The following is a 57,284-nucleotide window of genomic DNA, read 5'->3' as shown; positions in this document are numbered from 1 at the left end:
AGTCCGTGAGGGCTGTGAAGGTGAACCGGGTGCGCCGGCCGGCACCAATTCCTCCGCTGGTGGCCAGAATGGTCGGCGCATCGGCAGGCATACCTGCGACCGTAAGCGTGCTTCTCCGCGGAGACAATCGATTTCCGGACGACTCGTGGCCAGGCCCAATACGCGACCGCGATCGTGACTACCAGCCGTGCACTTCCCATACCGGCACGTCAGCTACAGCTACTCGGTGATCACCAGCAGCGCGTCGGCGGGCTCGTTGTCGACGAGCAGCCACCGGTGCCGCAGCGGTGACGGATGGGTGATCAGGTCGCCAGCCCCGATGCGGTAGGTGCCCGCACCCTCGACCACGACGTCGAGCTGACCGGACGTCACGTACACGGCCAGGATTCCGGGCGTTTGGAACCACTCGCCGATGTATTGGTCACGTTCGATCCGGTACTCGATGATCTGCAGCCGCTCGTCGGGGCTGAGCACCAGCACGCGCCCCAGTGCGGCGTCGGGGCGGTCGGCCACCGGCAGCAGCCTGCCTTCGGTGCTGCGCACCACCGTCACCTTGGATTCCGTGCTGGTCGGCAACAGGTCGCCGGGCGTGACGGCGAGTGTCTCGGCCAGCCGGTAGACGGTGACCATCGACGGCATGCTCTGCCCGCGTTCGATCTGGCTGAGGAACGGCTGGCTGATCCCCGCGCGCGTCGCGACCTCACGCATCGATAACTGACACCTCTCACGGATGGCCCGGATCGCCGCCCCGGTACGCACTGCCAGCGCTCGTTCGTCCAGGCCTACCTCGGCAGTCATTAACACCCTCGCAACACTTGGTTGATAGCTCTGACATATAAAGACGGCACTCTTATTGCTGTCACTTATCAACGCCGTACGACCGACAGGACAACCAGTGACCACGATAGAGCAGGATCCCCCCGAAGAGCAGATAGGTCACAGCGATCGCTCTCCTGGCCTCGGCATCGAGCAACGCGGGATCGAGTACATCCCGGAGGCCGAGCGGCACGGTCGCCCCTGGCACCTCGGTGCCATGTGGTCCGGCCTGGTGATGAACGTCCTGACCGTGGTCTACGGCACGCTCCTGGTGGCGATGGGCCTGAACTGGTGGCAGGCGCTGACGGCGATCGTGCTCGGAAACCTGACGTGGGTGATCGCCGGGGTGGTCTCGATCGCCGGTCCTGCGGCGGGGACGACGACCTTCGGTGTCTCGCAGATGATCTTCGGCCGCGCCGGCGTACGGCCGGTCGCGTTCTTCAACTGGATCATGATGCTCGGCTACGAAGTCCTGGACTTGGTGGTGATGGTGCTGGCCACGGGCGCACTGCTGGACATGGCGGGGGTGCAGGTCTCCACCGGCGGCCAGGTGCTGATCGTCGTCGCGCTGTCGGTGGTGCAGGCGGTGTTGCCGCTGCTTGGGCACGCAGCGATCACGAAGGTTCTTCGCCTCCTGGTGATTCCGTTCGCCGCGATCTTCCTCGCGATGGCGTGGCTGGTGACCGACGACCTCCAGCTCACCGACACCGCACCTGCCTCGTGGGCACTGTTCCTCGGCGGAGTCGCGTTGGCCGCCAGCGGTTCCGGGCTCGGGTGGGCCTCGACCGCTGCCGACTATTCGCGCTATCTCCCCGCGACCACCAGCCGCCTGCGCATCGTGGCCGCCGTGACAGTCGGGGCCGGCGTGCCGCAGACCCTGCTGATGGCGCTGGGGGCGGCGATCGCCATCGCCATGCCGGACGCATCCGACCCGGTGGCCGGGCTGTCGACGGTGTTCCCCGCCTGGCTGGTGGTGATCTATCTGGTGTTGGTGATCGTCCAGATGGTGTCGCTCAACGGCGTCGACCTGTACTCCTCGGGTGTGACGCTGCAAGCCCTCGGTGTCCGCATCTCACGCTGGCAAGCCGTGCTGGTCGACGGGGTGCTGTGCGGCGTGGTCGGCGCCGCGGTGGTCCTGTCGGGCGGCTTCTACCAATTCGTCAGCAACTTCCTGCTGTTCATGATCATCTGGTTCGCGCCATGGGCCGGGGTGTTCATGGTCGACCTGGTTCTGCGTCGTGCCCGCTACCCGCGCGCGTCAGAAGCTGTGTTGCAAAGCTTTTCGACCGCAGGCGTCGGTGCACAGCTGCTCGGCATGGTGGCAGCGGCACTGTGCATCAGCACCACGGTCTTCGTCGGGCCGGTCGCCGCGGCACTCGGCGGTGCTGATTTGAGCATCGTCGCCGGGTTCCTGGTCGGCGCGCTCGCCTACCCGATCCTGTTACGTCTCACCAAAGGAGCTTCTGCATGACTGCCGCGATCCCGCTGGTCGATCTTTCCCTGTGGCGCAACGGCTCTGCCGCCGACCGGGCCGCACTAGCCGCGACGGTGGATCGCGCGCTGATCGAGAGCGGCTTCCTGATGATCACGGGGCATGGCATCCCGGCCGATCTGCGCGCTGAGATTCGCGCCGCAGCCAGGCTGTTCTTCGGCCAGCCCACCACGACCAAGGAGCCCTATGCCACCGCCGTCGGCGGGCGCGGCTGGATACCTCCAGGCAAGGAGGCCAACGGCTACCTCCTGGACGTCGAGCTCCCGCCGGACCTCAAGGAAACGTTCGTCTCGGGTCACGAAGACTCCAGCGGGGACGCCGAGGTGGACGCCGAGTGGTTCACGCCCAATGTGTGGCCTGCGGAAGTGCCTGCCTTGCAACAACTGTGCGAGGCCTACGCGCGGGCCATGCGGGCGCTGGCCGCCGACCTGCTGGAGCTGCTGTCGACGGCAGCGGGCCTGCCTGCCGACTGGTTCGTCGACCGTTGCGCGGCCTCCCCCCATTCGTTCAACATCAACCGGTACCCCGCCTTGAATCGGACCGGCCCCGTCCTCGAGGGGCAGTACCGGATCGCCCCACACACCGACTTCGGCACCATCACCATTCTGGACCGGGAGGCCGGTTACGGCGGCTTGCAGGTATGCACCCGAGACGGCGAGTGGATCGATGCCCCGGTGATCCCGGACGCGTACACCATCAACATCGGCGATCTGATGGCCCGCTGGACCGGCGACCGGTGGACCTCGACGATGCACCGGGTGCTGCCCCCTAGCTCAGAGGCGCCGGACGAAGAACTGATTTCGTTGATCTTCTTCTACGAGGCCAACCTCGACCAGGTCATCGAGTCGTTTCCGCCGCCACTGGGCCGGGACCATGACTATCTCCCGGTGACAGCCGAGGAGTACCTGCGGTCACGATACGAAGCAATCGCGGTACCGTGATCACTCATGCTGTTGCACAGTCGATTCCGAAGGTCAGCCTGCACTGCCACCTGCTCGGAGCCGTACCGGCGGCCACGGTCGTCGAACTCGCAGGCCGCGCCGGCGTCCGGATCCCCGGCGATCCGAGCGCGGCAACGGTGTATGACAGCGCGGCGTATGCCGATCTCGGCGAGTTCCTGTCGATCTACGATCTGATCGGTGCAAGCCTGCACACCCGTGATGACTACCGTCGCATCACCTATGAGTCGCTCACCGACTTCGGCGCCCACCACAACGTCTGGTACCGAGAGATATTCGTGACGCCTCAACCCAGCCCGCTGCCGTACCCCACTGCGCTGGCGGGCATCGTCGACGGCATGCGGGACGCCCGCACCGATACCGGCATCGACAGCCGCATCATCGTCGCGATCAACCGGGAACACAGTGTGGCCGAGGCGGTCTCGCTGGTCGAGGAGGTCGTCGAGCACCGCGTCGACGAGGTCATCGGCATTGGACTGGACTATCAGGAGACGCTGGGTCCGCCGGCACCGTTCGCGCCGGCCTTCGCCTTGGCGAAGCGTGCCGGGCTGCACCGCACCGCGCACTCGGAGAGCGGACCGCCCGTGCACATCGAAGTGATCCTCGACGACTTGCAGTGCACCCGAATTGATCACGGCTACCACGTGGTGACCGACGAGCGGATCACTCGCCGCTGCGTCGAGGAACGGATCCCGTTCACCTGCACGCCGGTGAGCTCGGACATCGGACGCTACAGCGGTTCCGGAGACGGCAGCCACCGGCGAATTCAGCAGATGGTCGACGCTGGGCTTCGGGTGTGCATCGATTCCGACGACCCACCCATGTTCGGCACGGACCCGTCCAATGACTACTACGCGGTGGGTAACGCACTGGGCTACGACGTGGCGCAGTTGGTTGCCTTCACCACCAACGCAATCGACTCCTGCTGGCTCGATGACGCAGAAAAGGCGGCATTGCGCGCCCGCCTGGCATCCTGGACTCCGGGCGCTGCTGTGCACGACGACGAACGGAAGTAACCCGATGAGCACCCCGACATTCGAAGTACCGGCAATCGACATCACGCCGTGGGTCACCGCAGGTTCGGCAGCGGACAGGCGCGCGGTCGCCGCCGCCGTCGACGACGCCTGCAGCAGAGTCGGTTTCATGCAGATCCTCGGGCACGGAGTACCGCAACCGATCCTGGACGGGCTGGCGTCCAGCATGGACGGCTTCTTCGGGCTGGCTACCGAGGTCAAGAACGGCTACCGGGTGCACGGCGCCAACCGCGGATACAGCCCACCCAAGAGCGAGTCACTGAGCTTGTCACTCGGAGTCGAGTCGGCAACCCGGATGAACGACTTCTTCGAGGCGTTCAACATCGGCGTGGAGGCACGCTCGTTCACCGGCCTCAATCTCGACGAAGCCGACTACGGCATCAACGTCTGGCCCGCCGAGGTGCCGACCTTCGAGCGGGCCGTGCTCGGCTACTTCGCCGAAGCAGGCCGGGTAGCACGGACGTTGACCGAGATCTTCTGCGCCGCACTGGGGCTGGCCGCCGACCACTTCGAGCATCTCACCGACCATTCCGTCGACGTGCTCCGGATGAACAACTACGCGCTTCCGGAAGGCACCATCACGCTCGACGGCGAGCTCACCGGCATGGGAGAACACACCGACTTCGGCCTCGTGACGGTGTTGTGGGCCGATCAGGTGGCCGGTTTGCAGGTGCTGGGCACCGATCAGCACTGGCACGACGTCTCGCCCATCGACGGCGCGCTGCTGGTCAACCTCGGTGATCTCACGGCCCACATCACCAATGACCATTGGATGTCGACTCTGCACCGGGTGAAGCCACCCATCATCGACGGCACCATCAAGCGGCGGCGTTCTGCTGCCTTCTTTCATGACGGCAACGTCGACGCGGTGATCTCGACGGCCCCTGGCTATCTCGACGCGGACGCCGGGCTGGCCTATGAGCCGGTGACCGTGGGTGACCACATCGCGGCGAAGCTGGCCGGCTCGCGGCAGGGTAAGTCCAACGTGGCGGCCGTCCGCGAAGCCGCCCGGGTACTGGCGGCTACCTCGCTCGAGCACCGGTGACTTGAATTCCATCAGGAACTCTGCCGACGCCGGGCTCGTTGCGTCCCCATGGTCACCGTCGCCCCGCCCTCGCTCAGCCTGATCGACCAAGCAGACCGGCTCATCGGACTCGACGTCCACCGGCATGCCGGCGTATCCGCTTCCCGATTGCGTGCCATGGCCACGGGGGCGGCCGGGCAGTCGGGGCTGCTGGTCGTCCACCCGAGGCTCGTGTCCGCGTCACACCTCGCTCCCTTGGTCCGCCATTCGGACAAACCAGGTTTCGTCGTCAGCGACATGAGTGACGTCGACGAATTCGAACCCGTTGTCGCACTGCCGGAATCGGCGGTCTACCTACTGGAGGACGTTGATCGCGGCGACCATTATGCGAACTGGAGCCCCAACGAGGTGAATCTCGATCTGACTGCCGTTGGCCGAACGCCATTGACCCTGACGGAAGGACTGACCTGGCTGCTTCAGCAGCCCGCCGCACTGCAACGCAACCACTGCTTCATGACGATTGGCTCGCGCAAGCGCAAGCCCGGAGGAGCGCTCGACACCCGCACTCCGGCAATCTGGATCAGTAACGGCACGGGCCGTGACGGTATCGCCCATCGGAACGCGCCGAAGATTGGATGGTGCTGGGCCGGCAACCGGCACACCTGGTTGGGCTTCGCGTCGTCATCCGGCCGTCGACCGCTCGAGAGCGCGACGGCGTAGGCGGCCCACCCCCACCGTCAGAAGCCCGCCCCTTGCGAATCACCGCCACGCTGAACTGCCCGGTGCTCACCCACTCGCGTCCGGTGTCGACCGCGTGTCGGGCGCGCGCGCGTCACCGGGGCGAACCACCTCGTGAGACACCACCACCTGGCGGCTACCGAGGAAGAGGCCCGAATTCGGCCCACCGCCGTTGCGAGGCTTCGTACCAGCCGACGATGGACTCGCCCAGCTCGCGCAGGCGGTCGGCGAGCTCGTCAGCGGAAGCAGGGGTCCTCCCAAATATGCGGTCGTCTTCGATGGTGGCGAGCAGGTGAGCGATGTCGTCGGCCGACGCTCGTGCCCTGAGGGCGTCGACGAGAATCGGTGCATAGCTGTCGTATTCGTCAGCGGCATAGGGGAATACGTTCGCTATGCCGATCGGGTCCCAGCGCCAATGCAGGATCTGCCGCAGTTCGCATTCACCGGTTTCGTCCCACCACTGGGCGGGCCCATTCAGCTCGTCCGGGTTCGTCGTCATGGCGTCAAAGTACGCGCCAGCGCGGCCTCCCACGTTGCCGCTGGATGCACCGGCGACCGCCGCCGGCAATGTCGCGAATGCCGCCACCACCGTGCCCGTTTGCCCGATACTGCCAATGAGCATGGGGAGGGCCGGCGCCAGAGGACCCGGAGACGCGTCGTCGACGCCAGTGGGGCCCTCGGAGCAGGGTGGGAGTACGTACGGCGGGGGCGCATGCAGATGTCGAAGTACGGGGACAGCACGATTCGCGAATCGTCTCCGGGGGGAGTTCGCTCGGAGGTTCCACAATGACCCGGGCGAGCGCCGACGCGAGCCGAGGCTTGCTACTCCAGTGGTGGATGCAGCGAGACGACTACGAATGGCGCATCGACTTCCTGCGCAGCCGCGGTCTGCTCCCGGTGCTGCGCCACCTGATCGCGGGCATAGGCGCGACGATGGGCACGCTGGCAGCAGTCAACGTCTACGCCCCGCCCGGGGTTGACGACGCCATAGTGCGGATCGGCTGGGCAGTCGTTGCGGTTGGCTCCCTCGGTTGGGCGGCCCGCTGGGCGTTTCGGCCGTGGCCGACCGCACGGGCCTCGGCGGCGCTGGTCGTGTTCGTGGACGTCATCATGACGATGTCGGCGTTGTTGTTTGGTGACCCCAACCTGGCCATGTCGGGAATCCCCATCCTTCTGTGCGCCGGCGGCTACGTGGTCTTCTTCCATGGCCCACGGCTTCATGTCGCCCACATCGCTTGGTGCACAGTCGCGGTGGTGGGCATCGCCATCTGGTTGGCCTCCACCACACCCGGCGACGGCCTGCAACTGGCCATTTCCCGGGCTGTCATCGCGCTACTCGTCACGGTCTGCATCCTGCCCGCCCTGCAGTTCGGATTTTGGTTGCTGCAAGGCAGCTCGATGCAATCGCTGACCGACCCCCTCACCGACCTCACCAACCGCCGCGGACTGGATGTCGCGGTGAAACGACTGAACGTCACGGCCAGCACCGACCCGCACTTGAGTGCGCTGCTGATCGACGTCGACGGCTTCAAGACGGTGAACGACACTCTCGGGCACGCAGTTGGCGACGAGGTGCTGATTCGGACGGCGCGCAGCATTCGGGAGAGCGTCCGCAACGACGCGATCGTGGCGCGGTGGGGCGGCGAAGAATTCCTGATGGTGGACAGGATGGCCACCGATCAAGCGGCGGTGGTTGCCGAGCGGATCCGCGCGGCGGTGTCCGCGACCGGCGATCCCACGGTCACCGTGAGCATCGGCGTCGCGACGTGCAGACCATCGGGGTCAGACCTGCGCGAAGTGATCGAGGCTGCCGACGCGGCAATGTACGACGCGAAGGCGACGGGCGGCAACCGGGTCGTTTTTGCGGAAAGCGTGCGCTGACACCGACGTGACCGGCGAGCCAAGCCCGGCCTGGCCAATACTCATGACGTGACCGACGTATTCACCTTCCACCTCGCCCAGCTGCCCGTGAGCACGACGGTGCCACTCCTGCGCCGCGCACCCCAGCCGGATCGCGTGGGGGGTCTGCGGTACGCCGAGTGTCTGTCGCTGATGCGGCTCGGGGCGCCCGCCATCTCTACTGACCGGCTGCAGTTGCGGCGACTGGCGATGTTCGCGCGTTGGGACGACGAAGCCGCCGTCGACGAGTTCCTCGCCGGCCCTGGCCAGCGTTTCGCGTCAGGTTGGCACGTCCGAATGACATTCCTGCGGCGATGGTCGCAGCTGGCCGCGTTACCCGACCTGCTTCAGAGGGCCGACACTTGGGACGATCAGGAGCCGGTCATCGCGGTCACCCTGGCGCGGATGCGACTGTTCGAGGTGCCCCGCTTCCTGACGTGGGGCAGGCCGGTCGAGCGGCTGGTACGCGATCATCCGGACACGACATTGGCGTTGGCGGCAATGCGCCCACCCCGGTCGGTGTCCACGTTCTCGATCTGGCGCTCGATACGGGCGATGACGGAGATGGTGCACGGTCACAGCGATGTCGCCGAGCCCGCCCGGCACGCCGATGCGATGGCCGAACGGCGCCGCCGCGATTTTCATCATGAGTTCGCGACCTACCGTTTCCGTCCGCTGTCCGAGCATGGCAGCTGGGATGGGCGTACTGGTTACGTCCCGCGGCGCTCAAGTTTGTAGTGCAACCGGACCGCTGGCCGGTTCCACATCCGCAGCAGGTGGTCGGTGCGCAACACCTGCTGGTCGTCGACGTACAGGTCGAACGTTTCATGCAATGGAACACGCCTGGCGAAGTGTCGTCCCTGATGCCGAACCAGAACATAGGCCCCGTTCGCACCCCACGGGCCTGGCGGGGACTCGAGTCGCAGGCCACCGTCAGGGCGCAGCTGAGGCTGCAAGAACACCTGAACGTTGCCCTCCTCCAGAGGGAACGTCACGTGGACGCTAGGCCTTACCGCACCGGGAAGTGTTCTGCGCGAATAACGTCCGCTGAACACGGTGTCTCCGTTGGCGCGCAGATTCCGCACCCAGCCGGCCGCAACGTGTGTGCCCTCGCGGTCGGTGATCACCGACACTCGGCCGTCCATGCCGTGCGCGGCATCCAGGGGACGCGTCGGCAACGCCAGCTGTTGTACGCGCTTGCCGAACAGCCGTGAGACCAACTCGCCTCCCGGCCAGAACAGGGGCGACCAGCTGCTCCACACCTCCATGCGCCATCGCGAAGTGCTCGTGTAGAAGTCGTGAATCATCGGGTGCACAGCCGCTGGGTCGAATCCCGGCCCTGCCAGACAGGCCAGATCGGGCAGCACACCGGCATCTGGATCGTCCTCGGTCAGTGCGCCACCGCATCGGTCCGCCTCGGCCCGGAGCCAGTTGTCTGCACCACCCTTGGCGCCAACGGGTGCCTGCAGCCACGCGTGGCTGCCATCGAGGTCGACACGGCGGCCTGTGACCCGCCAGAACTGACGCGTCGCCAGATCCAACGTCGAGAGATTCACAACGGCGATCGTACGGCCACCCCGTGCTGCACAGATGTCCCGAGCGCCTGCGTAGGGGGATAAGATTGGCGACCGGTGGAGGAGAACTGGGACGGCATCGCCGAGTGGTACGCCGAACTCGTCCGTGGCGGATCGGCGATGCATCGGTTTTCCCGTGACATTCTGCTAAATAATCTGCCAGACAACGTCATTGGGTTCAACGTTCTCGACGTCGGGTGCGGGGAAGGCATTGTCAGCCGAGGCCTGGCCGGCCTCGGAGCGCGCGTGGTGGGCGTCGACCCCACCCGCGCACTGATCGTGCACGCCGAGGCCGCCGAGCGCGCGAACCCCACCGGGGCGGTCTACCGCGTTGACGACGGATCCAGCTTGCAGACGGTGCCGGATGACTCCGTCGACGGTGTGACTGCGGCGCTGTCGCTGAACAACATCGCCGATCTCGATGCCGCGCTGAAATCAGTTCGGCGAGTGCTGCGCCCGGGTGGCTTTCTGGTGTTCACGGTTCCGCACCCATGCTTTGAGGCCCCCGCGACGGACACGATCTCCACGCCGGGCGGGATTCGCCGCGCAGTCGGCGACTACTCCGCCGAAGGACTCTGGCGGTCGACGCACCCGCACAGCGTCCGCCGAGCAGGCAACTACCACCGCACCATCTCCACCTACGTCACGGCGGCGTTGAAGCACGGCTTCGTACTGCGCAGCTTTGACGAACCCGCCCCTTCTGACGAGGTTCGCGCCGAGGCGCCGCATCGACTCGGATTGCCTCCGTTCCTCGTGATCAGTGCGATGCTCCAATGAGCGCCGCATCGTCACGACCGCCTGGACTCGGGCCGGCCACCGGAGACCCCGATCTGATCGCGCGGGTGGAACCGCTGCTGCGTGACGCCGGCCTCGCCGACCGCGTCAGCGTCGTCCACGTTCAGGACCACATTCCCGCCTGCGCACACTTCGGCGCCCGGCCTGACACCGTCTACGAGATCGGGTCGGTCACGAAGACCATGACGTCGTTGCTCTTCGCCGACGCAGTCGAGTCCGGCGAGCTGCGAGCAGACACCACGTTGGGCAGCCTGCTCGACGTCCACGGTCAGGTGGCTGGCGTGACGCTTGAGGAGCTGGCGAGTCACCGGTCGGGTTTGCCGCGACTGTCCGGGCGACGCCGGGACCAGGTGAAGATGCTCTCCGCCGTGCTGCGGCGCCGCAACCCGTACACCGCCGACGTCGGGACGCTGCTCGCGCAGGCTGATGCGGCGAAGATCGTTGGCAGAGGCTCGTTTTCGTATTCCAACCTTGGCACCGCACTTCTCGGCCAGGCACTCGCCGTCCACGCCGGCGTCGGGTATCCCGAACTGCTGGGTCGTCGGCTCTTCGACCGTCTTGGCCTGACTCGGTCGTCGGCGCCCCTGTCTGACGATGACCTGCCCTCCAACGCGCCGACGGGGTGGAGTGCGGCCGGCAAGCACCAGCAGGCGTGGACCATCAACGCATATGCGCCGGCCGGCGGGGTGCGCTCGACACCGGACGACATGGCGCGTTACGCCCAAGCCCTGCTCGACGGCAGTGCGCCGGGCTCGAGCGCACTCGAACCGCGGTGGGACGCTGGAGACGGGCACCGAGTGGGTTACGCCTGGTTCACCGATCACGCTGGCAGCGAACACATCACGTGGCACAACGGAGCAACGGGTGGTTTCTCCAGCATCTTGGCGCTCGACCGCAGTCGAGCCGCGGCGGTTGTCATCCTCGCCAACACGGTGGCCACCCTCGACGAGATCGCGATTCATGTTCTGGCAGAGGCGAATTAGGCCGCTGCCGGACCGATGATCTGTACCCCCACCGGCAACCCAGCAGATCCTGATGGTGGTCGTGCAGAAACGCGGGAGTCGGAGTGATTGGACACACCACGGCATCGAACTCGCCGAACAGCACCGAAAGTTCCATTCCACGATTCGGACGCTGACGACCTACCTCGGAAACCATAAAATCACTGATCCCGCAGCGGAAGATTCGGTGAAAGTCCGGCTTGACCCTCACGCGACGTGAGGTCTCAACATGGTCGACGTGACGCAGGAGATTCAGGTGGAAGAACTCACCGTGGGCGAAGTTGCGCAGCGTTTTGGCATCACCGTCCGGACGCTCCACCACTATGACGACATCGGGTTGTTGACTCCCAGCCGGCGTTCGGCCGCCGGCTATCGGGTCTACACGTCGGCGGACCTGACGTGCTTGTCCCAGATCATCGTGTACCGCCGGCTCGAGCTGTCTCTCGAGGAGATCGCGAGCCTGCTGAAAGACGGCGACGAGGTCAGCCACCTGATTCGTCAGCGCGAACGCGTCACGTCCCGGCTCGACGAGATGAAGGCACTCGTCGAGGCAATAGATCACGCATTGGAGAAGGCGATGACCAACACCCCCATGACCGACGACGACATGCGCGAACTCTTCGGTGACAGCTTCGACGACTATCAGGCGGAGGCCGAGCAGAAGTGGGGCGAGACCGAGGAGTGGAAGGAATCGCAGCGGCGAGCCAAGTCCTACGGCAAGCAGGCATGGATCCAGATCAAGTCCGAAGGCGAAGCGGTCGAGAAGGCGTTGTCCGACGCATTCCGCACCGGACTCCCGGCCGACTCCGAGGAGGCGATGGATGCGGCTGAGCAGCACCGGCTTCACGTGAATCGCTGGTTCTACGACTGTCCGCCGGCCTTCCATCGAAACCTGGGAGACATGTACGTCAGCGACCCCAGATATGTTGCCAACTACGACGAAACGTTCGGTCTTCCGGGCCTCGCTGCCTACTGTCGTGAGGCGATCCACGCGAACGCGGACCGAACTGGTGACTGAGGGCCCGACACGATCCGAATCCGGGTAGACATCGGCTCCTGCCGAGGCCGCGCGAAGACCCGGCCCCGCAAAGAGGAGAAGAAATCGGCGCGCGACTCTAAGGTCGTCGCGTGGAACAGAACGCACCCGTGAGCCGTCTCGACCGGTTCTTCGAGATCACTGCGCGGCAGTCGACGATCGGCACCGAGCTCCGCGGTGGACTGGTCACGTTCATCGCGATGGCCTACATCATCGTGTTGAATCCGATCATCCTGTCCAGCGCGCCGGACGTGGCAGGCAACAGCCTCGACTTCGCGCAGGTGTCGGCAACCACGTCGCTCGCGGCCGGCGTGATGACGATCCTGTTCGGCGTCATCGCGCGGCTGCCCTTCGCCTTCGCGGCCGGCCTCGGCATCAACTCGTTCCTCGCGACCACGGTGGTCGGCTCGGTCACCTGGCCCGAGGCGATGGGCCTGGTCGTGATCAACGGCGTCATCATCGTGATCCTGGCGGCGACCGGACTGCGCAGGTTGGTGTTCGACGCCGTCCCAATGGAACTCAAGCTCGCGATCACCGCGGGCATCGGTTTGTTCATCCTGTTCATCGGGCTGGTCGATGCGGGCTTCGTCGGAGCCACCGGCGTGCCGTCCCCACCCGTCGGGTTGGGCAGCGGTGGGGCCGGATCGATCAGCACCGTGCCCGTCCTGGTGTTCGTGTTCACGCTGCTGCTGACCGGCGTGCTGGTCGTCCGGCGCGTGCGCGGCGGCATCTTGATCGGCCTCGTCACGGGCACGGTGGTCGCCGTCGTCATCGAGGCCATCTGGCACCTGGGCTCGGCGGTCGACAAGCCCGGCGGCTGGAGCCTGTCGGTGCCCACGCTGTCGGGGTCACCGTTCGCGCTGCCGGACCTCTCACTGGTTGGCGCGTTCACCCTGGACAGCTTCGGCCGCATCGGCGTCCTGGCCGCCGTGATGCTGGTGTTCACCCTGGTGTTCGCGAACTTCTTCGACGCCATGGGCACTCTCACCGGGCTGTCCCGCGAGGCCGGGCTGTCCGACGAGAAGGGCAACTTTCCGAGGCTGAAGGCGTCGCTGATCGTGGAGGGCGCCGGTGCGGTCGTCGGCGGCGCGACCTCGGCGTCGTCGAACACTGTCTTCATCGAGTCCGGCGCCGGTGTCGAGGAAGGCGCTCGCACCGGCCTGGCGAACGTGGTCACCGGCGTGCTGTTCCTGGCCGCGATGTTCATCTCGCCGCTCGCGTCGATCGTTCCGACCGAAGTGGCCGCGGCCGCGCTGGTCGTCGTCGGCGTCATGATGGTGTCGCAGCTGCGTCACATCGACGTCTCCGAGTTCTCGGTCGCCATGCCGGTGGTGCTCACCGTTGCCGCCATGCCGTTCACCTATTCGATCGCCAACGGCATCGGGATCGGCTTCATCGCGTGGGTGGTGACACGGTCGGCGACCGGCAAGGTCCGCGAGATCAGCCCGCTGCTGTGGGTCGTGACGGCGGGGTTCGTCGTCTACTTCGCCCGCGGCTGGCTCGAGACGATGATCGGGCTCTGAGAGTCGCTCAGGCGGCGAAGACGGTGCGGACGACGGACTCGTCGCCGTCGATCTCGATCATCCCGAGCGCGCGGGCGTCGTCGAGTGACAGCGCACCGGCAGCCAATCCGAGGACGCACATGGGCTCGGCTCGGACGGTGGCGTCGAGTTCTCGACCGTCGTGTTGGCCGACGTCGATCCCGGAGCGCGTGGCTCGGAGCTGAAGGAGAGCGTCACCGCCGACGGCGAGGCCAATCGTCGTAGAAGTCCTTGTCTTGAGCCGGGTTTCGAGCAGGGCCGGTACGGCGAGGGCGAACCACTCCAGGCGAAACGCGTCGCCCTCGGGGCCGCGAACCATCAGGGGGGTCGACCACCGGATCAGGCTCTCGATGGGCTGGCGTAACTCCGCACCCCAGGGCGTCAGCGCGTACTCGACCACGCTGCCCGTGTCGGCCAGCCGCCGCTCGATCACGCCCGAGGTCTCCAGGTCGCGGAGGCGGTCGGCCAGCAGGTTTGTCGCGATGCCGGGCAGGCCTTCGAACAGATCGCGGTAGCGGGCGGAGCCGACGAGGAGCTGTCGCACGATGAGCAGGTTCCACCGGTCGCCGACCACCTCGAGGGAGCGGGCAAGGCCGCAGTACTGACCGTAACTCCGCATCGCGCCTCCGTGTACTTTACTTTCTCAAGTGCTCGTGAAATATTCAACCACACCGACCCGAGCCAGGAGGCGCGGCACATGCCCGACACCACCAAGAGCATCCGCCCCGCCTGGGTCGACGACGACCTGTTCCCGTTCGAGAGCCGCTTCGTCGACGTCGACGGGCACACCGTGCACTACGTCGACGAGGGAAGCGGTCCCACACTGCTTCTGCTGCATGGCAATCCGACGTGGTCGTTCCTGTGGCGCGAGGTGATCTCCGCGCTTCGCGACGACTTCCGGTGCATCGCGCTGGACTACCCGGGCTTCGGGCTCTCCACCGCCAAGGCCGGATACCGCTACCTGCCAGAAGAGCACGCCGACGTGGTCACGGGCTTCGTCGACGCCCTCGGTCTCAGCGCCGTCACCCTGGTCGGCCAGGACTGGGGCGGCCCAATCGGTCTGGCGGCGGCGCAACGCCGCCCCGGCGTCTTCGACCGGTTGGTCCTCGTCAACACCTGGGCGTGGCCGGTCAACGGAATCCTCCACTTCGAAGCGTTCTCCCGCATCGCCGGCGGACTGCCGATGCGGTTCCTGGTGCGGCAGTTCAACGTGCTCGTCAACGCCTTCATCCCCACCGGCCATCGGAGACGGACGCCGAGCACCGCCGAGATGACCCACTACCGCCGGGCCCTCGACACCTCCGAACGACGGCACGCCTGCTCCGTGCTGCCCGGCCGGATCCTGGCCAGCCGCGCCTTCTTCGCCGACGTCGAGGACGGCCTGGCGGGCCTCGCCGACCTGCCCACCCTGATCGTGTGGGGTGACGCCGACATCGCCTTCCGCGCCCAGGAACGAGAGCGGCTGGAAGAGGTCTTCCCCAAGCACCAGACCGTCATCGTCGAAGGGGCCGGGACCTACGTGGAGTCCGACGCACCCGAGGAATTCGTCGCCGCGATCCGCAACTGGACGGCGCAGGCCCGAGACTAGGAGCATGACCGGCGTCGAGGGCTCCGTGATCGCCGACTCTGCGTCTACTGCGCAGAAGTACGAGAGGACGCCACAGGGAACGCAGAGTCGAGCCGAGGAGAATTCAACCGACCGGCGCACGCGGATCGCGAACCGTGTGGCTGGCCCGGCGGCGCGGCTGATGAGTGCGGTGAAAGTCATTGCCATCCAACCATTGTGGGCCTCCGACCCCAAGCATCACCGTCCTGATGCTCAAACCGCCGCGCGGGCCAGCCGATGCGCGGTAGCTTGCACAGGATGGTCGTAGCTGCTTCTAGACGGCAGTGCGCATCGTTTGGGGGATGACACCATGACAATCCGTCACCACACGCGGACCGTCCAGACCGGGCCGTCATGACCGGCGACCCAGCCGTCGACGACGTCACGCCGCCGCCACCAGAGAGCGCCTGGCAGGCCAGGGTCCTATGCGCGGTTCAGGCCCTTGAGGCCGTCGACCAGCCCGCGACGCCGACGCGCCTCAACGAGATGGTCGGCGCGAAGTTCGCCTCGGTGTTCCTGCCGGGAGATCGGTTGTACGAGGGCGCGCGGCCGTCGTGGGAGAAACGCGTGGCCGAGGCCGTCGACGCTCTCGTCAGCGGAAAGCTGCTCCGACGACGCAAGGGTGACGAGGTGGTGCAGACCACGGCCACCGGTGGCAGGCAGGCCGACGAGGCCTGTCGCATCGGCGCCATGGTTGCCGAGGACACGACGCCATCCGCCGAGCACGTCGCCTCCGCCGGCCCCGTGATGGCCAGCGTCGTCGTGGTGCCGCTCCAAGACAAACTGCCGCCCACCCGCGTCCCCGCCCCGCCTCCGGGGGAGTCGACCGTCGACGAACCCAAACCGGTGATGATCGAGCTGAACCTGCAATACCGCGGCGGTCGACTGGGTGGTGCGGTGGCCCGCGTAGAGGAGCTGTGGCAATTGGTCGGCGCCACAGGGCATCCCGTCGTGGTCGCCGAGCAGTACATGGCGGGCGAGCTGACCCACCAGCAGATCCAGAACATCACCACGGCGGACTCGGCCGGCGGTGACTGGCCTCAGCGGGCCATCTTCCGGATCTGGCCGGACTTCCAAGTGCACCGCCAGATCGACGCCTCGGGCGCCACCGTCAAGGCGCTTCCTGCGCAGAGGTCGTTCGCCGCCTACGGGGCGGGCATCGTGTGGGCCGTGGTGGACTCCGGCATCGACGGGAGTCATCCGCACTTCCTGGCCGACCACACGCTCGACGACCCCTCGGTCGCCGATCTGCACCACGACTTCGTCTCCGGCAGTGAGGATCCGGCCCAAGCGCTCATCGACGACGACGGGCACGGAACACACGTCGCCGGAATCGTCGCCGGTGGTCTGCAGCGGTGGAAGAAGGAGAAGAAGGACGACCCCGAACGTCGGGCGCTGGCAGTGGAGAAGCGCAAGAACAATGGGGCCGTCGGTGGCAACGACCCCATTCTGGTACCGCGCAGTGTCGACGTCGAACTGCTGAACGGCATTGCACCTCTTGCCAAGCTGGTCAGCCTGAAGGTGCTCAGCGAGTTCGGCGACCTCACCGCACGGACGGCCCGCGTGATGGCTGCACTGGCGTACGTCCGCCAAGTCAACGCCGCCGCCGGGAAGCTGCCCCGAATCCACGGCGTCAACATCAGTCTGGGTTACGACTTCCTCGCCGACTGGTTCGGCTGCGGGCAAAGCCCGTTGTGCCTGGAAGTGAACCGACTGGTGCTCTCCGGGGTAGTCGTGGTGGTGGCGGCAGGCAACTCCGGATACGTCACGCTCAACGCGAGCAAGTCCGACGTGACGCGGTTCAGCGCCGCCATCACGATCAACGATCCCGGCAACGCGGAGAGGGCCATCACCGTCGGCTCCACCCACCGCGACGCCCCGCACACCAACGGCGTCTCGTTCTTCTCGTCACGTGGACCCACCGGGGACGGCCGTCCCAAGCCGGACTTGGTGGCACCGGGGGAACGCATCATGTCAGCGGCGGGCGGCCAGCACCTGAAAGACATTCAGCGAGCGCAGTTCCCGGACTACAGCGCCGCTGCCTACATCGAGGACAGCGGCACCAGCATGGCAGCGCCGCACGTGTCGGGCGCCATCGCCGCGTTCCTGTCAGTGCAGCGCGAATACGTCGGCAAGCCCGACGAGGTCAAGCGGATCTTCATGTCGTCGGCGACGTCGTTGAACCGCACCAGGGACTTCCAAGGCGCCGGGTTGGTCGACCTGATGCGCGCATTGCAGACGCCGTAACCGAGGAGAAGACCATGATCAACTGGAGAATCTCGTTCGACGCCCAGGGAGACGTCGACCAGGCCGAAGAGGACCAGCTCGTCGCGCAGCTGCGCGAGCACGCCGTCACCGACGTGGTGATGTTCTCCCACGGGTGGAACAACGACGAAGCCGCGGCCGCGTCGCTGTACGAACGGTGGTCGGACCTGCTGAGCGCCCACGTGGGAGCGGGACACGAGGTCGGCTTCGTCGGTATCCGGTGGCCGTCGCAGCTCTGGCGCGACGTGCCCATCCCCGACTTCGACCCGACCCCGCGCGGTACCGCCACCGGAGCGGCCGGGCTCGACGAGACGGTCACCGCCGCCGCCGACGGGCCGGCCCTCACTGCGCAACAACTAAACGACCTCAAGACCCTGTTCCCCGGTGGCGACGCCGAACTCGACGAGATCGCCGACCTCCTCGCCGCCGAGCCAAGCCAGGCCCGCGCCGACGAGATGCTGGACGCCATGCGGCGATTCAACGACGCGGTGACCGTCGAGTCCACCGACGGCGAGGCACCGGAGTCGAGGCGGCCGGGCATGCTCGATAGCGGCAAGACCGCCACCGAGGTGTTCGGCGCCTACGCCGACGCGCTCGTCGTGTCGGGCGTCGACGTGACGGGCGGGGGAGGCGGCGGAGCGGGCGTGGGCGACCAACTCGGCAAGCTCTGGAAGGGCGCCAAGGAAGCGTTGCGAGGCCTGTCCTACTGGCAAATGAAGAACCGGGCAGGAGTGGTCGGTGCCAACGGGCTCGGACCGCTGATCGGGCGCATTGCCGCGAACGTCGACTTCCCGACGCCGCGAATCCATCTGGTAGGGCACAGCTTTGGCGCTCGCGTCGTATCGTTCGCGTTGGCAGGTCTGCCGCCGGGTGACCCGTCCCCGGTCAAATCGGTGACCTTGCTCGAAGGTGCCTTCTCCAGGTTCGCGTTCGCCGACGTCCTCCCGTTCGACTCCACCAGCACGTCCGGCGCGTTGGCGGGCAAGCTCGCGCGGGTCGACGGGCCGGTGACGGTGTGCTTCTCCAGTCACGACACGGCGTTGAGCGTCAGCTATCCGCTGGCGTCACTCGCCTCGGGTGACGACAGTGCGGGCGCCTCAGACCCGCTGTTCCGTTGGCGCGCAATCGGTTCCCTTGGTGCGTACGACGCTCCGACGCTGTTCGTCGATCAAGTCGGTACGAGCTATCCCTTCGCTAGGGGTGCGATCCTCAACGTCGACTCCTCCGCCGTGGTCAAGACGGGACCCCCGCCGTCCGGCGCGCACAGCGACATCTTCCACCCGGAGCTGGCGTGGATCGTCGCCTCGGCTGCACAGTTGACCGGCTGACGGTCGTCAGTCCATGCCTGGCGTCAGGACGATCCGACCGAACACGCGACCGTCGTCCATCTGGCGGTGCGCGTCCGCGGCCTGCTCCAGCGGCAGCACGTCGTGCACGACGGCGTGAAGTTCGCCGCGGGTCGCGGCCTCGAACTGCGCAGTTCGGACCCGGGTCTTGGCGTCGTCGGCGACGGTGTCCAGGCTGAAGGTGCCGAACGAGCGCGACATCTGGAACGAGTTCAGCAGTCGTTCGCCAAAGTCGACGGGTACCGGGCCGGCCACCATGCCGGCGACGACCATGCGGCCGTTTGGCGCGAGTCGGTCGACGAACGCGGGCACCTCGGGCCCACCGATGACGTCGACGACGACGTCGACGGTCGCCGGGGTGGAGGTGTCGCCGTGTCCCGATCTGTCCAGGACGTGAGTGGCCCCCAGCTCGCGCAACCGCTCACCGCGTTCGGGTGAGGACGTGGTGACGGCCACCAGGCGCGCGCCGGCCCCAGCTGCCAACTCCACGGCGGCGATGCCGATGCTGCCGGCCGCGCCACGCACCAACACCGAGTCGCCGGCCCGGAAGTGTGCGTGTTCCAACGCGAAATGCGCCACGGGCCCGGCACTTCCGAGCGTCACCGCGTCGACCGAGGACAAGGCGGCGGGGAGGGCGACGACATCGTCGACTCGCGCCACGGCGTGCTCTGCATAACCGCCGCCGACACCCGTGAACGCCCACACCCGGCGGCCGATCCAAGACTCGTCGACGCCTGCACCCACCGCGGTGACCGACCCGGCGACCTCGCTGCCGGGGATCATCCCGACGGGAAATCCGTACGCCGCGGACAGCGTGCCGCGGCGAATCATCGCGTCAACGCCACCCACGCCGATCGCCTCGACGTCGACGAGCACCTGACCCGCGGCGGGGAGGGGGGAGGGCACCTCGACCATCGCCATGCCGCTCGGGTCGCCGAAGCGGTGGATCGCCACTGCCCGCACTGTTGCCTCCACTTCCGTGCTTGATGAGTACCGTGGAGAAGTTATCGGACGCCCCCGTCCACTTGCGCGAAGTGAGAACCATGGCCGAACATTTGCCTCAGATGCTGCGCTCCGACGCGGAGGAGAATCGCGACCGCATCCTGACCGCGGCGCGAGAGTTGTTCTCCGAGCACGGTCTCGACGTCACGATGCGCGAGGTCGCCCGCCGCGCGGCGGTAGGGCCGGCGACGGTGTACCGCCGCTTTCCCACCAAGGCCGATCTGGTCGAGGCCGCCTTCGCCGACCAGGTGAGGTTGTGTCGCGCGATCGTCGACGAGGGTTGCGCGGACCCGGACCCGTGGCGTGGGTTCTGCTCGGTGGTCGAAGGGGTCAGCGTGCTCAACGGCCGCAGCAGGGGCTTCGTAGACGCGTTCATGTCGGCCCACCCAGAAGCCGAAGCCATAGCCGCGCATCGTGCTTCGGTGTTGCGTCAGCTCAGCGGGTTGAGCCGCCGGGCCAAGGCGTCCGGCGGATTGCGCCGCGACTTCACCATCGACGACCTCGTCCTGGTCATACTGGCCGGTCGAGGTGTTGCGGCACTCCCGGCTGCGCAACGGGAAGGCGCGGCACGGCGCTTCGCCACACTCGCCGTCGACGCCTTCCGGGCGTGAGGTGCATCGGGATCGGGTGCGTGACTGGCCTACGACAGAAGACGCTCCAGCGTGGCGTAGCCCGCCGGTTCCCACGTTGGCTTTCCGCCGGGTAGCCCCAGCCTTCCGTTCCGGCCCACTTCAATCAGGCCCACGACCCGCATGATCGCCCAACCGCGGGATCGGGCCACGGTCGCGTCGTCGGCCTTGCCGTACGCGTCGAAGAACCGCTTCGCAGCACCCGCGGGCAGCAGCACCCACGCGGCGGAGAGATCGGTCGCGGGATCGCCTGCGCACATCTCGCCGAAGTCGAACACGCCGACGAGGGTCCCGTCGTGGACGGCGACGTTCGCGGGATGCAAGTCGCCGTGCAGCCATAGCGGCGGGCCTTGCCAGGCCGGTGCGGCCAGCGCCAAGTCCCAGACTTCTCGCGCTTGGGAGACTCCGGGATGGTCGGCGATGACGTCGAACCATTCGTCGGACTCCCCGGTGAACTCGGCCAACGGAATCCCGCGGTCGGGGTTGGTGGGTGCGTCGGCGGGCGCCGGGCCGTGGAGTGCGCGAAGGAACCCGGCCAGTACGTCGGCTGCGTCGACGCGGGTGATCGGAACACGATCAGCGGGCGTGCCCTCAATCCAGCGTGCGATCGTCCAGGTGTGCTCGAAGAGGCTCGACGGCAGCCCGATGCGGACCGGAATGGGCGTCGGGAGCGGCAGACGGCTGGCCAACGCCGGCAACCACGTGTACTCCTTGCGCAACAAAGTCGGCGCGCGTCCGGTGCGGGGCTTGCGCACGGCCAAATCATCGCCGAGGCGCCACATCTGGTTGTCCCAGCCCCCGTCGACGTCGCGGAGTTCGAGGTCTGCGAGGTCCGGGTGCTGGTCCCGTAGAAGTTAACGGACGATGCTCGTCTCGTACCTGAATTCGGCCATCAGATGCCTTCAGCCACGTCAGTCTGCGACACGGTGACCAGTGTGACGGAAAGTCGGTCGTCTCTACTCGCGGGTGAAGCGTTCCCAGGCAGACTGGCGTGTCACTCCGAGTGCGGCGGCGATGCCGGACCAGGCAACCCCGCGTTCTCGGAGTTCGTCGACGCGGGCGCGCAAGTCCGTTTCCACGTTCGCCGTCGTCGCCGCTATGCGTGGAAGTTCCTTCAGCAGTGCGTCATCGGAGTACTCCGCGCGGTCCCGCAACGGCGGCGTGTCCGGTCCGCTCGGATCGTCCAGAATGGTGACGCATTTGGTCACGCACTGGTCGCAGATATAGACACCTGGACCACTGATCAGCTTCTTGACTTGGCGAGATTCGAGACCGCAGAACGAGCAGTGCATTACTGCGGATACGGCTGTCCCAAGTGGATCAGCTCATCAACGCCTTCAACGCTTGGAGGTGGGCACGGCTCAGCTGGGCCGCAGCGGTTCCGTCGCCGGCGACGATCGCATCCAGGAGGTGTTCGTGAACCTGGTGGTCGGCATCGCTGCCGAACTCTCCGCGGATCCGCAGCATGTCGATCATCGCTTGCCGACCGTGTGGCGTGAACCCGTCGAACAGCTCGAGCAGGATTGGATTATGTGCTGCGACAACGACACTGCGGTGAAAGGCGGTGTCTGCGTCGACGTGTTCTTCGATGCCGTACCGCTCGGCGTCGCGTTTCGACAGCGCGCTGCGCATCGCGCGTAGCTCGGCCTGGGTGCGGCGCTCTGCCGCGAGTGCTGCGGCCTCGGTCTCGATGGCGATGCGGGCCTCGATCACCGCGACGACGTCGGCGCGTCGCAAGACCGCGTCCCAGTCCTCCGCCGCCTCGAGGGCGGTCACGAAGACACCGGCGCCCTGCCGGGTGGCGAGAATGCCACGTCCGGCCAATTGGCGGATCGCCTCGCGGACCGTCGAGCGGCCGACGCCGAGTTGAGGGGCGAGGGTCGTTTCACCGGGCAGCTTGGCGCCCACGGCCCATTCGCCGGATGCGATGCGATCGAGCAGGAGCTGTGCGGCCTGCTCGGAGAGGGACTCGCGGCGGACGGGCGGCATCGACCCATCATCGTCCCGCTCGCGTCGCTTGTCTACTTGTCTGAGGAGTGATAGCTTCGCTGACGTGTCGAACGACGGAGTACTTCTTAGCCGCCACGGCGGGGCCTAGCCAGACCGGCTCCCCGACGTGGAGCCGAACGTGCGCCGGTCGTTTGTCCGACACGACTGACCGAGGACACCACCCATGAGCACCAACACCTTTCGGCACATCTCGACGCCCGTCGGCTCCATTCCCCCCGACGCGCCGGCCTGGAATCGGCAGCGGCACTCGCAGATGCCCTCGCACCGCTACCGCGACGTCTACTCCCGTGTGGCGGTGCCACTCACTGAACGGCATTGGCCCGCAAACCGACTCACCTCTGCGCCATTGTGGGTGTCAGTCGACCTGCGCGACGGCAATCAGGCGCTGGCCGAGCCAATGGACCCGGCGCGCAAGCGCCGCTTCTTCGAACTGATGGTCGCAATGGGCTACCGCGAGATCGAGGTCGGTTATCCGTCCGCATCTCAGACGGACTTCGACTTCGTCCGTCTGATCGCCGAGACCGACGTTGCGCCAGACGACGTGACGATCGTCGTCTTCACCCCGGCCCGTCGCGACCTCATCGAACGCACGGTCGCCTCGATCCGAGGCATCCGCAACGAGGTGGTCATCCACATGTACACGGCGACGGCACCAACGTGGCGCGACGTCGTCCTCGGACACGACCGCGCCGCACTGACCGAACTGATCTGCGCCGGCGGCCGCGACGTCCTCGACTTCGCCGGTGACCTCGAGAACGTCCGTTTCGAGTTCTCACCAGAGGTCTTCAACCTGACCGAACCCGACTATGCGCTGGAACTCTGCGACGCCATGACGACACTGTGGGACGCGACTCCCCAACGCCCGGTGATCCTGAACTTGCCAGCCACCGTGGAGATCGCGACGCCGAACGTGTACGCCGACCAGATCGAGTACATGCACGAGAACCTCGCCCGTCGCGACGCGGTCATCCTCTCGGTTCACCCCCACAACGACCGCGGGACCGGCATCGCCTGTGCCGAATTGGCCGTATTGGCAGGAGCGCAACGCGTCGAAGGCTGCATCTTCGGCAACGGTGAACGTACCGGCAACGTCGACATCGCCACTCTCGCCCTGAACCTGCACGCCCAGGGTGTCGACCCCATGATCGACTTCTCCGACATCGACGAGATCCGCCGAACCGTCGAGCACGCCAATCGAATTGAGATCCACCCACGCCATCCGTACGTCGGCGACCTGGTCCACACCGCGTTCAGCGGCACGCACCAGGACGCCATCAAGAAGGGCTTCGCCGAACACCGTGTTCGCGCGCTCGCCGAGGGAAGAAGCGGGTCCGAGATCGCGTGGCGGGTGCCGTACCTGCCCATCGATCCGGCCGACCTCGGCCGCAGCTACGACGCCGTGATCCGGGTAAATTCGCAATCGGGCAAGGGCGGCATCGCGTACCTGCTGGAAGCGGCATACGGCATCGAGCTACCGCGGCGGCTGCAGATCGACTTCGCCCGTCGCGTCCAAGAGCACACCGACGACACTGGTCTGGAAGTCGACGCACCCCAACTGTTGGAGCTGTTCGAGCGAAGCTATCTGAATCCGTCCGCCGTAAACGGCGTCGACCTGATCGACATACAGACCGATACTGTGCGAACTCAGCTGAGCATTCGGATCGGCGGCAACGAGCACCGCGGCTGCTACGACGGCGTCGGACCGATCGAGGCGCTCACCGAACTCCTCGGCTCCCACGGCGTCGCGGTCGACGTCGTCGCCTTGCACCAAACGTCGCTCACGGCGGGCAACGACAGTGAGGCCCTCACCCTCATCGAATACCGTTCCGCCGCAGGCACTCACTGGGCTGCTGGGCGGGACCGCAGTGTGTTGACGGCGAGCCTGAACGCCGTACTCTCCGCCGCCAGCTCGTGCGTGCCAGCCATGGTGACAGACTGAGGCGGTGAGGGTTGCGGCCTATCAAGCGCCATATCTGCCGTTCGGGTCCTGGGATGCCGTGGACTTGATCGCGTCGCAGCTAATCGCCTGCGAGAGTGCGGGAGTCGGGCTGCTGTGCTGTCCGGAGGCGATCCTCGGCGGCCTGGCGCACGAATCGGCTGGCCAATCCCCGCGTGACGTCGCACTGACCGTCGACGAGTTGCGGCGACTCGTCGCACCGTTGGCATCTTCGCCAGTGGCGTCCGTAATCGGCTTCACCGAGCGGGGGAGCGACGACGCGGTCTACGGCTCGGCCGCTCTCTTGGTCGACGGAGACGTTCGGACGGTGTACCGCAAGGTCTATCCCGGTTACCGAACGGTGGTGTCGGCCGGCACCGACCTTTCGGTTGTCGCGCTGGGCGACACCCCGCTCGGGATGATGATCTGCAACGACATCTGGTACGTCGAACCCGCACGGATCCTCGCGGCGAAAGGCGCTGCGCTGATTGCAGTTCCGACCAACAGCGGGCACGTCGAGGTGGACGCGCCGACCAGTCGGTTGCGGAGTCGCGGTGAGACGCTGCCCGTCGCGCGGGCGGTGGAGAACACCGTCACCGTCGTCGTGGCAGACATCGTCGGTGAGCAAGACGGGCGTCGTGCGCTCGGCTGCAGTCGAATCGTCGATCCAGATGGACGGGTCTTGGCCCAGGCGCACCCCGACGAGACCGCGCTCGTCGTCGCCGACGTCGAGCCGCGCCGCCGAGCCCACGACCCACGCGGATGGGACGGCCACCTCAACCCCGACGTGAGCGGTGAGTACGCCGCGCTCCTAGGGCCGCCGTGACGCCGCGCCACGACACCGACCGTGTCAGCGGCGAGCCCACCCCGGTCGTGGTGCACCATCGGTAGTCATGTCGCAGCTTCTCTGGGATCAGCACGCCTGCCTGCCGTTGCAAGTGGGTGCCGAGGTCGAGCCACTGACCCGCTTTCAGCGTCGCGGGGGTGCCTTCGTCTCCGTCAACGCCGGGTATTCGCCGCACTCGTTCGACGACACGATCGCGCTGATCCGGCACTTTCGAGCGGCCGTCGACGCGCACCCTGATCTGGAACTGGCCGCGCACGTCGACGACGTCGAGCGCATCACCTCCGACGACCGGATCGCCGTGGCGTTCGACTTGGAGGACTCCGCGCCGATCGGCGGTGACCTCGACAATCTCGCCACCTTGGCCGCCCTCGGCGTCCGAACCCTGCTGCCCACCTACAACCACGCCAACCGCGCCGGTAGCGGTTGCCTGGACGCGACGGATACCGGGCTGACGGCATGGGGCGCCGAGATCGTCGCCGAGATGAACGTGGTCGGCATCGTCCCCGACGGGTCACACTGCAGCACCCGAACGGGTCTTGACTTGTGCAACGTCTCCAAAGGCCCAGTGGTGTACAGCCATTCGTGCATGAAGGCGGTATGGGACCACCCACGCAACATCACCGACGATCAAGCCCGTGCCTGCGCGGCGACGGGCGGCGTCGTCGCCATCACCGGTGTGGGCATCTTCCTCGGCCCCAACACCCCCACTCTCGACGCGATGACGAGCCACCTCGAGTACGCCGTCGACCTGATCGGAGTCGACCACGTCGGCATCAGCAGCGACTTCTCCTTCGACCATGCCGACTTCAACGACGAGCTGCTGCGCAACCCCCATCTGTTCGACGAGAGCTACACCAAGTGGGGACCCATCCAGTGGATGCCGCCGGAAACTGTCCTGGCCCTGGGCCGGCACCTGGGCGGGCGGGGTTGGAGTGATGCCGACGTCCACGCGGTGCTCGGCGGAAACTTCCGTCGGGTGGCGAAGCAGGCGTGGGTCGACGCGACGTAGAGCGTTGTGCCGCAGCGGTCATCTCCCGGGCGGCGTCACCGCCGTCGATGGTGCTACGTCCCAGCGGTGAGTTCCGCTGCGAAGTCGGCCGCTTCCAGTCTTGCCTTGACGGCGGTGAGGAACCGGGCCGCGTCACCGCCGTCGATGAGCCGATGATCGTAAGTAAGCGCGAGATAGGCGATATTGCGGACGGTGACGTTCTCGTTGCCGCGCTCGTCACGGATGACGGTGGCGCGAGCCACTACGGCGCCAGTGCCGAGGATGGCGACCTGGGGCTGATTGATGATCGGCGTGTCGAAGAGTGCACCCCGCGATCCGGTGTTCGTGACGGTGAACGTACCCCCCGACATGTCGTCGACGGTGAGGGTGTTGGCACGCGCACGGTTTGCGAGATCCTGAGTCACCAACGCGATCTCGTCGATGTCGAGAGAGTCGGCGTTGCGGATCACCGGCGCGACGAGTCCGCGGTCGGTGTCGACGGCCACGTTGAGGTGGATGCCGCCGTGGTAGGTGACGGTGCCGTTCGTCATGTCGAGTGACGCGTTGAACGTCGGGAAGCTGCCGAGCACAGTGGCTGTCGCGCGTAAGAAGAAGGGCGTGAACGACAGTTTGATCCCGTGAGCTGCGGTGAACGCAGCTCCGTGTTGGCCTCTCAGGTGGTTGACGGCGGTGAGGTCGACTTCGACAACGGTGGTCAATTGTGCTGATGTGCGCAGTGATTCGACCATGCGAACAGCGATGACCTTTCGCAGTCGGGTCAGCTTCTCGGTGCGATCGGGCCGCGCCGCGGTAGCCGCGTCGGTCCGCCGTCCGCGCGGCGAGATGTCTACGGCGCGGATCCGATTGTTGCGGCCGCTGCCACGCACGGTGGTGACGTCCACGCCTCGCTGTGCGACGAGGATGCCGACTAGAGGGCTGAGATACGGATTGGCCGCCGGAGTCCTCGGCGAGACGGGCACGTCGCTTGCAGCGCCGCCGGCAGCAGCGAGAACGTCGGCCTTGCGAATTCGGTTGCCTACGCCGCTCCCCGTCATCGCGGTGAGGTCGACGCCGCGTTCGGCGGCGAGGCGGCGCACTAGGGGAGTCACGTACGGCGCACCGCGTCGGGTGTCGGCGGGCTCGGAACCGGGAGTGGCCGAATGCGCCGCTGACGCCGAGTCGTCGATCAGTGCCAGATTGACACCTACCGGCGACGTGTCGCCCTCGTGAAACAGGATTTCGGTGAGGCGCCCTGATGCGGGGGCGGTGATTTCCGTGTCCACCTTGTCGGTGGACACTTCGAGGAGCGGCTCGTCCTTCTCGACCAGATCACCGGGGGAGCGGAGCCATCGGCTGATGGTGGCGTCGGAGACGGTATCGCCGAGGTGGGGCATGGTGACTGCAATCGGCATGGGCTGTCCTTGTCGTAGGGAGGTTGACCGACGGGTGAGTTTGCGCGGCGGCGGCGTCGTCACAGCACGAACGTGTCGCAGCCCGCCGACTACACGGGGACGGCGGTCACCAATTTGCTTGCGGCATCGATGATGTCGGCGGCTCGTGGCAACACCGCTGCCTGTAGGGCCGGCGCCGAGGGCATGCGCAGATCGGGCAAACCGATGCGGGATACCGGTGCAACCAGGGCATCGAAGTGCCGCTCCGTGATGTGTGCGGCGATCTCGGCGCCGAACCCCCCGGTCAGGTTGGCTTCGTGCGCGACGACGACGCGTCCCCCGCTGGCCAGGACGACGTCGGCGATTGCGGCAGCGTCGAGCGGACGAAGCCATCGCAGGTCGAGCACGGAGGCCTGGATACCGTTCACGGCGAGTTCGTCTGCAGCAGTGAGGGCTTCGTGCAGCATGGAACCCCAGGTGATGATCGCGAGATCGCCACCATCGCGGTGTTTGCGGGCGCCAGCGGCGGCTTCGACCACACCGCCGGCGACCACTGGGCCAGCTTCTTGGTAGAGGCTGCGGTGTTCGATCAGGATCGTCGGGTCGGGGTCGGCGACCGCGGCGCGGGTCATGGAATACGCATCCTGCGCCGTCGCGGGAAGGCCGACCTTGATCCCCGGGATGTGCGCCAGAATGGCTTCGATGCTCTGCGAGTGCTGTGCGCACGACCCGGGTGTGACGCCTTGTTGCATACGGACCACCAGTGGTGCGGTGAGTCGAGAGCGGTTGACATAGCGCACATTCGCCGCCTGGTTGACGATCTGGTCCAACGCTACGAAGAGGAAGTCGGCCCACATGATTTCGACGACGGGCCGCATGCCCTCCATCGCTGCGCCGACGGCCGCACCGAGTATCGCGGCTTCGGCGATGGGGGTGTCGAATATCCGCCGGTCGCCGTAGTCCTTTTGAAGCCCGCGTGTGACACCGAAGATGCCGCCGGCGAATCCGACGTCCTCGCCCCAGATGGCGACCTCGGGGCGGTCGTCCAGTTCGGTGCGTAACGCGAGATTGATCGCGCGCAGGTAGGTCATGTCCTTGGCCGGTTCCGCAGGGCTGTGGGGCCGGGCGTCGTCTCCGTCATCGGGCGCGATGACATGGGTGTGCACGTCGGTGGTCGCTGGGTCGGGCATCGCGCGCACGCGGCGAGCGACCTCGTCGACGAGTGTGTAGACATGCTCGTCGATGTCATCGATTTCGTCTTCGGACAGCGCCCCCTGCTCGATGGCGAGACGGATGAGCCGCGGAAGGCAGTCGCCGGCACGGGCAGCCTCTGCGTCGTCCTTCGGGCGGTAGTGTTCGACGTCCTTGTTGTAGTGTCCAGACAGCCGGAAGGTCTTGCATTCCAGCAATACTGGACCTTCACCACGTCGGCAGGCCTCGGCTGCGGCGACCACGGCGTCGTGGACGGCGAAGGGGTCGTTGCCGTCCACGACGTGGCTTTCGATCCCCAGGCCTCGACTCCGTTCGGCCAGATCTGCGACGCGATTGATACCCGAGATTGCAGTCATTTCGGCCCACCCGTTGTTCTCACACAGGAAGATGACCGGCAGGTTGCGTGCGGCGGCGAAGATCATGCCCTCCGTGGTCGCGCCCTGGTTCATGGCGCCGTCGCCGATCGAGGTCACCACGACGCGGTTGGTACCAAGGTACTGGGATGCCAGCGCCACCCCGTCGGCGATCGGAACCCCAGCACCGACGATGGAATTCTCACCCAGAAAGCCGTGGTCGGGATCGCTGAGCAGTGGAGATCCGGCGCGGCCACCGTTGACGCCGGCACCGCGCTGCGCGATCTCGGCCATGAGGGCTTCGGGGTCGGTGCCGCAGGCCAGCGCCCACCCGTGTCCGCGGTAGGTCGAGAGCACCCGGTCCTGGGGTTGAAGTGCCGCCAGCGTGCCCACCGGGATGGCTTCCTGGCCTAGGCACAGATGGATGGAACCGGCGATCACTCCGTCGCGGCCGAGGTCGAGGATCTGCTCCTCGAATCGGCGAATTGTGGCCATCTGCCGGTAGGCCTCGGCAACGGTCAGTGCACGGGTACTCACGATCAACTCCTATGGGGGACAGTCAGACAGAGGTGTTTGGGCGTGGCTAGGGGAAGGTCAGAATTGCGCGGCCTCGCACTCGACCACCGGCAAGATCCGAAATCGCTCGATTGATGTCGTGGAGCTCGTAGCGATCTGTCACGAGTGCGTCGAGGTCGATGTCGCCGTTCATGCACCATTGGGCGAGCAGGGGGATTTCACGGCCGGTGTCTTCAGGCACTCCCAGGCTCGCAGTCGCCGTCTTCTGTCCGATGAGCAGCTCGCGAGCCGATACTCCGACCCCCGGTGCCGGTACTCCGACGACAACGAGTTGTCCGCCCCGTGATGTGCCTAGTACTCCGCGTCGAACTGCGGCGAGTGCCGTGTCGAGCGTCGACTGCTGGGCGACGCAGTCGAAGACGTAGTCGGCTCCCGGAGGACCGTCGACTCGTGCGGTGATCTCGAACAGAGCTGCAACGGGATCTGTTTGGGCCGCGTCCACCGCGTGTGTGGCACCGAAATCCATGGCTAGCGCGAGCTTTTCAGGCGATACGTCGACGGCGATGACATGCCCGGCCTTGGCGTGCCGAGCGGCGGCGATGGCAGAGAGTCCCACGCCGCCGGCGCCCCAGACGACCACGCTCGCGCCGGCGGGCACCTTGGCCGTTCGCACCACCGCGGACGCGCCCGTCAGCACCGCGCAGCCTAGAACCGCGGCGGCGTCGCGTGCGACCTCGTGGGGAATCCGTACTACATAACGCTGGTCGATCAGGCTGTGTGTGCTCCAGGTGTAGATCATCTCGTCGGTGGAGGCGTACTCCCCGTCCTCGAGCGCGGCGCCCGCCCGCCAGGGTGTGCCGATGCCGGGCCGGGGGACCCAGGACACCGAAACGGCGTCTCCGGGAACGACGAAGTGGGCGTCGGGTCCGACGGACTCGACGATTCCGCAGGCTTCGTGGCCCAGGAAGTAGGTCCGGTCGCGCTGAGCGCGGATCTCGTGAAGTTGGCTGTGGCAGACGCCGGCGCCGAGGTTGCGGACCAGGACCTGGTTCTGCGTCGGATCGGGCAGTTCGACGTCCTCGACGGACAAGACGTCCGACCCGGCTCGCAGAACGGCGACTTGAGCGTTGGTAGGCATGTGTTGTTCTCATCCGTAAAGAGTTTCGGCGGCCTCGGCGACGCACCGCCGGGCTGCCACGGACAGTAGCACTGCCTCAGGATCCGATGTAAGTAATAAAATAGTGATGCCATGCGACGGCTGGGCACGTGTCGATCGCGGGTTGGCTCCGCGATCGGCGAGGTCGGTTCATTCCAAGCGGGGCGAAGGAAATGCATCACTATTTTACTAGTTCCATCGAATCGTGAGACGGTGATAGTGTGCCTCCTCACACCGCCAGAACCGTTCCGGGGCGGAGTCTCATCGGGTGAGGAATCAAATATGTTCACCGAAGCTCAAACCTCAGCGTCGCCTGCGCCACGAAAATTGATGGGCACGATGACTCTGGCCCTGATGGTCGTGGCCATGGCGTCGCCCGTCGGGGTCGTTGTGGGAACCGTTCCGTTGATGCTTGGTGTCGGCAACGGCATCGGCACGCCGGGGGCGTTCGTACTCGTCGGAGTGGTGCTGGTGATCTTCGCGTTCGGCTACGCCGCGATGGCCCAGGCGCTGCCCTCGGCGGGAGGTTTCTTCGGGTTCATCCGCGCCGGGCTTGGCGGAAGGGCAGGCCTGTCAGCGGGATTCGTCGCCACCACCGCGTATGCCGTTATCACGGTGTTCGTCGCCGCCCTGCTCTCGTACTTCGTCAGCACGTTCTTCCGGACGCGGTTCGGCCTGGATCTCGACTGGGTGGTGTGGGGCGTCGGTCTGGTAGTCGTCGCCGCCCTGCTCATGTTCCTAGGGGTGAAGGAGAGCGCTCTGGTCACCGCCGGGTTCCTGATGATCGAATTCGCGATACTTGGAGCACTTGGCGTTGCCGTCGTCATTCGACAGGGTCTGCCGGCATTTCCGCTGGCAAGCTTCTCGCCCACACAGGTATTCAGTGGATCACCCGGATTCGCCTTGGCCCTGGCGTTCTTGTGCTTCGTCGGATTCGAAGTGACAGCGGTATTCACCCGCCACGTCCGCAATCCGGAGAAGACGATCGGCCGCGCCACGATGATCGGTGTCGTCATCTTGTTCACCACCTTCGGCCTGGGTGCGTGGGTGGTCTTGGCCGGCTTTGGTCCAGAGAAGGCCATCGAGATCGCGCAAGGTCCCGACTCCGGCCAGCTGGTGCCGATGGTCGCCAGTGCGAACCTGGGTGCGTGGATGGGTGTCGTGTTCGAAGTGGTCCTCATGACCAGCTTGTTCGCGACACTGATCGTCGTGTTCAACACCACCGCGCAGTACACGCTGAACATGTCGCGCGCGCTTTCGCCACGCGGACGTCTGGCCCAGGTTCATCCAAAGCACGGCTCACCGGCCAACTCTGGGATTGCCCTGGCGTTCGTGATCTGCGTGGTCCTCTTCCTGTGCCGGATCGCTCGACTCGACCCCTACCTCAAGGTGGCAGCCATCCTCGGCGTGCTGGGCTCGGTCGCGATCTTCGCCCTGGAGATCATGTGCGCGGTGGCGATCTTCGTCTACTTCAGGCGTACCAGGGACCGTCGACTATGGACCACGGCGCTGTCACCGATCGTCGCGGGTGTTTCCCTCGCCGCCTTCCTCGCGATCGTGCTGGTCAACTTCGCAGGTCTCACGGGTTCGACATCGTCGATCGTGACGTGGTCACCGCTCCTCTACGTCGTGGTCGCCGTCGGCGGATGGTTCGTCGGAGGAAGGCGGCCCGACTTCGACGGTGGCGGGGTCGACGGGGCACCGCACGACCGAGCACCATCTAGAACCACCGCGAGTAGCGCGCAAACAGCTGCCGCCAACGAGAACGAGGAGGCACCTCGTGCCCAGTGACGTCGTCACCACCCCTCCGGTCAGCAAGAACGGCTCCGTGACCAGAGACCTTCGACAGAATTCACCAATGGCCGCCAAGGAGGAGCTTGAGGCACTAGACGTTCGCCGGGTGCGCGTCGAGTTCATCGACACCGACGGACGTCTCCGCGGTAAGTACGTCACCGTCGAAAAGGCTCTGTCCCGCGGGGGTATCGGCCTTCCCGAATTCTTCTACGCCCTTAGCGTCGACGACGGCGCATACGACGTACCCATAGCCAGCGCCGATCACGGCTTTCCCGACTTCTTCGCCATACCGGACTGGTCGACCCTGCGCCCTGCACCCAATGAAGACGGAGTCGCCGCGGTCATCTGTGACGTCCAATCGAAGACTGGTGAGCCGGTCCAGTTCGACGGGCGGTCCGCACTACGGCGAACGTGTGGACGCCTGGCAGACGCCGGTTACGAGGCGCTGATCGGCGTCGAGTTGGAGTTCTACCTCTACGAGATCGACGACCCCGCCGAAACCGCCCTGCGTGAGCAGCGTCCCACCCGACTCCGCGGCGTCGGCCGCACGCGGCAAACACTCAGCGTTCATCGGTGGCCCGACCACGGCCGATTCGTCGCCGAACTCGACGCAGCCCTCGCCCGCTACGGCATTGAGGTCGAGGCGTTCTCCACCGAGCTGGGATACGGAATGCTCGAGGCAGCCCTTTCGCCGGTGCCCCCGCTGCAAGCCGCAGACAACGCCGCACGCTTCAAGCAGGCGTGCAAGGACGTTGCGCGGCGCAACGGCATGCTGGCGAGCTTCGTCGCCAAACCCCACATGCAGCAAGAGGGCGCCGGAGCGCACCTACACCAGAGCTTGCTTCGTAACGGGCACAACGCATTTTGCCCCGAAGACGGCCAAAGCACGGGTATGTCGGAGACCTTCCGACATTACGTCGGCGGGGTGGTTGCCACCGCTGGTGAGCTCTCGGTGTTCCAATGCCCCTACGCCAACTCATACCGTCGGCTCGATCCGAAGTTCTTCGCCCCCACCAATATCAGTTGGGGCATCGACAACCGAGCCGCTTGTCTGCGCGTCATCACCGATTCCCGATCTGCGACCCGTTTGGAGCATCGCCGAGGTGGCGCCGACTTCCACCCCTACCTCGCCATCGCCGCCAGCCTCGACGGTGGACTGCACGGGGTCCGCAATCGCATCGAGCCGCCAAGGCCATCGACGGGCGCGGCGTACGCCGACGCCGACCCCAAGCCGTTTCCCGGGAACCTACGTGCCGCGGCCGACGCGCTCAACGCGTCGGCACTTGCGCGCCAGTGGTACGGCGATGACTTCGTCGACCACTATGCGGCGTCTCGCATTTCGGAGATCGACACTTACGAGGCGCTGCGCGACGCACACGTTCCCGACTGGGAGCTGGCTCGATACCTGGAAGTCACCTGACCGCGACTGCCGTCGCCGCACCCACGAAAGGTCCTCGCGTATTTCATGAATAGTCAACACATTCCGCTCCGTCAAGAAGAGGCGCCGTCAGCCGCGCGTGTCCGAGAGACACTTTCGTGAAACCACTCGTCGGAATCACCGGTCGTCGCTTGGCTGCGGGAAGCGTGCTGAGCTATCACCCGCGCTTCCACGACATGCACGTCGACGTCTACTGGTCTGACAACGGTCGTCGCGTTCTCGAGGCAGGGGGCATTCCGGTCCTCCTGCCCTTCGAGTCGGCGGACTCGGGGGTGATCGACCGACTGGATGCACTGTTGGTGACTGGGGGGCAGGACGTTCACCCCGACTTTTGGGGAGGCAATTCTGCCCTCGCCGACGCCAATGCCGACCCTCGGCGGGATGCGAACGTCCATGACCGCGAGCGCGACGAGTACGAGATCGCGCTAGTGCGGGCCGCAGTTGAACGACGGCTTCCCGTCCTCGGAATCTGCAGGGGACACCAAGTACTCAACGTCGCGTTGGGCGGAACCCTCGTCGAGGACATCACCGTCGCCGGAATCGTCCATGCCGCAGAGGAGCCACCGCCGACGCCGGGCCACGCCAATCACGTCGTGACCTTCACCCCCGATTCGATCGCCCACTCCATCTACGGTGAGTCCACGCAGACGAACTCGCTCCACCACCAGGCGGTCAAGGAATGCGGGTTGGGCTTGACCGCGACCGGCCGCACGGCGGACGGGTCCGTCGAATCCATTGAGTTCGTCGGCCGTCCGGTTCTTGGAGTGCAATGGCATCCGGAGTGGCACATGGAGCTCGACCCGGTGTTCCCGTGGCTGATGGAGACCGCGCGCGAATATCGGGAAAGCGTCACTGCCTAGGGGGTTTCGCATCGACGACCGGCGCGTGTCAGAAGCCCGCGCCGGGCACGTCGACTCGCGCCATCAGGATGACCGATTGATCCCGACCGTCTTGATGAATGTCGTCGAGGGCCGGCCCGGCCGTGATGAACAAGCTGCGCCCGTCGTCACCTCCGAGCACCGCCGAGTAGGCGGTGTAGGGGCCGGTGTCGACGTGGTCGACGATGCTTCCACCTTCGGCGACGCACCACACGCCGGACCCTGCCGCGTCGGCGATCCACAGATGGCCGGTGGCGTCGAGGGTGATGCCGTCGGTGATCATCAGCGCTTGCTTGCGTGCCTCGCTCAACGTCCCGGCAAGTCGCGGAACGCCGAAGTTGGCCCATACTCGGCGATTCGTCAGTGAACCATCGGGCCGAACGTCCCACGCACTTACCCGACCCGCGAATGACTCCGCCAATAAGAGCAGTGTCCCGTTTGGCGACAGGACGACGCCGTTGGGAGTGACGACGTCGGTGGCGGCGACGGCCACCGTACCGTCGGGGTCGACCCGGACGAGCACCGTCGGCTGAAGGGGATTCACGTGGCCGTCGTTGCCGATGTAGGCCCGACCAGCCGCATCTACGCACATGTCGTTGGCCGGGCCAGGAAAGTGAACGGCGAGATCTGCGACGACTTCGAGCACTCCCGCATGCAGACGCAACAGTCGCCGCTCGAGCATCGACACGACCAGGAGATCGCCGTCAGGACTAAAGCCGAGTCCAGATGGCTGACCGGGTACCTCGCAGACGGTGCGAAACGACCCGCCATCCCAACGGATGACCCGATGTGTGTAGAAGTCGGAGAACCACAGCGCCCCCTCATGCCAGCGAGGACCTTCCGTGAACGAGAATCCTCGACCCATCAGCTCGACCACTTGGACATCCTCGGGCTAGTCGGCAGCAAAGGTGGTCGACTCAACCACGTTGTCGGACAAAGACTCCGGCCGGTACCGCAAACCAAGCCCTGGCGTGGTGGGCGGCAGGAATCCACCGTCGACGAGCGCTGAATCCTCGCACTGGACGAATCGGTCGACGAAGTCGAAGGGGTCGTCGGGCGGGAAGGTCTCGATGGGGCTCACCCCGTTCATCACCAGCGCGGCGTGACGGTGGATTTCGGGGTAGACGTGCAGGGCAACGGGGACGGTGGCGCGCGTGACGACGTCGGAAAGCCCGGTGAGGCCGCCGACCGTAGTCGAGTCGGCCCGAAGAACGTCCACGGCGTCGGCGTCGAGTAGGCCGAACAGCTCCCCTTGGGATGCCTCGTCTCCGGCGGCAATCGGAAGCGCAGCCGCGGCTCGCATCTCGGCGATGTCGGTCGCCGCCCCCACCGGCAGCGGGTCCTCGACCCAGGCGATGCCGTACGGCTCCCATGCGCGGGCCGCATCGACGACCTGTGACACGTCGCGCCCCGCGAAGCCCAAGTCCACGACCAGTTCGAGTTCGTCGGCGGTAGCGATCTCGCGGATCGCGGCGAGCAACCGTGTCGTCGCATCGCTCCTGAGGTCCGCGGCGATCTTGACCGATCGATAGCCTTTCTCACGCCAGCCCGCCAGGCGGCGGGCCATCAGTCCGTCGCTCTCACCGTGGCGCCGATAGCCAGCGACGAGTAGCACGGGCTGAGAGGTGCGACTCGCGCCCAGTAGACGCCACGTCGGAACGCCCTGCACCAATCCGGCGAGATCCCACGCGCAGTTGTCAAGGACTGCGCGCGCCCGCTGGTCCGGGGACCTTCCGAGAAGCTGGCCACGCGGTGAAAAGAGTTGTCCCAGAGTGCTATCAAGCACCTGATGCGCCAGGGCGCTCGCTGCTGCGCCGATTGGCTGGCCGCGGGTCAGCACGTAGGCCGTCCCGGTTGCGCCTGTTTCGAGTGTGACCTCTAGGACGACGTATTCTCTCGACCCGATTGACCTGCCGGCAAGGTGCAGCGGGGGATCGATGTCGAAGCGAAGCTGGTCGACGCGGGTGCGCGTCACCCGTAGGTCGAGGATCCCTTCGTCGAGGTGCACCTGCTAGACGTCCTGGACGTACGCCGTGGCTTCGACCTCGACGAGCAGATCCGGGTGCAGGAACTTCAAACCACCGACGCAGGAGCTGGTGGGCAGGTGCTCGCCGAACATCTCGGCATGTGCCCTGCCAGCCTCGCGCCAATCGTCGATGTTGCGTAAGAACACTCGCGTGCGGAGCACGTCCGCCTTGCTGCCCCCGAGCTCTTCGACGGCGGCGAGCACCACCGACAGTGCATACGACGTTTGCGCGAAGAGGTCACCGGGACCCTCGATGGTCCCGTCGGGCCTGCCCGCGGTGGTGCCACCGACTTCGATGAGCGGCCCGATCCGGGTGGCGCGGGAATACCCCCACTCCGCGACCCACGGCGCCTTGGCTACTACTCGCTTCATCGTGCCAACTCCTTCGCTGAGTCCTTTGTGATGTTGAAACCTCCGTCGACTGGCACGACTGCGCCAGTCATGAACGACGACTGCGCCGAGAGCAGGAAGGCGATTACTGCCGCGACCTCGGACGCGGAAGCCACCCGGCCCAGCGCATGGCGATCGGCCACTTCCTCAAGGGATTTCACCCCCGCGGGTCGCCGGCCCTCGGCCATCAAGGGAGAGTCGACGGAACCCGGGGCGACGGCGTTGACTCGAATCCCCCAGCGGGCCCACTCGACGGCGAGGGTGCGCGTCAGCGCCTCGACACCGGTCTTGGCAATCGGGTACGGCAACCGGCCGGGCCAGCCAAAGGTGGAAGCCACCGAACTCACGTTGACGACCACTCCGGGATGCCCCAGCGAAATCCACGTCCTCGCAGCGGCTTGCGCGACGAACAGCGACCCCGCGACATGGACGTCGAACAACTTGTGGAGGTCGGCCAGCGTCAGATCCAAGCTCGGTTTGGCGAGGAGGGTGCCGGCGCAGTTGACGATTCCGGCGATGCGGCCAGATCGCGCGATCGTGTCCACTACCAGCGCGACGGCGGCTTGATCCGCGACGTCGCAGGCCGCCGCCATAACGCGCGAAACGCCGTACTGATCGGTCAAGCGCGTGACGACGTCCGCATCGGGATCGAGATCGACGATGGCGCAGCGCTCGACACCGTCGTCGAGCAGTCTTGACACGGTCGCGAGGCCGATCCCGCTTGCTCCGCCGCTGACCACGACCGTTCCGCTCGGGCCCAATTCGGTTGGCATGTCGACTCCTTCAACGATCGTTCGAATGACGCCAACCCCATGACGCATCGGCAAGTGCACCGACCGGGCGCGGCGCGTTCCCCTCCGCACGTCGGCGGCTCAGCTAGACAGCGTCGGCACCAGAGTAAACGGGGTTCGTACTATGATGCAAGCCATCATATGGCGATGGCCAGAGCCAAGTGGGGCGATTGCCAAACAGCCCTTCGTCCATCACACTGTGACAGCTACCGTAACAATTCGATGTTAAGGAAACATGGTGACCGAGGGCTCGTACCGCATTCAGTCCTTGGCGAGAGGGCTTTCCATCGTGTCCGAAGTGGCCGCCAGCGATGGGGAACTGACCGCCGCCGAGCTGAGCCGTCGAATAGGCGTTTCGCCTCAGACGACCTACCACCTGTTGCACACCCTGCGTCAAGTCGGTTACGTCGAGCAGGACGCGAGCCAACGGTACCGACTAGGAAGTGCCATTCCTCCCCTCATTGAGGGGTACGAGCGCCAGTTCACGCCGCCGGAAGCCGCGGTGCGACGTCTGAAGAAGCTCGGGGCGGCGACCCGGGAGACGTGCTCTCTGTCGACGTGGTCTGGTGACGACGTCATGCTCATTGCGCAGGAGCCCGGCGACCACACCGTTCGAGTGGCCGATGTTCAAGTGGGTCAACGCGGAGCGCTCCATGCGCGCGCCGCTGGCAAGATCTTGCTCGCCCGCGCCGACCCAGAGAAGCGCGACCGCATCCTCAAGGATCTTCATCTCAAGAAGTTCACCGAGAACACGATCACGCGCCGCGCCACGCTCGAGAAGGAGCTGGAGCGAGCCACGGCGAACGGGTGGACGATGGACGACGAGGAGTTCATCCACGGCCTCACGTGCATGGCGGCGCCGTTCGAGTACAACGGTACGGACTTTGCCCTCGCCATCTTGGCTCCCACGGACCGTTTGAAGGCGAACTCCGAGACCTACCGTGCTGCCCTCGTTCAAGCGACGCAGACATAGGGGGCAGAGAACCATGAAGGAAGGCCTCCATAGCGCGGTGATCACCGGCGCCGCTTCCGGTATCGGCCTCGCCACCGCCAAGCGGCTGGCGCACGCAGGGTGGGCACTAGCCTGCGTGGACACCAATGCGAGCGCGTTGAACGGGCTGGTCGACGAGCTTGATTCCGGTGGCTTTGCCGCTGTGGCGGTGCACGGTGACGTCTCCGAGCGGGTGGTGCACGAGCAGGCCTGCGCGGCTGCGGCTGAGCTGGCACCGCTTGGTGCCTGGGTCGGCGTCGCGGGCGTGGCCAGAGATTACGAGCTTTGTTCCGTATCTGAGGCCGACGTGCGCCAGCTCGTCGACGTCAACCAGCTCGGCATGCTGTGGGGCGCCGTCGAGGCCCTTCGCGCATGGGAGGCGGCGGGTTCGGCTGGGACCATCGTCGCCGTGTCGTCCGTTCATGCCCGACATGCAGCGTCGGGCTCGGGGATCTACGAAATGACCAAGGCGTCCGTCGAGGCACTCGTCCGAAACATCGCAGTCACCTACGGTTCTCGGGGCATTCGGGCGGTCGCCGTGGCCCCGGGGGCCATTTCCACCCAAGCGCTGCAGGCATCTTTGGCGACGGCGTCGGACCCTGCGGCGGCACGCGAGCGACTGGAACGGCATGCTCCCATGAACCGGCTCGGAGAGCCGGAGGAGATCGCAGCCGCCATCGGGTTCCTGGTATCCCAGGAGGCGGCCTACATCTCTGGAACGACCCTGACCATCGACGGAGCCATGTCCTCCGTACTCATGCTGCCGGCCTCCGACCCTGCAGCTGCTCGCCCGCCTTCGGCCAACTGAATGCAGCTTCGCCGGATCGGCGGCTGTTACTCAATTCCTCCGCGCGCCTGAGGCGCTACGGCCCCATGAATGGCCGAATCAGCCGGCGCTGCGCTCCAGCTCGATCACGGGGATCACGCGCGACGTGCGGCGCTGGTAGTCGCCGAATTGCGGCTGCACCGCGACCTGCTTTGCGTAGACGTCTTCGCGCTCTTGGCCTTTCAGCACGCGCGCGGTCACCGGGAACTTCTCCGTGCCCCACTCCGCGACCGTCTCGGGGTGGGCGACCAAATTGTGGTACCAGTCCGGATTGGTGTCGGAACCGCCCTTGCTCGCGATGACGTAGATCCGGTCCTCGTCGAGGAAGGGCACCAGGGGAGCGATCCTCTCCTTGCCGGACTTGGCGCCGACGTGGTGCACGAGCACGACCGGAATGCCTTCGAACTGGCCGCCCGGCCGACCCCCGGTCGCGCGAAAGTCCGCGATGACTTGCCGATTCATCTCGGCCAGCTCCTCGGCAGTAATGCCGATGTCTTCGGACATGCTCAGCGTCCCTTCGGTGATATATGGAGACCGTCTCCGGTAATTATTACGGAGACATTCTCCGTTTGTCGAGGGGTGGGCGATGACACGACCCCAGCGCGCGGCGACGATAGGGTGAATCGGTGGTCACGGCTCGCGACGCCGGTCAAGCGGCCTACCTCCGCTGGTTGGGAGCCGCTCAACTGATCGCGGTCGTGCGAGCCGAGCCGGGCATCACCCGCGCTGCGGCGGCCCAACGGCTCGGCATTGGAAGCGGTGGGGCCACCGAGCTGATGGCCCGCATGCGCAACGTGGGTCTGCTGGGTGAATCGCCGGCGCCGGTGCAGGGCCGAGGTCGACCGACGACGGTGTTGGGTCCTCACGACGAAGGGCCCTTGGTGCTCGCCGTCGATCTGCGGTCTGGTGACTGGAGACTGGCCCTGGCAGGCATCGACGGCAACCCCGTGGTGGCCGACGAGGCCACGGGCAGCGGTGGCGACCAAGACCGCGTCCGCGCGCAGCTGACCGAGGCGATCGGTAAGGCATATCGTCGAAACCCGAAGCGGATCAGGGCAATTGCAGTCGCCGCGCCAGGGCCGGTCAGCAGGTCCCACGTGGGTCAAGTGCCCTCGCGCGGATGGCGCGACGTCGACATGTCGGGATTGGCCGCCAGAATTCCGGACGATGCCGGCATTCGACTCATCATCGGCAACGACGCCACCCTGGCCGGATTGGCCGAGTCTCGCACCGGCGCGGCGCACTCCGCCGCCACGGCCCTGCACCTGATCGTCGCGCACGGTCTTGGCGGCACGCTGGTGGTCAACGGGGAACCGGTCGGCGGTGCGCACGGCGCGGCAGGGGAGTACGGCCACATCCCCTTCGCCGACTCGGCCCTCGTCTGTCCCTGCGGTGCGGTCGGCTGTTGGGATCTCACCGTCGACGGGCGCGCGCTGGCTCGGCACCGAGGGGACGCGCAGCCGGACGATCCGGTCGGCTACGTGCGGAGCCTCGTAGCACGTGATTGTCGAGACGAATTGTCCCGCAACGCGTTCGAGCAAGTGGCGACATCGCTGGGTCGGGGGATCGGCGGTCTGGTGAACCTGCACGATCCCGACGTCGTCACGATCGGTGGCGTGGCTCCCCTGTTGCGGGCGGCATCGCCAGCCGCGTTCGACGCCGCCTACCGGGACGGGTTGATGGCCTTCCGCAAGGAGGCACCGCCGCCGGTGCTCGACGGCCTGCACGGTGACGACGGTCCACTCCTCGGCGCCGTCACGCTGGCCCTGGACACCGTCACCAGCGCGGAGGCGCTCGCGGAGTGGGCTGAACGGCAACGCGCTTAAGCCGCTTGAATAGCCTCGCCTGGCGAGCATATTATCGGAACGATGACGTCGGTCGACCCTGGATTGAGCGTTCGGTCCAACATCGGCGGCCTCGTCGCACTGGCGGTCGCGTCGTGCCTCGCCGTGACCACCGAGATGCTGCCCATCGGGCTGCTGCCCGCCATCGGTTCGACCTTCGACGTCAACACCTCCACGACCGGCCTGCTGGTCAGCCTGTACGCCGTCATGGTCGCGACGCTTGCGGTCCCCCTCACGCTCGTCACCGCTCGGTTGCCCCGCAAGCCGCTGCTGCTGACGACCGTGCTGCTCTACGTGCTCAGCAACGCCGTGGTCGCCGCGGCACCAAACTTCGCCACGGTCGCGGCGGGGCGCACCATCGGCGGCCTGACTCACGCGTTGTTCTTCTCCTTGTGCATCGGATATGCCCCGCGGTTGGTCGAACGCGCCCACGTCGGCCGTGCCCTCGCCATCGCCACCGCCGGTGTGTCGGTGGGTTTCGTTCTCGGCGTGCCGCTTTCGACGTCGCTCGGGAACGCCTTCGGGTGGCGGGTGTCGTTCGGCGTGTTGGCGGTGCTGGCCGCCGCGACATTGGCCTTCGTCGCCTGGCTTCTGCCCGCCGTGCCCCGTGACGGTCCCGCCCTCGAGGCCCGGGCTGCGGGAAGCAGGCGGCAGCTGGTGGCCGTCGTCGGCTCCAACGCGCTGACCTTCGTCGGCCAGTTCACGCTGTACACCTACATCAGCGCCGCCCTGCTGGGGGCCGGTGCGACGCCAGCACTGGTCGGACCCGTCTTGTTGCTCTGCGGCGCCAGCGGTTTGGTGGGGCTGACGTTCTCGGCTCGCACACTCGACCGCAGCCCGCGGCGCACCATCCTGGTGGTCCTGGCCGTGGTGATCGCTGCGGTGGCCGTCGCCGGTGTTGCGCACGAGGCACTGCTGCCGTTGGTGGTCGCCGCGCTCGTCTGGAACGGCGCCTTCGGCGGGGTGCCACCCATCTATCAGGCGTGTGCCGTTCGGACCGGTGCCACCTCACCCGAGCTAGCCGGTGCCTGGGTGAACGCGTCGGCGAATCTGGGCATCGGCGCGGGTGCCGCCATTGGTGCCGGCCTGCTCCCGGTGATCGGCATGGGCGGCCTTCCCCTGGTGAGCGCGGCGTTCGTTGCGCTGGGGCTCATCGTGGCGATGGCGGCGCGACGATCGTTCCCGGCGAGCGGATCTCCGATCGGCGAACCCTCGGGCTGAGCACCGCCGTCAGGGCTCGGCGTGGCAAACCTTCGATCGGCTGGGCCAAGGCCCAAGGTAGGCTGCAGCCAGTACCCCACCGGTGGCCTAGCTTGCGCCGCTCCAACGCCGCACCCTCAAGGACACCCAGATGGCGATCTCCGATGTCTCCGCGTACATGCACCTCACCACGGCGGACGTCGAGGCAATCGCCGACGAACTCGACGGGATTCGCCAAGACGTCGAGGAGTCGCTCGGAGCCAAGGACGCGGCCTACATCCGACGCGTGATCCAGTTTCAACGAGTGCTCGACGCCTCGGCGCGCCTGCTGATCGTCGGCAGCCGGTCGAGGTCGGGGTGGTGGCTGGGGACCGCGGCGCTGGCCTACGCGAAGTCCGTCGAGAACATGGAACTTGGCCACAATGTCTCTCACGGCCAATGGGATTGGATGAACGACCCCGAGATCCACTCCACCAGTTGGGAGTGGGACATGGTGGGGGTGTCAGCTCAGTGGCGGTATTCGCACAACTACCGGCACCACATCTTCAGCAACGTCCTTGGCATGGACGAGGACATCGGCTACCGCCTTCTGCGAGTGACGCCAGATCAACCGTGGCGTAGCCCGTACCTGTTGACACCATTGCGAAACCTGTTGCTGGCGGGCTCCTTCGAATGGGGTATTGCGCTGCACGGCATTCGCTCGGAGCGAGATCGCGTCGACACGGCAGCCGCCAAGTCCGCGGAGCAAAGGCGATTCTTCGCCAAGATCGCCCGCCAGTTGGGCAAGGACTACGTGTTGCTGCCCGCCCTCAGCCTTCGACGGTGGCGTCGAACTCTTTCGGCCAACGTCACCGCGAATCTGCTTCGGAACTTCTGGGTTTACGTGAACATCATTTGTGGACACATCCCCGACGGCGTCGAGACTTTCGACCCGGCGGTGCTCGACGGCGAGACCAAGGGCGAGTGGTATCTCCGGCAGATGCTTGGGACGGCAAACTTCGAAGCAGGTCCGCTGCTGGCATTCTCCGGCGGGCACCTGTGCTACCAAATCGAGCACCACCTGTTTCCCGACCTGCCAAGCAACCGCCTCGCACAGATCAGCATCCGAGTCCAGGAACTGTGCAAGAAGTACGACCTTCCATACAACACGGGATCCTTGCCGCGCCAGTACTTCCGTACCCAACGGACCATCCACAAACTGGCGGTGCCCGACGGGTTTCCGACCGTCGGGCGCGGATAGCGCGACGGGGGAGTCCGCGGCCCCACGGTTGACGCTCCCGTCAGACCCAGGCAAATTAACGGTCATGTACCGTCCGAGTTCGCTCGCCACCGTAGACGGGCGAGTGCTTGGAAAGCAGAACGTGCGACTTCTGCGGATCTATTTGAGCGCAACCACCTTTCTGTACGCATACGGAGTGACGTTCACGCTGTTTCCGGTGCGCACCGACCTCGCCTACGGAAACCCGATCGGCGGAATCGTCGCCATCGCCCTCGGAGTTTCGGCGCTGGCGTACCTCGCCGTCAGGCCGGACCGCCCGATGCCGGCCACCCTGGCTGCGGCAGCGGCCACCCCCATCGTGATGGCCTTTCACATGACCCTGGCCGCAGAATACGTCTGCTTGATCGCGCCGATGTTCCTGGCGATGTACCTGCGGGCCTTCCACCCGCCCCGGCAGGCACTTCTTCTGATCGGTCCGCTGACGGTGGCCTGCGTCGTCGCGGTCGTGATCGCTCCCGCGCCACACGTCGGCGTCATCACCATCCTCATCATCGTGATCGCCATCGTGGGCGCGGCCGAGTCCTTCGGATTGCTGATGCGCGCGATGTTCACCGCCGCCTGCACCGACCCCTTGACCGGCCTGCTCAACCGGGCGGGCTGGGAGATCGGCACCGGCGACCTGCTGGCGCGGGCCCGGGCGGAGTCGGCCCCCGTCACGGTCATCGCCGTCGACATCGACGGGCTCAAGGCACTCAACGATTCCTACGGGCATCAGGCGGGGGATCGCCGCATCACCGAGTACGCGGACAGCTGGCGTCGTACCGCGCCGCGGCGGGCGGTCGTGGCTCGCATGGGTGGTGACGAATTCGCCTTCTGCATCGCCTGCGAACCGCACGGCGTCGTCGAGGAATTTCTGCGCACCATCCGGCTCGACACCCCGGGGGTCAGCGTCGGCGTGGCCACCGATGCCACGGCCCTCGCGAGTGTCGTCGAGCTATACGCGCAGGCCGACGCCGCGCTGTACCTGAGCCGGGGGCTGCCCCTACGGGACGACTCTCAGTCGGCCCGCGACTGACCCGATCCGAGCGCGCGGAGACCAACGGACACCCTCGCGCCGTCCGTCGAGGACAATCCAGGTATGCCGAACTCGTCGGAGGCGCTACGCCGCCGGATGCTCATCGGCTACCTGGGAATCCTCGTCACGCTGTACGGCATGGCGGCGGTGTCGGCGCTCGACTACCAGTCGAGCAAGGGCGAGATGGCGGCGGCAGCGATCGGCCTGGTGGGCCTGGCGCTCGCCCTGCCCAGTCCGCTGCGTGGGTGGCGCTACGCGGTGGTGGCGACATGCGTGTGTGTAGCTCCCTTGGTGCCGACGGCGGTTCACGAACTGCCGATGGCCCAGGTGTGGGCGGTGATACCGCTGATGTTCGCCGCCATCTTCCTCCGCACCTGGCACCGTGCCTCGGTCGCGCGCGCGTTGGCCGTGCTCGTCGCGGCGGGCGCGGCGGCCGCCCTGTTTATCGCGCCGGCCGACATCCCCTCGCTGTGGATGGTGTTGTACGGGGTCTGCATCATCGGCGCACCGGAGGTCTTCGGCATCCTGAACGCTTCCCTGGTCGAGGCCGCCCTGCGCGACCCGCTGACGTCGGTGTGGAACCGTGCCGGCGTTGACCGCGCAGCCGGCGCGCTCATCGGCCGCGCTCGACGACGAGGAGAGTCGATCGCCGTCATCGTGCTCGACGTCGACCACTTCAAGTCGATCAACGACCGCTACGGGCACGCTGAAGGCGACCGGGTACTCGGCGACCTCGCCCAACGCTGGACCGAGCAGCTACCCGCCTCGGCGGTGATCGGGCGCATGGGCGGGGACGAATTCGTGGTCGTCGTCTGTGGCTACGACGACGAGCGGACCCGTGCGCTCGCCGACGCACTCGGAAGCCACCAGGAGGTCGGCGTCACCACCGGAGTCGCCGTCGGCCGGGCCGTCGACGACGACGAGATCTTGACCGACCTGATCACCTCCGCCGACGAGGACCTGTATCGCCGCAAACGCAACCGCGACGACACCGGCGCCCCCATCCTGGACGGGGAAGCCGAACCAAGGAGGGCGTGATGGCGATCGCACGTGACCGCGCAGTGGTCTGCGGTGCGAGCATGGCCGGCTTGCTGGCCGCCCGGGTGCTGTCCGACTTCTACGAGTCGGTCACGATCGTGGAGCGCGACGTCCTGCCCGAGACGGTGACGCAACGGCGTGGGGTACCGCAGGGCCGCCATCTTCATCAGCTGCTGCGGCCTGGCTCGACGGCAATCGAGGAATTCTTTCCCGGCGTCTTCGACGAGCTTGTCGCGGCCGGCGCCCACGTGATCGACGATCCCTCCCTCGGCTATGTCGGAGTGGGCCGCCACGTCCTGACTCAGAACGGCCCATTCGCCAAACCCCAGGAATTGCTTGCATATTCGGTCAGTCGACCGCTCCTGGAGGCGCGGGTCCGCGAGCGCGTCCGGGCGCTGCCGAACGTCACCTTCTCGGAAGGGTACGACGTCGTCGACCTGATCCTGGACCGATCCGACCGCGTCACCGCCGTTCGGGTGGTGAATCGAGCAGACGGACAGCAGCGAGAGCTGGCCACGGACGTGGTCGTCGACGCGACGGGCCGCTCGGCTCGCACACCGGCCTTCCTGCGAGCTCACGGCTACGAGGGTCCGGCCGAACTGCGCTACGCGGTCGACCTGACCTACGCCAGTCAGTGGCTGCGCATACCGGACGGCGCCCTCGCCGAGTCGGTCGTCGTCGCCGCGCCGACGCTCGAAAGACCAACTGGTGCAGGCCTGTTGGCCTATGAAGACGGCGCGACGGTGCTCACCCTGATCGGTGTCGCCGGTCGGCGTCTGCCTTCCGACCTTCCTGGTTTGCTGCGTTCGGTCGCCGAATTCCTGCCAGGCCGCATCGTCGACGCGGTGCGCGCCGCAGAACCCGTGGGTGACGTGGTGGTGCAGCACTACCCTGCCAGCGTGTGGCGTCGCTACGACAAACTGCGCCGCTTCCCGCACGGGCTGTTGGTGATTGGCGACGCCGTGTGCAGCCTCAACCCCGTCTACGGTCAGGGCATGTCGTCGGCAGCGTTGCAGGCCAAGGCACTCCGTCGCTGCCTCGCCGAAGGCGACCGCGACGACATGGGCCCTCGCTACTTCCGCGCCGCGGCGAAGAAGCTCGCCCCGCTGTGGCAAGCCAACCGGCTCAACGACTTTGCACTGGCGCCCACCACCGGCTGGCGCACCGTCCCGCAACGGCTGTTCAACTGGTACACCGACAAGTTGGCAGCCGCCGCGGCCGACGACATCGTGCTGGCCGAGGCGTTCATGCGGATGGTCAACCTCGTCGACCCGCCCGCCAAACTGCTGACGCCCTCGATGAGCATGCGCGTCGTCACCGGGAACCTCCGACGCGGTTAGTCCAGTTCGACGTGCCGCCGGTGAACGCCGACGTCGAACCGCTTCGGTCCCCACGGTGTCTCGAGCGCGAAGTGAATCTTTTTGGGCCTGCCCGTCAACGTCGTCTCGACGACGGTGCCGACCGCGCCGGCGGGCACGTCCGGCACGTTGATGCCGCCGATGTCACTGCGGGCCGTCACCTGGTCACCCCTCTTGTAACGCCGCACGATTCCTCCCTCCCATTCGTCGATGACATCCATGGTCGACGGGAGGCAGTCATGATCGCAACCGATTTTTAGCGCTGAGCGTCCCACCACCCGAGCACTCGGATGCCGAACAGGGTCAACCACTTTGACGGCTCACCTGCGGGAACGTCGACGGTGAACCACTCACGGCCGGGAAGCGTGTCGCCCTGAATCCAGGTGCCGTCGGGTTGGCGGGCGGCGCGGATGAGCGCGATCGCGTGGGCCATCCGGGGATCGGGCGGCGTTCCGTCGAACACGGATTTCCGGCGGAAGTACTCGGCGGCGTTGAGCACGCTGTAGCGCCATCGCGCGGGATTGGTGAAGTTCTCGACCCAGGGTGCCACGGGTTCTCCGGTCGAGAGTCGGCGAAGAAGGCTGCGCGTCAACAGGTACTCCTCGCCGGAGTGCCTCGCCGCGCGGGTGGCGTCGGTCCCACCCGTCGCGACGTCGTAGTCCAGTAATCCCTTGAGCGCGTTGAGCGTCGAGTGGAACGACGACCGCGTCGAGCCCTCCACCCACTCGCAGTTCCAGCCGCCGTCGGCCAGCCGGTGCTCGACGAACCAGTCGACGATGCCGGTGACGTCCGCACCGAGCCACACACCGTTGGACACGGTCCACGAATTGATGCAGCAGTCGACCTCGCCACCCCAGTAGGGCAGGTCGTCGTACTCCCATCGGCTGTTGGCGGCCAGCAGTTCGGCCGTCCCCCGGAGCGCCGCCGCGTCGAGGCCCCACTCCCGCAACGAGTTCAGCGTCCACGTGGTCGCGGTCCATGGTTGCCCCGCGGTCTCGACCTCGTCGACGTCGAAGCCCGCGGGGAAGAATGCCCCACCGGCCCACTGCCCGTCGGCGTCCTGCAGTGCCAACAGGCGTGCGCCGATTCCCTCGGTCGCAACGCGGTCCCGCGTGTGCTGCCACACCTCTGGAGGGTCGTGGCTGACGTCGCGCTGGACTTGCCACCTCAGGGCCGGATCGGAGTCGAGTAACCAGGTCGTCAGGGGCGCCGCCGCCATCGCCCCAGTCTAGGTGGCACCATCGAACGATGACGGAACCACCGAACGGATTGCCGAGGTACCGCCTGCTGACCGGACCGGACGACGAAGCGTTCTGCCGGCGCGTCAGCGAAGCGCTCGATCTCGGCTACGAGCTGTACGGCGATCCGGCCATCAGCCTCGACGGAGGGCGGGCCGTGGTGGCGCAGGCGGTCATCTGGCAGCGGACGGTTCGCTACGTCTGATCGCGGGCCGTGGCCCCGCGAGTTGCGGGACGACGATCTGGGCGAAGTCCTCGAGTGACCGCAGCGTGACCGAGGCATCGGAGATCGCTTCGTGATAGCCGGCGATCCGTCGGGCGCCGGTGGCTTCGATGAAACTGCCCAGTTCGTCGACGACCTGGGCAGGCGATCCGACGATCGCGTTGGCCGCGACGTGCTCGGCCATCGCGTCGGGGTCGGCGGGTCTGCCGTCCGGCCCGATGTGCCGGTTGGCTGCCTGTGGCACATGAGGATGGTCGCCGTCTCGAAATGATCGGCGCAAAGCCGCGGCCAGCTGGTCCCGGCGACCGGGCGCGGCGTCCACGATGACGATCAATGTGTGCAGGTGGTCGGGTGACTCTTGCGCTGGCGGCTGGCACTCGCGGTAGGTGGCCTCGACGGCCATGCGTCGATCGGCTGGGGTAGCGAAATAGTGCTGCAGTGCAATGCCATTGCGCGCCGCGAACTCGACGCCCGGGGTACTCGAGGTCGCGAGTAGCAGCGGCGGGTGAGGCTGCGTGAGTGGGCGCGGTTGGATGCTCGACGCCTCGTCGGCTTCGGACCACAGCTCCAGCAGACGCTGCGCGCTGGCTAGTGGTTCGTCGTCCCACCGGGCGAAGTCGACGTCGAGCATCTCGAAGTCGCGCCGGTATCCGCCGCGCCCGAGCCCGAGGTCGAACCGGCCGCCACTGAGCTGGTCGAGAAGTGCGGCTTGCTCGGCCAATTCGACCGGATGACGCAAAGGCGACAGCACGACGGCGGTTCCCACCCTGATGCGCTGGGTTCGTCCGAGCAGGAAGCTCGCCGTCGTCAGCGCACTCGGGTTGATCCCGAACCGAATGAAGTGATGCTCGGTCACCCATAGATCGGCGTATCCGAGTTCCTCGGCGACCAGTGTCTGCCGCAGCGTCGCGTCGAATACCTCGTCCGGGGTGGCGCCCAGCGCCGCGCCCATGTTCAGCAGAACGCCGAAGCGCACCCCGTCTTCTTTTTGTATACGGCATATCATAATTACCGATTGATACTCCTCCCGACGACCCAGCGCAAGGGCTACAGCACGTGATTGACTCGGCTGATGAGCACCGATGAGCGCAGGCGGGGCAGGCCGCCAACGGTGAACCGGGCGCTCATCGTGGAGGTGGCGCATGCGCAGCTCGGCCGGGGCGGCATCGAGAACTTCAGCATGCGATCACTGGCAACGGAGATGGGTGTGACTCCGATGGCAATCTATCGCCATGTCGGCGGTCGCGAACGATTACTCGAGCTGGTCCTCGATCACGCGTCGGCACCGTTCCCCGACATCGACCTGCCCGCGGCCCCGCGTGACCGCATCGCGACGCTGCTGCACTCGGTATACGACGTGCTGGTGAGCGAGCGGTGGGTCGCCGAAGTCTTGCGTGCCGGCGGACCCGGCGGCGCGGGAGCCCTGTGGCTCGTCGACCAAATCCTCTTGGCCGCAGGAGAACTCGGCCTCGACGAGGAAGAGGCACTGGCCATGTACCGCGCGCTATGGAGCTACACGCTTGGATCGGTGCTCACCAGCGTCGCGTCAACCGACCAGTCGACCATCACCAGGGACAAAGTCGATCGACTTGGCGCCGAACACTTCCCGCGCTTGGCGGCGGCCCTTCGCGACGGCAACGACGTCGATCACCGGGCCGCCTACGCCCGCGGAATCCAACACCTCATCGACGGCTTCAGCCGATGACTAATCGTCGCCGGCGGCGACGAGGGACTGCAACTTCACCGACGGGTTGTCGCGCTGGAATCCCTCCAGCCGCCACTTGGTGGAGAACAGCACCAGGATGACGCCGTCGGTGCGCGTGAAGACCTCGACCGACGGTTGCCGCTGCAGAAACTCGACGTCACCGGGGTCGGCGGCGCGCGCCACCGTGTACGGAAGCGACTCAAGCGAGATCGGCGCGCTGAGTTCGGTCGCCATCCGGTGCGTCGCCACCTCGAACTGCATCGGTCCCACGGCGGCGAAGACGGGGGCCTGGTCACCACGGCGGTCCGAACGCAGGACCTGGACGACGCCCTCCTGCTCGAGCTGGTCGATGCCCTTGCGGAACTGCTTGTGCTTGCTGGGATCGGTGCCACGGGCGACGGCGAAGAACTCGGGGGAGAAGCTCGGAATCGGCGGGTATTGCACCGGGACGTCGCGGTACAGCGTGTCGCCGGGGCGCAGCACGTTGGCGTTGGCCAGCCCGATGACGTCGCCGGGCCACGCGGTGTCCAACGTCGAGCGCTGCTGGCCGAACACCGACTGCGCGTACTTGGTGACGAACGGCTTGCCGGTGGTGGCGTGGGTCAGCACCTCACCGCGTTCGAAGGTCCCCGAACAGACCCGCGCGTAGGCGATGCGGTCGCGGTGCGCGGAGTCCATGCCCGCCTGGACCTTGAACACGAAGGCGCTGAAGGGCGCCTCGGCGGGCCGGCGGTGGCCGTCGACGTCGAGCTGCCCGTGCGGCGACGGAGCGAGCTGGACGAGCACGTCCAGCAGCTGGTTCACCCCGAAGTTCAGCGCGGCCGAGGTGAACAGCAGCGGGGTGGTCTCGCAGCCGAGGAAGGTGTCCTCGTCGTAGTCCGACCCGTCGGCCGCGAGTAGCTCGGATTCCTCGACGGCGTTGTCCCAGTCGACGCCGGCCGCGTCATGGGCGTCGGCCGGGGCGATGTGCTCCTCGGGGGCGGCCTTCGCGCCGCCCGCGGTGCGGGTGTAGCGGATGTAGTTGCCGGTGCGTCGGTCCAGCACGCCCTTGAAGTCGCCCGCGATGCCGACCGGCCACGTCAGCGGGGTGGGCCGCAGGCCGATCCTGGACTGGATCTCGTCGAGCAGCTCGAGGGGGTCGCGGCCCGGTCGGTCCCACTTGTTGACGACCGTGATGATCGGGATGCGCCGCAGCCGGCACACCTCGAACAGCTTGAGCGTCTGAGGCTCCAGGCCCTTTGCCGCGTCGATGAGCATCACGGCGCAGTCGACGGCGGTCAGAACCCGGTAGGTGTCCTCGGAGAAGTCGGCGTGGCCGGGGGTGTCCAGCAGGTTGATGACACAGTCCTGCCCGGACGGGGCGCGGTACGGGAACTGCAGCGCGGTCGAGGTGATGGAGATGCCGCGGGCCTTCTCCATGTCCATCCAGTCGGACACGGTGGCGCGACGGCCGGACTTGCCGTGGATCGCGCCGGCTTCGCTGATGCGGTTGGCGTGCAGCACCAGGGCCTCGGTCAACGTCGACTTGCCTGCGTCGGGGTGGCTGATCACGGCGAAGGTCCGTCGACGCTTGGCTTCGGCGGTGATGCGGTCCGCGGCCCGACCTTCGGCGGCCGTCAAGGTGCCTGGAGTCTGAGGGGAATTGTCGGTCATTGCGTATCCGATGGTATTGGCTCCGACACCGAATCGATAAATCGACTCTGCGGCCGGTGGGCCACGGACCTGCACGTCAGACGGGTTGCCGGGCACGAAGCTGGCGCCGGTCCGCGTGGCCGCGCTGACCGTTCCCTGCGCGAAACGTGTTAGTTCGCTGGGCATGTGGCCGCGAACCTGGTCTTTGGAGTGGCGGCAAGCCTAACCTAACCTCCGGTCTGACGGCGACGGGAGAATCGTGCAGGGCATCTTCATCGGCACGTTTCTGATCGGTCTGCGTGAAGGCCTCGAAGCCACCCTCATCGTCAGCGTCATCGGCGCCTTCCTGACGCGCAACGGCAAGTCCGTGCGACCGATGGCGGTCGGCGTCGGTCTGGCGGTCGTCATCAGCGTCGTCGTCGGCGCGGGCCTCGACGTCCTCTCCGCCTCGCTGCCGCAGCGGCAACAAGAGATGCTCGAGACGGTCATCGGGGCCATCGCCGTGGTGTTCGTGACCACGATGGTCATCTGGATGAATCGCAACGCCTTTCGGATGAAGGGTCAGCTGGAACGTGAAGCGGCACAGGCGATCAACAGCGGCGGAGTGACCGCGCTGGCGCTGATGGCGTTCCTCGCCGTGCTCAAGGAGGGTTTCGAGACCGCGGTGTTCCTGCTGGCGGCGGCGCAAACCGCGCAGGGCAGCAGGTGGTTCGCCTTGTTCGGCGGGGTGGCGGGCATCGCGACCGCCGTCGCCATCGGCATCGGGATCTACGCCGGGAGCCTGCGGCTGGACCTGGGTCGCTTCTTCCGCGTCACCGGAGTCTTCCTGGTGTTCATCGCCGCCGGCTTGGTGATGAGCAGCCTCCGGACGGCCCACGAGGCGGGCTGGGTCGAGTTGGGCCAACGGCGAGTCGTCGACCTCTCCGCGGTGCTGGGAACGAAATCGGTTGCCGGAGCGGTCATCACGGGAATGTTCGGAATTCCGCCCGACCCACGTCTGGTCGAAGTGCTCGGCTGGCTGCTCTACGCGGTCCCCGTTCTCGTCGTCTTCCTCTGGCCGGCCAGGTGGGCACCCGCCCCCGCGGCGAAACGACGGTTGACGTTCGGCGTCGCGGCGGGCCTCGCGGTGCTCGCGGGCGCCATGGCCGTGCTGATTCCCGCCGGCGGTGGCCCGGCACCGGGCCCGACGAGGACCGCGATGACCGCCGGAGGCAGCACCGTCACCGCCACCGTGCACGCCGACGGATCCGACCGGGTGCTCACCGTCGTCGACCCGGCCGGACCCGGGCAGCAGGTCTCCCTCGCCCCCGCCGGCCAGCAGTCGGTCGACGGCGTCGACGTCGACGTGTGGCAGGCGAGGGTGCCGGCCGATCCCGGTGTGACCACCTCGCCGATCGGCCTGGCGCAACTGACGAGCCTCACCGGTGGGCGCGTGCCGGTCGGCCTCGGTACGGCACGCACTCCCGGACCGTTCGACGCGACGTGGAGCGCGAGCACCGTCTACACGGCCCTCGCCCACGGCGACGACGTCGTCTCCGTCGAACGGGTCAGCAGCAGAGTGGCCACCCTCCGCGGCGGTGGGCTGACCGGTCCGAAGACGGTAAGCGTCGGTGGACTCACCGCGGACTGGGCCACCAACCCCGACGACGATCAAGCGATCACCGCCACGATGGCGCAATCCACCCGGGACCGGGCCGAGCGAACACTCTGGACGGTATGGCTGCCAACGGTTTTCGCCGTGGCCGCCGTACTCGCCGCCCTCGCCGCGGCCCGGACCACCAAGAAGAACGACGAAAGGGAACGACGACAACATGGTGAATCACCAACCCGCGACGAGATCGAGGTCGCGTAGCGGTCTGTGGGCCGCGCCTGCCCTGGCCGTGGCGACCGCCCTCGCGCTCAGTGCGTGCGGGTCGACCGACGGCGCCAAGAGCGCGCCAAATCCCTCCGCCGCCAACGCCAACGGTGTCAGCACGGTGAACGTGACGCTGGCCGAGGACGCCGGAAAGGACGCCTGCTCACTCGACACCAAGACCGTGCCAGCCGGCCCGGTCACCTTCACCGTGACCAACACCAGCGCACCCGGCGTCACCGAGATGGAGTTGCTCAAGGATCAACGCATCGTCGGTGAGAAGGAGAATCTGGCGCCAGGGCTGGATCCGGTCTCCTTCACCACCACCCTCGACGGCGGCAAGTATCAGATCTACTGTCCCGGTGCGGCATCGGAGTACCTCGACTTCTCGGTCACCGGACAAGCCGCCGCCACCCCGACCGGCACCGTCCCGACGATCCTGAGCCAGGGCACCAAGCAGTATTCGGCGTACGTCGTCGACCAGGTCAACCAGCTGAACACCGCCGTCAAGGCGCTCGACACGGCCGTCCAGGCGGGCAACCTCGCCGACGCAAAGACGGCATATGCCAAGGCCCGACCGTTCTACGAGCGCGCCGAATCCAGCGTCGAGGGCTTCGTGCTGCCGGGATTCGCCGTCGACGACAACGCAGGCAACCTCGACTACCTGATCGACATGCGCGAGTCCACCCCCGGCCACGAAGGCGCTCAGCACCGAATTGGTCGGTAACGTCGGACATTTGGTCACCGTCGTGGCACCCCTGCAGTACAAGCCGGAGGACCTGGCCAACGGCGCCGCCGATCTCATCGAAGAAGTGCAGAACACCAAGATCACCGGCGAGGAGGAGGCCTACAGCCATATCGACCTCGTCGACTTCGCGGGCAACGTCGAGGGCGCACAGCAGGCCTACGCGTCCTTGCGGCCCGGGCTGCAGAAGATCGACCCGGCCTTGGTGACGACGCTCGACCAGCAGTTCCAAACGGTCCTGACCACCCTCGACGGCTACCGTGACGCCGCAGCGCCGGGCGGCTACCGGGTGTGGACGCCCGCGCTGCGTGGCACCGATGCACCCAAGTTGACGGCGGTGATCCAACCGTTGCACGAAAGCCTGGGCACGGTGGCGCAGAAGGTCGTGTCGGCGAGTTGACCGGCCAGGAAGGGCAACCGCCCCCGGGGGTGTCTCGACGCGGAATGCTCTCTGGCGCACTGATTGCCGGCCTTGGCGGCGCTGTCGTCGGCGCCGCAGGGGGCGGCGTGACGGCTTGGGCGATGGCGTCGTCGGAGGCCGCGACGGTCGACGACGAGGATGCCGTCGACCTCGACCGCAGCCATCCCTTCTACGGAACGGGGCACCAGGGCGGCATCTCCACCGAACCGCAGCGGCACACCGTCTTCATGACCTTCCGCCTGGCCGACACGGCGTCGACGAAGTCGCTGCAGACACTGCTGGCGCGCTGGTCGGCAGCGGCGGCGGTGATGCAGGAGGGCAAGCCGGTCGGCACGGTCCAGCCCGACAACGAGGTCGCGCCGCCCACCGACACGGGGGAGGCGTTCGGTCTGAGCCCTGCGAGTCTGACCGTCACGATCGGCCTGGGCCCGGCGCTGTTCGACGGACGCTTCGGACTCGCCGCCCGCAAACCCGCCGCGTTCTCGGACCTGCCGACGCTCAACGGCGACACGCTCGATCCGAAGTTCACCGGCGGCGAGCTGTCCGTACAGGCCTGTGCCGACGATCCCCAGGTCTGCTACCACGCCGTGCGCAACCTGGCCCGCCTCGGCCGCAGCACGGTCACACCGTTCTGGGCAGTGCTGGGCTTCGGGCGGACGTCGGCGGGACCGGGCCAGCAGACGCCCCGAAACCTGTTGGGTTTCAAGGACGGAACGCGCAACGTCGACACCGACGAGCAGTACTCCAAGTTCGTCTGGGTCACCGGTGGCGATCAGCCGTGGATGGAGGGCGGCACCTACCAGGTGGTGCGCAAGATCCGCATGCTGCTCGAGACGTGGGACACCGACCGCGTCGGCAACCAACAGCGGATCATCGGACGCCACAAGGAGGAAGGCTCACCCCTGTCGGGCCGCAGCGAGAAGGACACCCCCGACTTCGCCGCGAAGGACACGACGGGCGAACCGGTGATCAACCCGCTGTCACACGTCGCGCTCGCCGCGCACGAGAACAACGACGGCGTGCTGATCAAGCGCCGCGGTTACAACTACACCGACGGGCTCGACCCGAACGGTCAGTTGAACGCGGGCCTGCTGTTCATCTCATATCAGAACGACCCGCAGAACTTCGTCCGCCTGCAGAACCGCCTCGGTGGCCATGACCTGCTCAACGAGTACATCCGGCACGTGGGCTCGGCGATATTCGCCGTCCCACCCGCCCCCGAGCAGGGGCACTACGTCGCGCAGGCGCTCTTCGGGTAGCTGTCGTTCAGGTCGCGTTCCCGTTGGATGCGGCGGGTGCGGTCTTGGGCGCGGGTGGTCTTGCGTCGGGGCATGGTCAGTCCGCCGGTGTGTGCCGTGGGAACCCGGCTCGCCCGAACTGGTGCGGTGGGCTCGGACAATTCGGGGAACAGCAAGCGGCTGCCCGGGGTGGTGA

At 66.7% G+C, this 57,284-nt stretch carries 53 protein-coding genes and 4 pseudogenes (1 of these 57 running past the window's edge); 34 read left to right on the top strand and 23 right to left on the bottom strand.

The window, feature by feature from the left end:
* Both B1790_RS01860 and B1790_RS01855 read right to left on the bottom strand, forming a co-directional pair.
* Positions 1–91 carry the beginning of a peptidase E gene (locus B1790_RS01860; RefSeq protein WP_079921437.1) on the bottom strand. 635 nt of this gene lie to the left of the window's left edge, so 91 of the gene's 726 nt are visible here — the first part of the coding sequence; the start codon lies at positions 89–91; the stop codon falls past the left edge of the window.
* 128 nt (positions 92–219) lie between these two features.
* Entirely contained in the window at positions 220–798 is a 579-nt protein-coding gene (locus B1790_RS01855; protein WP_079921436.1) for a helix-turn-helix domain-containing protein, read from the bottom strand.
* A gap of 97 nt (positions 799–895) precedes the next feature.
* Here B1790_RS01855 and B1790_RS01850 point away from each other — a divergent pair, with 97 nt between their 5' ends.
* The 5 genes from B1790_RS01850 to B1790_RS01830 are packed head-to-tail and all read left to right on the top strand — an operon-like array spanning position 896 to position 6,045.
* Positions 896–2,287 carry a cytosine permease gene (locus B1790_RS01850; RefSeq protein WP_079921435.1) on the top strand — a complete coding sequence of 464 codons (1,392 nt, stop codon included), beginning with the start codon at positions 896–898 and terminating at the stop codon, positions 2,285–2,287.
* Complete coding sequence (locus tag B1790_RS01845) at positions 2,284–3,249, top strand: isopenicillin N synthase family oxygenase (RefSeq protein ID WP_079921434.1); 966 nt, start codon at positions 2,284–2,286, stop codon at positions 3,247–3,249. Before B1790_RS01850 ends, B1790_RS01845 begins: the two co-directional genes overlap by 4 nt.
* Positions 3,246–4,283, top strand: coding sequence for an adenosine deaminase (add, locus tag B1790_RS01840; RefSeq protein ID WP_233164891.1), 1,038 nt, complete (start codon positions 3,246–3,248; stop codon positions 4,281–4,283). The genes B1790_RS01845 and add overlap by 4 nt, the downstream gene beginning before the upstream one ends.
* 4 nt (positions 4,284–4,287) lie before the next feature.
* Entirely contained in the window at positions 4,288–5,346 is a 1,059-nt protein-coding gene (locus tag B1790_RS01835; protein WP_079921432.1) for an isopenicillin N synthase family oxygenase, read from the top strand.
* 48 nt (positions 5,347–5,394) lie between these two features.
* Positions 5,395–6,045, top strand: a complete 651-nt coding sequence (locus tag B1790_RS01830; RefSeq protein WP_079921431.1) for a DUF5701 family protein — start codon at positions 5,395–5,397, stop codon at positions 6,043–6,045.
* Positions 6,046–6,199: 154 nt separating this feature from the next.
* Here the strand turns inward: B1790_RS01830 and B1790_RS01825 are convergent, their stop codons facing one another.
* Positions 6,200–6,685, bottom strand: coding sequence for a hypothetical protein (locus B1790_RS01825; protein ID WP_079921430.1), 486 nt, complete (start codon positions 6,683–6,685; stop codon positions 6,200–6,202).
* A gap of 164 nt (positions 6,686–6,849) precedes the next feature.
* Between B1790_RS01825 and B1790_RS01820 the strand changes: the two genes are divergently transcribed.
* Positions 6,850–7,944, top strand: a complete 1,095-nt coding sequence (locus tag B1790_RS01820; protein WP_079921429.1) for a diguanylate cyclase — start codon at positions 6,850–6,852, stop codon at positions 7,942–7,944.
* A 48-nt stretch (positions 7,945–7,992) separates the two neighbouring features.
* On the top strand, positions 7,993–8,700 hold the full coding sequence (locus B1790_RS01815; RefSeq protein WP_079921428.1) for a hypothetical protein: 708 nt from the start codon (positions 7,993–7,995) through the stop codon (positions 8,698–8,700).
* Here the strand turns inward: B1790_RS01815 and B1790_RS01810 are convergent.
* A complete protein-coding gene (locus B1790_RS01810; protein WP_079921427.1) occupies positions 8,673–9,518 on the bottom strand; it encodes a hypothetical protein in 846 nt (281 codons plus the stop codon). The genes B1790_RS01815 and B1790_RS01810 overlap by 28 nt on opposite strands.
* A 75-nt stretch (positions 9,519–9,593) precedes the next feature.
* Between B1790_RS01810 and B1790_RS01805 the strand changes: the two genes are divergently transcribed.
* From B1790_RS01805 to B1790_RS01785, 4 genes are all read left to right on the top strand, one after another.
* Positions 9,594–10,313: a class I SAM-dependent methyltransferase gene (locus tag B1790_RS01805; protein WP_079921426.1), complete on the top strand. Its 720-nt coding sequence runs from the start codon at positions 9,594–9,596 to the stop codon at positions 10,311–10,313.
* Positions 10,310–11,314, top strand: coding sequence for a serine hydrolase (locus B1790_RS01800; protein ID WP_079921425.1), 1,005 nt, complete (start codon positions 10,310–10,312; stop codon positions 11,312–11,314). Before B1790_RS01805 ends, B1790_RS01800 begins: the two co-directional genes overlap by 4 nt.
* A gap of 274 nt (positions 11,315–11,588) precedes the next feature.
* Positions 11,589–12,350: a MerR family transcriptional regulator gene (locus tag B1790_RS01790; RefSeq protein ID WP_079921472.1), complete on the top strand. Its 762-nt coding sequence runs from the start codon at positions 11,589–11,591 to the stop codon at positions 12,348–12,350.
* 128 nt (positions 12,351–12,478) lie between these two features.
* A complete protein-coding gene (locus B1790_RS01785) occupies positions 12,479–13,891 on the top strand; it encodes an NCS2 family permease (RefSeq protein ID WP_079921471.1) in 1,413 nt (470 codons plus the stop codon).
* A 7-nt stretch (positions 13,892–13,898) separates the two neighbouring features.
* On the opposite strand, the gene B1790_RS01780 is transcribed toward B1790_RS01785, so the two are convergent.
* Positions 13,899–14,528 carry a helix-turn-helix domain-containing protein gene (locus B1790_RS01780; protein ID WP_079921423.1) on the bottom strand — a complete coding sequence of 210 codons (630 nt, stop codon included), beginning with the start codon at positions 14,526–14,528 and terminating at the stop codon, positions 13,899–13,901.
* A gap of 78 nt (positions 14,529–14,606) precedes the next feature.
* On the opposite strand from B1790_RS01780, the gene B1790_RS01775 reads away from it, so the two are divergent.
* The 3 genes from B1790_RS01775 (at position 14,607) to B1790_RS01765 (ending at position 19,108) form a co-directional block, all read left to right on the top strand.
* A complete protein-coding gene (locus B1790_RS01775; RefSeq protein WP_079921422.1) occupies positions 14,607–15,497 on the top strand; it encodes an alpha/beta fold hydrolase in 891 nt (296 codons plus the stop codon).
* A 372-nt stretch (positions 15,498–15,869) separates the two neighbouring features.
* The gene (locus tag B1790_RS01770; RefSeq protein ID WP_079921421.1) at positions 15,870–17,762 is read left to right on the top strand and encodes a S8 family serine peptidase; all 1,893 of its coding nucleotides are present in this window, start codon (positions 15,870–15,872) and stop codon (positions 17,760–17,762) included.
* A 14-nt stretch (positions 17,763–17,776) separates the two neighbouring features.
* Entirely contained in the window at positions 17,777–19,108 is a 1,332-nt protein-coding gene (locus B1790_RS01765; protein ID WP_079921420.1) for a serine-threonine protein kinase, read from the top strand.
* A gap of 6 nt (positions 19,109–19,114) precedes the next feature.
* Here B1790_RS01765 and B1790_RS01760 read toward each other — a convergent pair whose 3' ends face one another.
* A complete protein-coding gene (locus B1790_RS01760) occupies positions 19,115–20,080 on the bottom strand; it encodes a zinc-binding dehydrogenase (RefSeq protein WP_233164890.1) in 966 nt (321 codons plus the stop codon).
* 89 nt (positions 20,081–20,169) lie between these two features.
* On the opposite strand from B1790_RS01760, the gene B1790_RS01755 reads away from it, so the two are divergent.
* The gene (locus B1790_RS01755) at positions 20,170–20,739 is read left to right on the top strand and encodes a TetR/AcrR family transcriptional regulator (protein ID WP_198951885.1); all 570 of its coding nucleotides are present in this window, start codon (positions 20,170–20,172) and stop codon (positions 20,737–20,739) included.
* A 29-nt stretch (positions 20,740–20,768) separates the two neighbouring features.
* On the opposite strand, the pseudogene B1790_RS01750 reads toward B1790_RS01755, so the two are convergent.
* From B1790_RS01750 to B1790_RS01740, 4 genes and pseudogenes are all read right to left on the bottom strand, one after another.
* A pseudogene (locus tag B1790_RS01750) lies at positions 20,769–21,560 on the bottom strand (aminoglycoside phosphotransferase family protein); the annotation flags it as partial.
* Positions 21,561–21,713: 153 nt separating this feature from the next.
* A complete protein-coding gene (locus tag B1790_RS01745; protein WP_233164895.1) occupies positions 21,714–21,965 on the bottom strand; it encodes a hypothetical protein in 252 nt (83 codons plus the stop codon).
* 24 nt (positions 21,966–21,989) lie between these two features.
* Positions 21,990–22,049 (bottom strand): annotated as a pseudogene (locus B1790_RS35745) (ClpX C4-type zinc finger protein); the annotation flags it as partial.
* A gap of 28 nt (positions 22,050–22,077) precedes the next feature.
* Positions 22,078–22,746, bottom strand: a complete 669-nt coding sequence (locus B1790_RS01740; RefSeq protein ID WP_079921418.1) for a FadR/GntR family transcriptional regulator — start codon at positions 22,744–22,746, stop codon at positions 22,078–22,080.
* Positions 22,747–22,930: 184 nt separating this feature from the next.
* On the opposite strand from B1790_RS01740, the gene B1790_RS01735 reads away from it, so the two are divergent.
* The 3 genes from B1790_RS01735 to B1790_RS01725 all read left to right on the top strand — a co-directional run bounded on the left by B1790_RS01735 (position 22,931) and on the right by B1790_RS01725 (position 26,559).
* Entirely contained in the window at positions 22,931–24,706 is a 1,776-nt protein-coding gene (locus tag B1790_RS01735) for a 2-isopropylmalate synthase (RefSeq protein ID WP_079921417.1), read from the top strand.
* Positions 24,707–24,710: 4 nt separating this feature from the next.
* Positions 24,711–25,529 carry a carbon-nitrogen hydrolase family protein gene (locus tag B1790_RS01730; RefSeq protein WP_079921416.1) on the top strand — a complete coding sequence of 273 codons (819 nt, stop codon included), beginning with the start codon at positions 24,711–24,713 and terminating at the stop codon, positions 25,527–25,529.
* Positions 25,530–25,596: 67 nt separating this feature from the next.
* Entirely contained in the window at positions 25,597–26,559 is a 963-nt protein-coding gene (locus tag B1790_RS01725; protein ID WP_079921415.1) for a dipeptidase, read from the top strand.
* A 53-nt stretch (positions 26,560–26,612) separates the two neighbouring features.
* Here the strand turns inward: B1790_RS01725 and B1790_RS01720 are convergent, their stop codons facing one another.
* The 3 genes from B1790_RS01720 to B1790_RS01710 form a co-directional block, all read right to left on the bottom strand.
* Positions 26,613–27,950, bottom strand: a complete 1,338-nt coding sequence (locus B1790_RS01720; RefSeq protein ID WP_079921414.1) for a 2-oxo acid dehydrogenase subunit E2 — start codon at positions 27,948–27,950, stop codon at positions 26,613–26,615.
* Between the two features lie 89 nt (positions 27,951–28,039).
* Complete coding sequence (locus B1790_RS01715; protein ID WP_233164888.1) at positions 28,040–30,031, bottom strand: thiamine pyrophosphate-dependent enzyme; 1,992 nt, start codon at positions 30,029–30,031, stop codon at positions 28,040–28,042.
* Between the two features lie 46 nt (positions 30,032–30,077).
* A complete protein-coding gene (locus B1790_RS01710; protein ID WP_079921413.1) occupies positions 30,078–31,148 on the bottom strand; it encodes a zinc-binding dehydrogenase in 1,071 nt (356 codons plus the stop codon).
* 348 nt (positions 31,149–31,496) lie between these two features.
* Between B1790_RS01710 and B1790_RS01705 the strand changes: the two genes are divergently transcribed.
* The 3 genes from B1790_RS01705 to B1790_RS01695 all read left to right on the top strand — a co-directional run bounded on the left by B1790_RS01705 (position 31,497) and on the right by B1790_RS01695 (position 35,258).
* Positions 31,497–32,957, top strand: a complete 1,461-nt coding sequence (locus B1790_RS01705; RefSeq protein WP_158083733.1) for an APC family permease — start codon at positions 31,497–31,499, stop codon at positions 32,955–32,957.
* Positions 32,947–34,380 (top strand): glutamine synthetase family protein, encoded by a 1,434-nt coding sequence (locus B1790_RS01700; RefSeq protein WP_142270962.1) that lies wholly within the window; start codon positions 32,947–32,949, stop codon positions 34,378–34,380. The genes B1790_RS01705 and B1790_RS01700 overlap by 11 nt, the downstream gene beginning before the upstream one ends.
* A 116-nt stretch (positions 34,381–34,496) precedes the next feature.
* Positions 34,497–35,258 carry a gamma-glutamyl-gamma-aminobutyrate hydrolase family protein gene (locus B1790_RS01695; RefSeq protein ID WP_079921410.1) on the top strand — a complete coding sequence of 254 codons (762 nt, stop codon included), beginning with the start codon at positions 34,497–34,499 and terminating at the stop codon, positions 35,256–35,258.
* A gap of 28 nt (positions 35,259–35,286) precedes the next feature.
* Here B1790_RS01695 and B1790_RS01690 read toward each other — a convergent pair whose 3' ends face one another.
* Genes B1790_RS01690 through B1790_RS01675 form a run of 4 tightly spaced genes read right to left on the bottom strand, consistent with a single transcriptional unit; the run spans position 35,287 to position 38,465 of the window.
* Positions 35,287–36,153 (bottom strand): SMP-30/gluconolactonase/LRE family protein, encoded by an 867-nt coding sequence (locus B1790_RS01690; protein WP_198951884.1) that lies wholly within the window; start codon positions 36,151–36,153, stop codon positions 35,287–35,289.
* Between the two features lie 15 nt (positions 36,154–36,168).
* Complete coding sequence (locus tag B1790_RS01685; protein WP_079921409.1) at positions 36,169–37,284, bottom strand: enolase C-terminal domain-like protein; 1,116 nt, start codon at positions 37,282–37,284, stop codon at positions 36,169–36,171.
* 3 nt (positions 37,285–37,287) lie between these two features.
* Positions 37,288–37,674, bottom strand: a complete 387-nt coding sequence (locus B1790_RS01680) for a Rid family hydrolase (RefSeq protein WP_079921408.1) — start codon at positions 37,672–37,674, stop codon at positions 37,288–37,290.
* Positions 37,671–38,465 (bottom strand): SDR family NAD(P)-dependent oxidoreductase, encoded by a 795-nt coding sequence (locus B1790_RS01675; protein ID WP_158083732.1) that lies wholly within the window; start codon positions 38,463–38,465, stop codon positions 37,671–37,673. The genes B1790_RS01680 and B1790_RS01675 overlap by 4 nt, the downstream gene beginning before the upstream one ends.
* A 256-nt stretch (positions 38,466–38,721) precedes the next feature.
* Here B1790_RS01675 and B1790_RS01670 point away from each other — a divergent pair, with 256 nt between their 5' ends.
* Together B1790_RS01670 and B1790_RS01665 are read left to right on the top strand one after the other, a co-directional pair.
* Entirely contained in the window at positions 38,722–39,456 is a 735-nt protein-coding gene (locus tag B1790_RS01670) for an IclR family transcriptional regulator (protein ID WP_158083731.1), read from the top strand.
* A 13-nt stretch (positions 39,457–39,469) separates the two neighbouring features.
* Positions 39,470–40,282 (top strand): SDR family NAD(P)-dependent oxidoreductase, encoded by an 813-nt coding sequence (locus B1790_RS01665; RefSeq protein ID WP_079921405.1) that lies wholly within the window; start codon positions 39,470–39,472, stop codon positions 40,280–40,282.
* A 78-nt stretch (positions 40,283–40,360) separates the two neighbouring features.
* Here B1790_RS01665 and B1790_RS01660 read toward each other — a convergent pair whose 3' ends face one another.
* Positions 40,361–40,804 (bottom strand): nitroreductase family deazaflavin-dependent oxidoreductase, encoded by a 444-nt coding sequence (locus tag B1790_RS01660; protein ID WP_079921404.1) that lies wholly within the window; start codon positions 40,802–40,804, stop codon positions 40,361–40,363.
* A gap of 122 nt (positions 40,805–40,926) precedes the next feature.
* Between B1790_RS01660 and B1790_RS01655 the strand changes: the two genes are divergently transcribed.
* The 6 genes from B1790_RS01655 to B1790_RS01630 all read left to right on the top strand — a co-directional run bounded on the left by B1790_RS01655 (position 40,927) and on the right by B1790_RS01630 (position 48,016).
* The gene (locus tag B1790_RS01655; RefSeq protein ID WP_233164887.1) at positions 40,927–42,126 is read left to right on the top strand and encodes an ROK family protein; all 1,200 of its coding nucleotides are present in this window, start codon (positions 40,927–40,929) and stop codon (positions 42,124–42,126) included.
* Positions 42,127–42,168: 42 nt separating this feature from the next.
* Positions 42,169–43,365 carry an MFS transporter gene (locus B1790_RS01650; protein ID WP_079921403.1) on the top strand — a complete coding sequence of 399 codons (1,197 nt, stop codon included), beginning with the start codon at positions 42,169–42,171 and terminating at the stop codon, positions 43,363–43,365.
* A gap of 130 nt (positions 43,366–43,495) precedes the next feature.
* Positions 43,496–44,584, top strand: coding sequence for a fatty acid desaturase (locus B1790_RS01645; RefSeq protein ID WP_079921402.1), 1,089 nt, complete (start codon positions 43,496–43,498; stop codon positions 44,582–44,584).
* A gap of 64 nt (positions 44,585–44,648) precedes the next feature.
* Positions 44,649–45,638, top strand: a complete 990-nt coding sequence (locus B1790_RS01640; RefSeq protein ID WP_233164886.1) for a GGDEF domain-containing protein — start codon at positions 44,649–44,651, stop codon at positions 45,636–45,638.
* Between the two features lie 63 nt (positions 45,639–45,701).
* Complete coding sequence (locus tag B1790_RS01635; protein ID WP_079921400.1) at positions 45,702–46,676, top strand: diguanylate cyclase; 975 nt, start codon at positions 45,702–45,704, stop codon at positions 46,674–46,676.
* Complete coding sequence (locus B1790_RS01630) at positions 46,676–48,016, top strand: NAD(P)/FAD-dependent oxidoreductase (RefSeq protein WP_079921399.1); 1,341 nt, start codon at positions 46,676–46,678, stop codon at positions 48,014–48,016. The genes B1790_RS01635 and B1790_RS01630 overlap by 1 nt, the downstream gene beginning before the upstream one ends.
* Here B1790_RS01630 and B1790_RS01625 read toward each other — a convergent pair.
* Together B1790_RS01625 and B1790_RS01620 are read right to left on the bottom strand one after the other, a co-directional pair.
* Entirely contained in the window at positions 48,013–48,222 is a 210-nt protein-coding gene (locus B1790_RS01625) for a hypothetical protein (RefSeq protein ID WP_142270961.1), read from the bottom strand. The two genes, B1790_RS01630 and B1790_RS01625, sit on opposite strands and share 4 nt — an antisense overlap.
* 68 nt (positions 48,223–48,290) lie before the next feature.
* Positions 48,291–49,253, bottom strand: coding sequence for a squalene cyclase (locus B1790_RS01620; RefSeq protein WP_079921397.1), 963 nt, complete (start codon positions 49,251–49,253; stop codon positions 48,291–48,293).
* Positions 49,254–49,282: 29 nt separating this feature from the next.
* Between B1790_RS01620 and B1790_RS01615 the strand changes: the two genes are divergently transcribed.
* Positions 49,283–49,477 carry a DUF1737 domain-containing protein gene (locus B1790_RS01615; protein WP_079921396.1) on the top strand — a complete coding sequence of 65 codons (195 nt, stop codon included), beginning with the start codon at positions 49,283–49,285 and terminating at the stop codon, positions 49,475–49,477.
* Here B1790_RS01615 and B1790_RS01610 read toward each other — a convergent pair.
* Positions 49,446–50,471 (bottom strand): LLM class flavin-dependent oxidoreductase, encoded by a 1,026-nt coding sequence (locus B1790_RS01610; protein ID WP_233164885.1) that lies wholly within the window; start codon positions 50,469–50,471, stop codon positions 49,446–49,448. The two genes, B1790_RS01615 and B1790_RS01610, sit on opposite strands and share 32 nt — an antisense overlap.
* Positions 50,472–50,567: 96 nt before the next feature.
* Between B1790_RS01610 and B1790_RS01605 the strand changes: the two genes are divergently transcribed.
* Positions 50,568–51,200: a TetR/AcrR family transcriptional regulator gene (locus tag B1790_RS01605; protein WP_079921394.1), complete on the top strand. Its 633-nt coding sequence runs from the start codon at positions 50,568–50,570 to the stop codon at positions 51,198–51,200.
* On the opposite strand, the gene B1790_RS01600 is transcribed toward B1790_RS01605, so the two are convergent.
* The gene (locus B1790_RS01600) at positions 51,201–52,853 is read right to left on the bottom strand and encodes a peptide chain release factor 3 (RefSeq protein WP_079921465.1); all 1,653 of its coding nucleotides are present in this window, start codon (positions 52,851–52,853) and stop codon (positions 51,201–51,203) included.
* A gap of 238 nt (positions 52,854–53,091) precedes the next feature.
* On the opposite strand from B1790_RS01600, the gene efeU reads away from it, so the two are divergent.
* From efeU to B1790_RS01585, 3 genes and pseudogenes are all read left to right on the top strand, one after another.
* Complete coding sequence (gene efeU / locus B1790_RS01595; RefSeq protein ID WP_079921393.1) at positions 53,092–54,684, top strand: iron uptake transporter permease EfeU; 1,593 nt, start codon at positions 53,092–53,094, stop codon at positions 54,682–54,684.
* Positions 54,644–55,829 (top strand): annotated as a pseudogene (locus B1790_RS01590) (EfeM/EfeO family lipoprotein). The gene efeU and the pseudogene B1790_RS01590 overlap by 41 nt, the downstream one beginning before the upstream one ends.
* A gap of 44 nt (positions 55,830–55,873) precedes the next feature.
* A complete protein-coding gene (locus B1790_RS01585; RefSeq protein WP_079921392.1) occupies positions 55,874–57,109 on the top strand; it encodes a Dyp-type peroxidase in 1,236 nt (411 codons plus the stop codon).
* On the opposite strand, the pseudogene B1790_RS34560 reads toward B1790_RS01585, so the two are convergent.
* Positions 57,082–57,284: pseudogene (locus tag B1790_RS34560) on the bottom strand (HNH endonuclease); the annotation flags it as partial. The gene B1790_RS01585 and the pseudogene B1790_RS34560 sit on opposite strands and share 28 nt — an antisense overlap.

Origin of the sequence: Mycobacterium sp. AT1 (genome assembly GCF_002043095.1) — a bacterium.
Lineage (GTDB): Bacteria > Actinomycetota > Actinomycetes > Mycobacteriales > Mycobacteriaceae > Mycobacterium.
This window is presented reverse-complemented; position numbering and strand designations above follow the sequence as displayed.

What these genes read in the sequence shown, in the direction of transcription:
- B1790_RS01855 (WP_079921436.1), bottom strand. Translation starts at nt 798, where the DNA reads ATGACTGCCGAGGTAGGCCTGGACGAACGAGCGCTGGCAGTGCGTACC.
- B1790_RS01845 (WP_079921434.1), top strand. Translation starts at nt 2,284, where the DNA reads ATGACTGCCGCGATCCCGCTGGTCGATCTTTCCCTGTGGCGCAACGGC.
- B1790_RS01835 (WP_079921432.1), top strand. Translation starts at nt 4,288, where the DNA reads ATGAGCACCCCGACATTCGAAGTACCGGCAATCGACATCACGCCGTGG.
- B1790_RS01830 (WP_079921431.1), top strand. Translation starts at nt 5,395, where the DNA reads ATGGTCACCGTCGCCCCGCCCTCGCTCAGCCTGATCGACCAAGCAGAC.
- B1790_RS01825 (WP_079921430.1), bottom strand. Translation starts at nt 6,685, where the DNA reads ATGCTCATTGGCAGTATCGGGCAAACGGGCACGGTGGTGGCGGCATTC.
- B1790_RS01820 (WP_079921429.1), top strand. Translation starts at nt 6,850, where the DNA reads ATGACCCGGGCGAGCGCCGACGCGAGCCGAGGCTTGCTACTCCAGTGG.
- B1790_RS01800 (WP_079921425.1), top strand. Translation starts at nt 10,310, where the DNA reads ATGAGCGCCGCATCGTCACGACCGCCTGGACTCGGGCCGGCCACCGGA.
- B1790_RS01780 (WP_079921423.1), bottom strand. Translation starts at nt 14,528, where the DNA reads ATGCGGAGTTACGGTCAGTACTGCGGCCTTGCCCGCTCCCTCGAGGTG.
- B1790_RS01775 (WP_079921422.1), top strand. Translation starts at nt 14,607, where the DNA reads ATGCCCGACACCACCAAGAGCATCCGCCCCGCCTGGGTCGACGACGAC.
- B1790_RS01770 (WP_079921421.1), top strand. Translation starts at nt 15,870, where the DNA reads ATGACCGGCGACCCAGCCGTCGACGACGTCACGCCGCCGCCACCAGAG.
- B1790_RS01765 (WP_079921420.1), top strand. Translation starts at nt 17,777, where the DNA reads ATGATCAACTGGAGAATCTCGTTCGACGCCCAGGGAGACGTCGACCAG.
- B1790_RS01755 (WP_198951885.1), top strand. Translation starts at nt 20,170, where the DNA reads ATGGCCGAACATTTGCCTCAGATGCTGCGCTCCGACGCGGAGGAGAAT.
- B1790_RS01740 (WP_079921418.1), bottom strand. Translation starts at nt 22,746, where the DNA reads ATGCCGCCCGTCCGCCGCGAGTCCCTCTCCGAGCAGGCCGCACAGCTC.
- B1790_RS01735 (WP_079921417.1), top strand. Translation starts at nt 22,931, where the DNA reads ATGAGCACCAACACCTTTCGGCACATCTCGACGCCCGTCGGCTCCATT.
- B1790_RS01725 (WP_079921415.1), top strand. Translation starts at nt 25,597, where the DNA reads ATGTCGCAGCTTCTCTGGGATCAGCACGCCTGCCTGCCGTTGCAAGTG.
- B1790_RS01720 (WP_079921414.1), bottom strand. Translation starts at nt 27,950, where the DNA reads ATGCCGATTGCAGTCACCATGCCCCACCTCGGCGATACCGTCTCCGAC.
- B1790_RS01710 (WP_079921413.1), bottom strand. Translation starts at nt 31,148, where the DNA reads ATGCCTACCAACGCTCAAGTCGCCGTTCTGCGAGCCGGGTCGGACGTC.
- B1790_RS01705 (WP_158083733.1), top strand. Translation starts at nt 31,497, where the DNA reads ATGGGCACGATGACTCTGGCCCTGATGGTCGTGGCCATGGCGTCGCCC.
- B1790_RS01680 (WP_079921408.1), bottom strand. Translation starts at nt 37,674, where the DNA reads ATGAAGCGAGTAGTAGCCAAGGCGCCGTGGGTCGCGGAGTGGGGGTAT.
- B1790_RS01675 (WP_158083732.1), bottom strand. Translation starts at nt 38,465, where the DNA reads ATGCCAACCGAATTGGGCCCGAGCGGAACGGTCGTGGTCAGCGGCGGA.
- B1790_RS01665 (WP_079921405.1), top strand. Translation starts at nt 39,470, where the DNA reads ATGAAGGAAGGCCTCCATAGCGCGGTGATCACCGGCGCCGCTTCCGGT.
- B1790_RS01660 (WP_079921404.1), bottom strand. Translation starts at nt 40,804, where the DNA reads ATGTCCGAAGACATCGGCATTACTGCCGAGGAGCTGGCCGAGATGAAT.
- B1790_RS01650 (WP_079921403.1), top strand. Translation starts at nt 42,169, where the DNA reads ATGACGTCGGTCGACCCTGGATTGAGCGTTCGGTCCAACATCGGCGGC.
- B1790_RS01645 (WP_079921402.1), top strand. Translation starts at nt 43,496, where the DNA reads ATGGCGATCTCCGATGTCTCCGCGTACATGCACCTCACCACGGCGGAC.
- B1790_RS01640 (WP_233164886.1), top strand. Translation starts at nt 44,649, where the DNA reads ATGTACCGTCCGAGTTCGCTCGCCACCGTAGACGGGCGAGTGCTTGGA.
- B1790_RS01635 (WP_079921400.1), top strand. Translation starts at nt 45,702, where the DNA reads ATGCCGAACTCGTCGGAGGCGCTACGCCGCCGGATGCTCATCGGCTAC.
- B1790_RS01630 (WP_079921399.1), top strand. Translation starts at nt 46,676, where the DNA reads ATGGCGATCGCACGTGACCGCGCAGTGGTCTGCGGTGCGAGCATGGCC.
- B1790_RS01620 (WP_079921397.1), bottom strand. Translation starts at nt 49,253, where the DNA reads ATGGCGGCGGCGCCCCTGACGACCTGGTTACTCGACTCCGATCCGGCC.
- B1790_RS01615 (WP_079921396.1), top strand. Translation starts at nt 49,283, where the DNA reads ATGACGGAACCACCGAACGGATTGCCGAGGTACCGCCTGCTGACCGGA.
- B1790_RS01605 (WP_079921394.1), top strand. Translation starts at nt 50,568, where the DNA reads ATGAGCACCGATGAGCGCAGGCGGGGCAGGCCGCCAACGGTGAACCGG.
- B1790_RS01600 (WP_079921465.1), bottom strand. Translation starts at nt 52,853, where the DNA reads ATGACCGACAATTCCCCTCAGACTCCAGGCACCTTGACGGCCGCCGAA.
- B1790_RS01585 (WP_079921392.1), top strand. Translation starts at nt 55,874, where the DNA reads ATGCTCTCTGGCGCACTGATTGCCGGCCTTGGCGGCGCTGTCGTCGGC.